The sequence below is a fragment of the Nitrospira sp. SG-bin1 genome (assembly GCA_002083365.1).
Taxonomy (GTDB): Bacteria; Nitrospirota; Nitrospiria; order Nitrospirales; family Nitrospiraceae; genus Nitrospira_D.
In genome coordinates this window covers 1-57671 of record LVWS01000006.1, presented here as the reverse complement: position 1 = coordinate 57671, position 57671 = coordinate 1, and the positions used below count along the sequence as shown (strand labels likewise).

Below are 57671 nucleotides of genomic sequence, written 5' to 3'. Positions count from 1 at the left end.
AAACCTGACCTATTGTACGGTTGGGAGTAAGACTTCAGCCGGTGAACGGGTGGAGATATTCGCCCCAGGGATTGGTGCGTCAGTGCAGGATTTCACCCGAGTTGAAATAAAAACCGGAGTGAACAAGGTGCGGTCATGCTGGTGGCCTGATAAAGGATATCAAGAGCAGATGACAGCCTTCGTTTCTGCCATTGTCCGAGGCGAGGTTCCACAGGTCACTGTCCGAGATGGCATTCGGAGTACCATCTGGTGCTTAGGCATGTTGGAGGCCGCTCGGACACTCGCTCCGTATGAAATAGATATTGGGCAATTTTGTGATAAAGAAATGAGTGAGCTACCCCCGATTCCTTGGACACTGAGTTAAGGCACATATGCGGCTTCGCACTGCACTAGGCTGATGTAGCCGAGCGTTTGATGCACCCGTTGCCGATTGTAGAACACCTCGATGAACTCAAACACCGCCGCCTGGGCCTCCTCACGGGCCCAGAAGTCCTGATCATGAACCAGTTCATTCTTGAGCGTACTGAAGAAGCTTTCGACTCCGGCGTTGGCGTAACAGTTGCCCCTGTGACTCATGCTTGCCGCTAACCCGGCCTGACGCATGAGCCGTTGGTAGGCCCCACTCGTGTACGTGCCCCCTGATCGCTGTGATGAATCAGCCCCGGTCGTGGGCATCGATGGGTGAGGGCCATCTGCAACGCCGTCAGCGCCACCTGCTGATCCGGACGTGGACTCATGGCCCAGCCCGATGACACGGCGCGAATACAGATCCAGAACCACAGCCAAATACATCCAGCCTGCATGCGTTGGAATGGCGGTCAGGTCGCCGGCCCAGATGCGATTGGGAGCCGCGGCCACAAACCGCTGCTGCAGTCGGTTGGGCGCCCCATGCGCGAATGTCTCTTTCAGCCGCCAAAGTATCACGCTCTTCAAGGTCTCCACTACCATTGACACCAGATACTTCGGCGGAATCACCAGGTGCAGATGGACATAGTCCATTCCACCCCCGATCTCCTCAAGAAACTATCCGGGTGAAATTCCCACACTACCAGCTGGACATTCTAGTTCCATCGATATCGCGTTACCCATGCCCATGAGACTGAGCCTTGTACACCATATGCGCCTCTCAATGCAGTTGTATAGATGGCCGTCATCGCAGCAGGCGAGCAATAGATGGCTCCCCGCTCTTCCACTACCTCCTCGGTGGGAAAACCCCGCATAAGTAGAGAGGTTTTACCGTGCACTTAGTACAACCCACTAGAAGGACGACGAACAACTAATGCGCGTACGAAGCTTCGACGAATATTGGGTGCGGGGAAAACAGGAAATAAATAAGGTATGTGAAAGACTGCTTGGCCTCCGGTGCTTCGAATTGAGCGATCAACAATTTTTAAAACGACTTCAGGCAGGCAAAGCGACCAATTCGGTTGAGCTTGCGGCTGTTTATATAAGGGAAAGAATCGCGGCAACGAAAACTCCGTTGTTTGCATCGTGGGGAGTACATCAGGGAATTCGTGATGTCATGAGTAGTCGATTCTCTGGTGTTGCGAGAGAGATAATCGAACGGGCAGATCGTTGTTGTGCATATCAGTTTGACCTCTTGGGGCATAAGGACCTCTGGTTCGGCTCTCCCGTAGATTGGCATTTGGAACCGTTATCTCGAGTTCGCGCCCCCCTGCACCATTGGACACGGGTGCCGTATCTTGACCATCACGTGGTCGGCGACAAGAAAATCATTTGGGAACTAAACCGCCATCAATTTATCGTTACACTCGGTCAGGCGTACCGGTTGACTAGCGATGAACGTTACGCGGAAACCTTCGTCAAGCTCATATCATCGTGGATGGATGCGAATCTGCCAAAACGAGGGATCAATTGGGTGAGCAGTCTAGAACTCGCGTTTCGCATTATCTCGTGGTTATGGGCATTGCATCTATTCGTTGAATCAACGGCATTAACTACCCCGTTCGTTGTGCGCATGCTCAAGTATTTAGTCGCACAAGGTCATCACGTGGAAACGTATCTCTCGTACTATTTTAGTCCGAACACCCATCTCACAGGTGAAGCGCTCGGGCTATTTTATCTCGGCAGCACACTCCCTGAGCTATGTGATGCCAAACGGTGGAGAGCGGTGGGTCTTAAGATCCTTCTGCAGCAGATCCAGGTGCAAGTAAAAGAGGACGGGGTACACTTCGAGCAAGCCTCCTACTATCATCGTTACACAACGGATTTTTACCTTCATTTCTATATCATGGCCCGTGCTCAGGGTGTTTCACTTCCCGATCTGGTCGAACAGAAGCTGAAACTTCTTCTTGATCACCTAATGTGGATCGGTAGGCCGGATGGATCTTCTCCGTATATAGGTGATGATGACGGGGGCGTACTTCTTTCGTTGGGCGTCCGGCCCCGGAATGATTTTCGCGATACCTTGGCTCTTGGTGCAACCTTATTCAAGAATCCGAGGTGGAAATACCTCGCAGGCCGAGACCAGCCAGAGCTCCTATGGCTTCTGGGGTCTGAAGGTGTGGCGACTTATGATGATCTCGAATCCATGTCTCCTGCCGAATTGGCTAAGCAATTCAGTGATGGAGGATATTTCGTCATGCGCAGCGGTTGGTCGGACAGATCCAGTCATTTGCTGATCGATTGTGGTCCGCATGGAACGATGAATTGCGGACACGCACATGCAGATGCATTGTCGTTTGAATATTCCGCCTCCGGTGTAACATGGGTCGTCGATCCTGGAACCTATACCTATACCGGTGACGTACAATTGCGAGACTACTTTAGGTCCACTCGTGCTCATAACACACTCACTGTTGACGATCTTTCGCAGTCAACCTCGGGAGGGCCATTTTCATGGAGTACTATCGGAACGTCACAGGCCAAGGCGTTCATAGAGACCTCCCGATGGCTTTGCTTTAGGGGACAACATGAAGGTTATCGTCGACTGACTGATCCTGTCACACATACTCGCACGAGCGCATTAGGCAAATCAGAACCAGACAAGCATCCATTGAGTTCCTGTCTAATCCTCCATGATCGATTAGATGCGCGTAAGGCACATCGATATGCATCCTATTTGCATTTCTCTCCCGCATGTCATGTGACTTCGCGGGTCGACGGTGCCTATGCGTCAACGGACGCAGGACAGGAATTACTGATCGTAACGGCTGTGAGTGATGATCGCGGCATTGCACTGACCACGCAGACACGGAAAGAAAATAGTTGGGTATCTCCGTGCTATGGTTTCCGCGTCGAGGCTCCTGTTCTAGTCACGACCTGGAAGGCAATAGGGACCTGCACCTGTGTAACTATGCTCATGCCGCATGTGATCGTAGAAACGCAGACAATATTGAGAGTCGTGGAAGAAATCGAAGAGACAACGGATCTCCTACACATACCGAAGGTTATCGTCCGTATGCTTGAGGGGGCCTTGCAACACCATCTCCGGAAGCGCAGGTCCACAGGTAGTTGGACGACTGTCAAGTAATTCAAGAGGAACAGGAATGGTCACTCAACTGACGGAGAATGAGCGGTATCACCTTGGCGAACTCCGCATCGCAAAGGATACATCCGATCCCCGGAGGATCATGCCAATGTTGCCGGATCAATGGAGCCGTATCTTGGACATTGGCTGCGGAGCGGGACAGACGCTTCTGGGATTGGGGCTGCCCCTCCCGGGGAAAATGGCCTGTGGAGGAGATATCGATTTATCAGCGCTGCGGCTGGGTCATCAGCTGTCACCGCAGACCGCTTTTATGTGTGCACGAGGTGAGCAGTTGCCCTTTGTGAGTGCGTCGTTCGAGCTTGTGATCTCTCGAGTCGCCATGCCGTACATGCATGTGCCGTCAGTGTTGAAGGAAATTGAACGGATTTTGGTGCCGGGAGGAACTGTTTGGTTAGCCTTACATCCGATCACGCTCGCGTGGAAGTGGTTGTGGACCGATATCTGCTCCCTCAATCTAAAAAGGCTTGTTTATCGAACGTATGTTTTGGCAAATGGAATGGGTTTCCACCTCACTGGTCGACTGTGTCGATATCCGTTGCATCCTGCTCGATGTGAGTCCTTTCAAACAGTTCGTGGCATGACAAAGGCGTTGAATAGAGTTGGCCTTCAGCTGAGTCATCATTGTCAATCTGATACGGAGTTCGTCCTGACTGCGAGAAAAACCGGCTAACATCAGAGGATTTATCGGAACCCATAAGTAAGCTTCGACGCTATTAGCTCTCAACTAGGACGAGTAGCCAGGGATTAGGAACGCGAGAACGCATGTGCGGCATATGTGGAATAACGGTTCCCCTTCACGCGCGTAGGGAGATCAGTGGAGAGGTGGTAGAACGAATGGGGGACTCACTATTTCATCGGGGTCCTGACGATGCTGGCCTCTATGTAGGACGGCAGGTCGGAATAGCACATCGCCGTTTATCGATTGTTGACCTTAATGGCGGTCATCAGCCGATGTCGAACAAGGACGAAACGGTGTGGATAGTGTTTAATGGCGAAATTTACAACCACCGAGAGCTTAGACCAGCTCTTGAACAACAGGGACATCGCTACCGAACATCTAGTGACACGGAAACGATCCTGCATTTGTACGAAGAAGAAGGAGTACTCGCAGTAACAAAACTTCGGGGAATGTTTGCCTATGCAATTTGGGATTCAGTGAAGGGAAAGCTCCTGCTGGCCCGCGATCGACTTGGCATCAAGCCGCTGTATTACGTCTTGAAGGACGATGGAACTCTATACTTTGCGTCGGAGATCAAGGCGCTACTGGCAGGACAAGCCATCAGACCGGAACTCAACTTTTCCGTATTGGGCGAATTTACAGCTAATCGGTATACCTCCGGGGAGGAAACGCTTTTCAGAGATGTTCGCCGATTGCCGCCCGGGCATACTTTAGAATGGGTAAATGGAAAAACCACCATCACTCCCTATTGGGACCTCGATTATGATAAGCCATCGCCGGTTCCATCGGAACGCCAGAGCATTTCAGATTTCCTTGATTTGTTCCGAGAGTGCGTTCGAACCCACCTCATGGCGGATGTACCGCTTGGCATGTTCTTGTCCGGCGGGATCGACTCAAGCGCAATTGCTGCGGTGATGACAGAGTTTGTCAAAGAACCGATCAAGACGTACTCGGTAGCATTTGCCGAGCGCGATGCCAATGAGTTGCCGTACGCGCGCATGGTCGCCGCAGCGTTCAAGACGGACCATCACGAGGTTTTAGTTACCCCACAACAATTCTTCGAGGCTTTGCCTACACTGGTGTATCAGGAGGATGAGCCTATTGCTCATCCATCCTCTATCCCTCTTTACTTTGTATCGAAGCTGGCGTCGCGGCATGTCAAAGTTGTGCTGACCGGGGAGGGGAGCGACGAACTGCTCGCCGGTTACAATAAATACCGTGTCGCGATCTACAATATGATGTTAGGGCGGTACTATGAACGATTCGTTCCTGGTCGAGTACGTCGAACGGTTGAGCGGACCATTGGAAATCTAAGTCACGACGCTGGCATCTGGCGGTCGCTGTCCCGAACATTTCTCTCCTTGCCCTGCAATTTGCGGCAGTGTTATTTCGACAACTTCGCCGTTTTCCCCCATGCAATGCAGAACGCCTTGTTCAGCAGCCAGACCCGAGACATGATGATGGATCATGATCCCTACCGATCTGAGCTCAAATTGATGAGTGGGCTGGACGGAACTAACTTATTGGATCAGTTATTGGCCATTGATATGAAGACATATCTCCATGAGCTTTTGATGAAGCAGGACCAAATGAGTATGGCTGCATCCATCGAGAGTCGCGTTCCGTTTCTTGATCATAAGCTTGTCGAATTCTCCACGCGGTTACCGATCAATATGAAGCTTCGCGGTGCAACGACAAAGTATGTTCTTCGTAAAGCCATGACGGGCATAGTGCCGGAGCAGATTCTCAGGAGAACGAAAATGGGGTTTCCGGTGCCAGTCGGAGACTGGTTGCGGGGCGGCTTTCGTTCAGTCGTCGACGAGTATGTGCTGAGCGACCGCGTCCGCGCGCGCGGTCTGTTCAATCATGACTTTGTGCGTACCCTCGTCTCCCGGCATTACGCGGGAGAGAATCACACGGAGCGGATGTGGATGCTGATAAACATGGAAGTCTGGTTTAGAAGGTTTTTTGACGGAGAACAACAGAATTGAAAGAGTTTTCGGGAAGAAGGACTCATGCATATTCTTTGGCTAAAGACGGAGCTACTTCATCCAGTTGATAAAGGTGGAAGGATCCGCACGTATCACATGCTCAAGGAGTTGAAGAGACGTCATCGAATCACTTATCTCACGCTTGACGATGGGGCGGCGCCGGATTCTGCTTATTCCGATGCAAGCCAATACTGCCATGAGCTCATTTGCGTGCCGCACCGCCAAGCGGGAAAATTTACTCGTGCATTCTATCGAGAATTAGCTTTCAACGCTTTCTCGATGCTCCCTTACTTTATTGAAAAGTATCGATCTTGTGAAATGCAGAAATGCGTGAGCGCGTTGCTACGGGAGAAGAGTGTAGACTTGACGGTATGCGACTTCCTGAATCCGAGCGTGAATTGGCCTCCTGATGCGACCTGTCCAGCAGTGCTCTTCCAGCACAACGTGGAGGCGCTTATTTGGAAGCGTCACTATGAAGTGCAGAAGAACATTTTCAAGAAAGCATATTTCTTTGATCAATGGCGAAAGACTCGCAATTACGAAAAAAAAGCTTGTGGGAGATTCGATCAGGTAATCGCCGTGTCGAAGGAAGACAGAGAGATAATTAAGCGAGAGTACGGTATCCATAAGGTATCGGACATCCCAACGGGGGTTGACACTGAGTACTTTGTGTCCAGTCGACAGGTGGCCCCAGAACGTAATCATCTTGTATTTACAGGCTCTATGGATTGGCTTCCCAATGACGACGCGATGCGTTTCTTTGCTGAGGCTATTTTCCCCAAGATTAGACGCGTTGTTCCAAACGCTAGATTGACGGTTGTCGGGCGCAATCCACTCCCTCAGTTGGTTGAAATGAGTAGGTATGATCCGCTCATCACCGTCGTGGGACGGGTCGATGACGTGCGTCCGTATATGGAGCGGGCAAGTGTGTACGTCATACCCTTGCGGATAGGAGGCGGCACACGACTAAAGGTCTATGAAGCCATGGCTATGGGGATGCCCATCGTCTCTACGCATGTAGGCGCAGAAGGATTGCCCGTGCGTGACCGCGAACACCTTCTTCTAGCGGATTCTCCGGAGGACTTTGCTTCATGTGTCATACAATTGATGAGCAATGGTGAGGAAGCACAGGCATTGGGTTTGCGTGCCGCTGCAACTGCTAGAACGGAGTTCGGGTGGAAGCATGTTGTGGAACAATTCTCATTGCTTTGCCAAGAGACAATTGAGGCTCATCGGCATAGCGTAGGCAGCAGGTCTTGAGCAGCTTCTGTCGGTACGTGCGTTGTGTCTTAACGGTTAGTTGAACCAACGGTGGAGGAAAAGTCCTCATGAAAATCAGCATATTTGGATTAGGTTATGTGGGGTGTGTATCAGCCGCATGTTTTGCCGAAAAAGGGCATGAGGTTGTCGGAGTGGATGTCAATCAGCTGAAAGCAGACATTGTCAATCAGGGTCGCTCCCCGATTGTTGAGCCAAGAGTGACGGATATGATTGAGAAAGCGGTTAAGGACCACCGCCTCCGCGCCACTACTGATGCGGCAGAAGCTGTGCATGCGAGCGACATTTCCCTGATCTGTGTGGGAACTCCAGGGCATCACAATGGAAGCTTGGATTTGTCTCATATCAAAGGCGTGTGCAAGCAAATCGGCTCCGCGCTCGAAGGCAAATCACGGTATCACGTTGTAGCGGTACGAAGTACGCTGTTACCTGGCACGATCGCGGAAACAGTGATCCCCACACTTGAGGTTTTCTCAGGGAAAACAAACGGACGTGATTTTGGCGTTGCCGTCAATCCGGAGTTTTTGCGTGAGGGAACCTCCGTTCATGATTTTAATAATCCTCCTTTCACCCTGATCGGGGCCGACGAGAATAATGCGGCAGAATTGCTGAAAAAGTTGTACGAGCATTTGCCGGCCCCCGTGATTACTGTTCGGGTCAAGGAAGCGGAAATGGTCAAGTATGCCTGTAATTGTTTTCACGGTTTAAAGGTGGCGTTTGCAAACGAAATTGGAATGATCTGCAAGGGGCTCGGCGTCGATAGTCACAGGGTTATGGAAGTGTTCTGTAAGGACACAAAGCTTAATCTTTCCACATACTACCTGAAACCCGGGTTTGCATTCGGCGGCTCATGTCTTCCCAAGGATCTTCGAGCCATCACGTATAAGGCGAGAACGCTCGATATCGATGTGCCGATGCTGAGTACAATTCTCATGAGTAATAGGAAGCACATCGACCACGCGATCGACATGATTTTGCGGACTGGCAAGAAGGAGGTGGGAGTGTTGGGACTCAGCTTCAAGCCAGGGACGGATGATCTTCGCGAGAGTCCGATGGTTACGCTGATTGAGGCTTTGATTGGAAAGGGGCTCAACCTTAATATTTATGACAAGGAGGTTGAATTGGCCCGTATCTTTGGTGCGAATAAGGAGTATATCGAACGCGAGATTCCTCATATCTCATCTCTCATGCACAGTGACTTGGCGCAGATCGTGGAACGTTCGCAAGTCATCGTTATCACTAAGAGGTCAGATGAATTTCAAAAGTTAAAAAGGCAGACCCTGAACAACAAACTCGTGTTCGACCTAGTGCGCGTGTTCGATGGTCAGGAGTTGCCGGAGAACTATCAGGGACTGTGCTGGTAGCTTGATGAACCAGCCACTCGTCAGTGTTGTGATCCCCACCTACAATCGAGGCTATTGTCTCCAGAGGTGTCTCGACAGTGTTTTGATCCAATCGTACCAAAATGTCGAAATTCTCCTTATTGACGATGGTTCTGAGGATGGCACGGGTGAATTGGTCAAGCGTCTCTATGATGGCGATATTCGAATTCGGTATGTCTATAAGAATAACAAAGGCGTTGCCGCAGCTCGAAATCATGGACTTCGATTGGCTGGTGGTGAGTTCGTAGCGTTGCTGGATTCCGACGATATATGGAAGCCATGGAAGCTGGAGCTTCAACTGGCTGTGATGGCTCACCTCCCTGAAGTCGGCATGGTGTGGACGGACATGGAAGCTATCGACGCAACGGGCAATGTCTGTGATCCGAAATATCTTCGAACGATGTACCACGCCTATGGCTGGTTTCCCGATTCGGCCTCACTGTTTTCTGGTTCTTGTGCGCTCTCGTCAATTGTCCCGAAACTAAGTATGCTGGTCGGCGATGTGTCGGTTAACTTTGGCAATATATTCTCTCCCATGATTATGGGTAGTCTAGTCCATACGTCAACTGTGCTTATTCGGAAGGATCGACTAGCAAGGGTAAGAGGATTTCAAGAGCGTTTCCGCTACGCAGGGGAAGATTATGATTTTCACTTGAGAATATGCCGAGAAGGTCCCGTAGCGTTTGTTGATGCGTCGTCCATTCAGTACCAAGTCGGTATGGAAGATCAGCTGACCCGTCCACGGTACAAGGCTTTTGTGGCGGTGCACTCACTCAAGACGATTCGCCCAATTTTGAACGAGGAACGATCGCGCATTTCATTGGCCCCGTCGCTGATCAATGACATGTTGGCGAACAGCTATGCGTGGCTTGGCGAGACGTTGTGTGATCGGGGGAAACGCCGCTACGCAAGACGATATTTCTATGCGAGTCTCCGCTATAAGCCATTTCGCGTACGGCTTTACTATCTAGTTGTGCTCTCGATGATTACACCGCCGATTGTGCGCCGTGTGAAACAGATGGTGCGTCGCCTGAAGGGATGGCAATGACGGATAGTTGCGTAATCGCTTCACGGGCTGGTGGCGCATAAGCGGCTAACTTCCCTTCATAGCTCCCTGCCCATAAGAAGCCTGAGTAGATTTCTCCACCCCTTCCATCTGCGGCACTCTTAGAATTCCCAACAAAAGAGGTGTGATTCATGAAACCGCACCAACCCCATGAGAACGGCATGGAATCAAGTAACGGAGCGCCCAATGTGCAGGTGTTCTCCACCTGCCCGCAATCGAGCATGTGTGAGAAGAGCGAATACCTGAAGCGCGTTGCTGAGGTAGCTCGCTGGAGCGAACAATATGGATGCAAGGGCATTCTGGTATACACAGATAATTCGATAGTCGACCCCTGGCTTGTCGCCCAGCAGGTGATTCAACAGACCAGTTCGCTGTGCCCTCTCGTCGCAGTACAACCTATATATATGCACCCTTACACCGTGGCGAAGATGGTCGCTTCACTCGGCTACCTTTACGGTCGGCGGATCTTTCTGAATATGGTAGCAGGTGGGTTCAAAAACGATTTGAACGCGCTCAATGATACGACACCGCACGACAAACGATATGAGCGCATGATCGAATATGTCACGATCATCAAGCAACTCTTAGCAAGTGGTAATACTATCAGCTTTGAAGGTGCCTTTTATAAGGTCGACAAACTTCGGATGACTCCCCCATTGCCGGCCGACTTGTTCCCGGGAATTTTTGTCTCAGGATCGTCAGGGGCGGGGTTGGCAGCCGCGGAAGCCATGGGCGCAACGGCGATCAAGTACCCAAAACCGCCAGGCGAGTATGAAAACCTGCCTATTCAACATGGGTCAAACGAGCCGGGTATACGGGTGGGTATTATTGCGCGAGACGATGAAGAGTCAGCGTGGATGGTTGCTCATGAACGGTTCCCGGTAGATCGCAAAGGCCAGATCATGCGTAAACTGGCCGAAAAGGTTTCAGATTCTGTCTGGCACAAACAATTAGCGGGGTTAGGGGCGACGCAAGAGAATAATCCATATTGGTTGGTTACGTTTGAGAGCTACCAGACCAATTGCCCATACCTTGTCGGTAGTTACAAGAAAGTAGCTGAAGAGATAGCTCGTTATGTTCGGCTTGGTTTCCGAACGTATATTCTGGACATTCCGCCGAACGAGGAAGAGTTGCATCATGCGGGAATCGTCTTTAAGCAAGCCACTGTATGATTACTATGGCTCTTCATCCATAGTCCTGTCGCTCCGATAGCGGCAGTTGGGAGCAGATTCGACGCCGCCTCCCCAACGTGCTCGCCTCTCTGGTCATATCGTGAAAGTATCATTGCTGCAACAGTGGGTTACACAGCAGAGTGAGGCGTTTCCAGAGCGTGTTGCGATCGTTTTTCGACATGAACGGGTGACATACGGCCAACTTGAGCAAGCATCCAACTCATTGGCGAGATTGCTCAAAGATGCCGGCTGTCGAAAAGGAGATCGCATCTGTTTTCTTATTCCAAAATCACCCGCAGCTCTTGTAAGCATGCTTGGCATCCTCAAAGCCGATTGTATGCACGTCCCATTGGATCCCTCAAGTCCTGCACCACGCCTTGCCAGGATTGTGCAAGCCTGCCGGCCTCGCGCGATCCTTGCGGGTGGACGAGTGAAGGCATTGTTGAATGAGGTACTGGCCACGGCTCAGGGGATTGCGAAACCTTTCGTCGGATGGATGGAATCTGATGCAATGGCGGGACAAGAGGTTGTGGCCAACTTTTCGTGGTGTGATCTTCAGAGCTATGCAAGTCATCCGCTCGATTATCGCAACACCATAGAAGATCCTGCGCATATCCTCTTTACATCGGGTTCCACCGGGAATCCGAAAGGGGTCGTGATTACACACTCCAATGTCATCCACTTCATCCGCTGGGCCGTGAAATATTTTCAGGCAAGCCCGACAGACAAGATTTCTAGCCACCCACCACTCCATTTTGATCTCTCTACTTTCGACGTATTTGGAACATTCTCTGTTGGTGCAGAGCTGCATCTGGTTCCCATGGAATTCAATTTGCTGCCGCATAAACTATCGGAGTTCATCCGCTCCTCGGAGTTAACACAGTGGTTTTCAGTCCCCTCCCTATTGACCTATATGGCCAAACTAGATGTGGTCAAGGCGAACGATTTTCCAACCCTCAAGCGCCTGTTATGGTGTGGAGAAGTGTTTCCAACTCCGGCACTGATGTATTGGATGAAACGTCTTCCAACCGTTCAGTTTACGAATCTTTACGGTCCGACGGAAGCCACGATCGCTAGTAGCTATTACACTGTGTCTCAATATCCGGAGGACGAGCGCGCTGCGGTCCCCATTGGAACCGCGTGCGATGGGGAAGAGCTGTTGGTATTGGGAGATGGCTTGAAGCCTCTCCCCTTAGGGGAGATTGGTGATTTATATATCGGAGGGGTTGGGTTGAGTCCTGGGTATTGGGAAAATCAGGAGCAGACGGATGCGGTATTTCTGCGTGATCCCAGAAGCAGCGATCCATCAGCTCGCATCTACAAGACAGGAGACTTGGGTAAGGTCGGGAAAGACGGCCTCGTCTACTTTATTGGAAGGGTTGATTCCCAGATCAAGAGTCGTGGTTACCGGATCGAGCTCGGTGAGATTGAAACCGCCTTGAACGCTCTCCATTTAACAGAGGCTTGTGCGGTAGTGGCGGTCAAGACCGATGGGTTTGAAGGCCACGTCATCTGTTGCGCATACGTGCTTCCGAAGGGTTCGGATCTTACGCCGGCAAGCTTGCGTTCGGAACTTGGAAAGACGGTCCCTCCCTATATGCTCCCTGCACGTTGGGTGGTCCTCGATCAGATGCCGTTGAATGTGAACGGGAAGTACGATCGGAAGAAGCTGAAAGATCTCTTTACAGAAACGACTTCGATGCCTGGCACCTCATTAGACTAAAGTAGGTAAAGATGAAAATTTTGGGCATCAGTGGATTAGAAGGTCAGATGCCATTCAAGCAGAAACGCTGGCCATCGTTGGACGAACGTGAATACCGTATTTCACAGGGCCATGACTCTGCGGCTGCACTGGTCATCGATGGGCACATCGTCGCGGCGGTTGAGGAGGAACGATTCAATAGGAAAAAGCATTGCGGTGATTTCCCGGTCAACGCCATCCACTATTGCTTGAAGGAAGCCGGGCTCAGCATCAACGACATAGATGAGATTGCTCACAGTTTCGATTACACGCCGTATCAGAAAGTATATGCAATGGATCGAACCGGGGCCGAGTTCTACCGGGAAGTACTTTCCCGTGAGGCCCTGCTCGAATCCATGAAGCGAAACCTCCCTGTCTTTCCAGTGGAGCGTGTACACCATGTCGGACATCACCTCGCCCATGCGGCGAGTGTCTATTTCACCTCAGGATGGAACGAGTGCCTCGTCGTCATTGTCGATGGTATGGGAGAAGCCCACAGTGTGACGGTATTCCACGCCCATGATGGACAGCTCACTAGACTTCATCAGATTCCGGCTATGGATTCGATCGGCATACTGTATTCACTCGTCACACTCCATCTCGGGTTTGACTTTAATGCAGACGAATACAAGATCATGGGATTGGCCCCCTATGGCGATCCCGAACGATACCGGGCATTTTTCGATAAGCATGTTGAGTTAGCGGAGGGGGGATCGATCCGGATTCCAATTCTTCGCCTAAACCGAACTCGGGAGGAGCGCGAACACTACGTCGTAACCCGTCATTACTTGAACGAGCATCTGATCAAGGAGCGGCGGCCGGATGAGGAAATTACATCGGAACATGAAAATATTGCGGCAGGTCTGCAGGCCTGTCTTGACCGGACTCTGCAGCACATCTGCGGATATTTCGGAAAAAAGATAGGGCTTCGCCGGCTTGCCCTGGCAGGAGGCGTGGCTCTCAACTGCACATCAAACGGCAAGTTGCTGAGGTCGGGACTGTTCGAGGGGATCTATATCCAGCCAGCGGCCGGAGACGATGGAACTGCTCTTGGAGCGGCACTGTATCGATCGGCATTCGCCAAAGAGGTCGTGAATAAGCGCTTGTCTGTCCCCTTCTTTGGTCCGTCCTATACTGAAGAAAAAATTGCTATGGCTGTGGCGGAATTTGAAGATCGCGTCGAGGTGCAAAGATTCGGAAAACTTGATGAAGTCTGTGAGACAGCCGCTAAGCTCATTGCCGCTGGGAAGGTCGTTGCCTGGTTTCGTGGGAGAATGGAATTTGGTCCTCGCGCCTTAGGGCATAGGAGCATCCTCGCCGATCCTGGACATCCCGGCATGCGAGATCGGATCAATGGTATGGTCAAAATGCGCGAGGCGTTTCGACCTTTTGCCCCGGCCGTCTCATTGGAACAAGCGTCTCAATGGTTCGATGTTCCTCCTATGGCTGAACTTCCGTATATGATCATGATTGTGAATGTGCGTAAACAATACTGGGCTGAGTTACCGGCAATTACGCATGTCGACGGCTCTGCTCGCGTCCAGACGGTATCCGCAAGTGATAATTCGGACTTTCACAGATTGTTGAAAGCGGTCGGAGAGACGACCGGTCGCGAGATGGTGCTGAACACGAGCTTCAACGTGAAGGGTCAACCGATTGTCAACACCCCACAGGAAGCTCTGGACACCTTTCTCAGAACCGGAATTGAATTTCTCTTCCTTGAAAATATGCTGATTAAAAGACGGGAATCCTGAAAGGCTTGTATCGGAGGTAATTGCGGCATTGACCGGAACGCCATCGACAACGGCGTCTGGAACATGAGACGGGAGGTGTGAGCGTGACGGAAATCGAAAAGGTTCAGAGTGAAATCACCATGCTCATGGAGAGAAAGGTACATGTGAAAGTTCCTTCACCCACTACAAACTTGATGGAGACCGGTCTGTTGGATTCGATGGGGCTGGTGGATTTGATTGCGGGGATCGAGGAGCAATTCGGCATTCAAGTTCCTATGGAAGAAATTTCGATCGATCAATTTCAATCTGTAGCAAGGATGGCCGATTTTGTTTGTCAACAGAAGAACATTAAGTTAGCAATCCATAACTAGACGTGGTCGCTGAGATGTAGAATCGAACTCTCAAGAGGATAGCTATTATATAAAGGTATACCCGTTCCCTCCGAATCTGACATCCTCAAACGGCAATAATCTGTCTCCAAAATCATTGAGAGAGTGAGGACATGTCCTTCTACATACTCCATGCTCATGGCTGTGTGACGAGAGATATAATCCCCCCCGGTAATCTAAAGGCCAGTGCCATCGAACGGAAGACGGATCCTTGCTCATCCTTCAAGTCAATTTATGGCCGACCAAAGAAGTCAATCTACATTGGCGAGTGTGTGACCTCACCGTTTCCTCACCATACGTTTGAAACTACATTGCCTCCTCTTGCCCATCGACAATAATTCCACGCAGTGGCAAACCTAAATAGTCGCGTTTCCTTTTGATCATGCTTACAACTGCGTCACACATGGAACAGAATCTGAGAGCTTTGCAGGAAGGGGCGGTGGGTCCATCCGTCGCCAACGTGTGCACTTCCGTTGTCACTACGGAAGCTGCTTTTCTCAGCCTTCGGGACGAATGGGATGAGCTGCTGGACCAGAGCGAACAAAGCGTTTTCTTTCTCCGGTGGCATTGGAACTACACATGGTGGCGCTATTTGGCTCCCCACGATAGTCACCTTTTCCTGATTACATGTCGTGAGACAGATGGCAGGCTTATCGGGCTAGCCCCATTGTATTGGCACAGGCATCGAGTGAGCGGCATTACCTATTTGAACGAAATCCTTTTCCTAGGCACTGGCGCGGTAATCAAGACGAGTGAATATCTGGATATCATCGCGTTACGAAGATATGAGAACCAAGTTGCTCAAGCTGTTGCGCGTTTTCTGCGACAGCAACCCGGATGGGACCGATTGTGGCTGTGGGGAAGTCGCTCTGAATCGTCGATGCTTTGGCACTTTCGAGACAAGTTGGGCGCCGGTACAAGACTTACTTCATGTGATCGTTCTCATTACCGCACCCTACATGGTGATTGGCAGTCGACTCAGGCTAGTCTTGGAAAGTCAATACGTACGAACATTTCCTATTACACTCGCCGACTGTTCAAAACTCATGAATGTATCTTCCGCAGCGTAGACTCACTTGAGGAGTTTGGGCCCGCAATGGAAGCTTTTATTACCTTACATCAGGCACGATGGCAGTCCAGAGGCAAACCTGGTTCCTTTATGCAATCTCGCTTCAAGGATTTCCTCACTAATGTCATGCAGGAGAGCATCCGTGAAAATTGCCTAAGGTTTTGGGTGCTGGAGATTGACAAGAAGATTTCTGCGGTGCTCGTGGGGTTTCTACACGAGGGCATCCTGCACTACTTTCAGGGTGGATTCGATCCAACTTATGCCAAAGACAGCATCGGCACGGTTATGCTCGGACTCTGCATGAGAAGCTGTATTGAGGAAAAGGAGGTTAGAGAATTTGATTTTATGGGTGGTGAGTCAAGCTATAAGAAGCATTGGACAAGAGCAACAAGAGAAATTATCGAGTTGGAAGCGTTCCAACCCGGGTTCCGTTCGTGTTTCTACAATACGGTCAAACGCCTGAAGGATGTCGCCGCTCCGGCATATCGTGAACTTGTACCATCACGTATTAGGATGGCGGTACGAAGCACTTTGGGGGCTGAGTAGCCTACAGATACATCCCAGACACCGGCGGTGGTCGACGGAATGTGCTCGCACCAGTAGTGGAGAGTGTAGCCCCATTCAAGACCTCGACATGTCATCCCTGACGAAAACGGTGCTGAACAAGATGTCGGTTGTCGTGTTGAGCGATGTCGCCTCATTGAAACAACACGTCCCGGCCTGGGAAGATCTTGTAGCGACAGCAATTGAACCCAATGTGTTCTATGAACCTTGGATGTTGTTGCCTGCTCTGGAGCTCTATGGAGCCGGCGCAGACATTTGCGTCGCGCTTATCTATGGACCTCATCCAACGCATCGACTTGGCGATCCCGTTCTATGTGGGCTTATTCCCCTGGAGCGAAAGCGTGTGTTCAAAGGGCTTTCGGTGTCATCCCTAAGTCTTTGGCAACACAAGTACTGCTTTCTATGCACTCCACTCATCAGACTGAACTACGGGGAAATCTGCTTGTCCACGTTTTTCGACTGGCTGGCCCACAACTCTTTAAAGGTTGACTTCGTCGAGTTTGGCTGTGTGCGAGGGGATGGACCATTTTACCAGTTTTTATCGACTATCTATATCGCCACCCGACACACAGCAATGATTCGGACGGCTATTTGCGGGCGCTCTTTATCCAAAATTGCAACTCTGAAACCTATCTCCAGAACTCTTTATCGGGCAAGCATAGAAAGGAACTCCGGCGACAAGAGAAGCGTCTTGCCGAACTTGGTGCATTGGAATATGTCTCACTTCATCCAGACGAGCCGGCAACGCCATGGATCGACAAGTTTCTAAAACTTGAAGGCCTTGGATGGAAGGGAGAGGAAGGAAGTGCGTTTGCCTCAAATGATCTCGACGAAGCTTACTTCAGGACCATTACTCAAGAGGCTCATCGGAAAAAACAATTGATGATATTAGCCTTGAATCTCAACGGGAAGCCGATCGCGATGAAATGTAACTTCATCGCAGGAAAAGGCTCTTATGCATTTAAGATTGCATTCGACGAAGCCTTCAAGGCCTATTCCCCTGGAGTCCATCTGGAGATGGAGAATGTACGGCTGTTGCATCGCTTGCCGGATATTCAATGGATGGATTCGTGTGCCACTCCTAATCATTTCATGATCAACAGGTTGTGGACTGCTCGTCGAACGATCAAGAACATCAGGATCGGCTGCAGTGGTGCTATGGGGAATCTCTTCCTGGCGTCGATTCCCCTGTTTCGTTGGCTCAAAAGAGGCATCATTGAGGGTTCTACGCAGTCTCACAAGAACAAGGCCGGAGAAAGAGAAGAGGTGAACTCATGAATGCAACCCAACTCAATTCCGACCCTCTCTCGGACTTGGCAACGACAACAGCTCAACTTGTTGAGGCAGATCCCCAACTCTTCAGCGAGAAATTTCACGCTCGCCCGTTTCTGATTCGGCACCATCTCGCCAGCCACCCGCTGTTTACTCTACCCAGCCTGATCGCGCTTTCCAAGCGTTTGCCTGAAGACCATGTTGAATATAATTCCGGCAATCTTTCCGTGAACCAAGAGTATTCAATGACTCCTCGCAGCGGCTTGTCCATTGAGGAGACGATCCGTCGAATCGAGGAATGCTCTTCCTGGATGGTGTTGAAGTTCGTGCAGGAGGATCCTCTTTATGGAGAACTCCTGAACCGATGCCTCGACGAAATTAGACCTTACTCAGAGAGTATTGAACCAGGGATGCGTCAACGAGAGGGGTATATTTTCATTTCGTCTCCGTTGTCAGTAACACCCTATCACATTGACAACGAGCACAACTTTCTATTGCAAATCAGTGGCCTGAAGACGGTCTATCAATGGGATCCGTGGGATCGCGCTGTGCTACCCGAGTTGGAGTTGGAAAGATTTTACATGGGCGGACATCGGAACATACCGTACAAAGATGAGTACGCGAAGCGAGGCTATCGGTTCGACCTGATCCCGGGATTGGGGCTGCATTTTCCAGTGAATTGTCCGCATTGGATTCAGAATGGGCCTGAGGTCTCCGTGTCATTCAGCATTACGTTTCGTACGCCTGCTTCTGATCGTCGTGCGCTTGCATATCAGGCCAATGCGATGTTGCGAAGGTTGGGCATAGGTCCAACGCCAGTCGGACGGAGTCAGTGGCGCGATTATCTTAAGGTGCAGACGCTTCGGGCCTGGCGAAAAGGGTTCTCTCTTGTTGGGCTAGATTCAAGGGCGAAAACGTCGCGATAGTGAAATCTGAACGCTCTTACGCGGTCATGTCTATGGCAATGCCACTGGTATCAGTCGTACTTCCTACCTACAACCGAGCCGATACAATTCAGCGGGCCATCCGCAGCGTCCAATCGCAGACCTTTTCGGATTGGGAACTCATCATAATCGACGATGGGTCCAAGGACAACACGACAGACATTGTTGCCGGGCTCGATCCTCGGTTCCATGTTGTCAGGCAGACAAATCAGGGTGTGACTGCGGCCAGAAATGCGGGGTTGCGTCGGGCAATAGGGAGATATCTCGCATTTCTGGATTCCGATGATGAATGGTTGCCACATCATCTTGAACTTGAGACGGCATTCTTGGAAGCACACACCGATGAGCAGTTCGTGACCGCTGAGATTTGGGAACATTTTGGGGGGCAGCGCTATGTGAAGCACTACCAGGTGGAAGCGGCCGATTGGTATCCGACATTGGCAAAGAAAATTGGCTCGCGGATGCTCGATCTTCCATGTGGGGAGACTGACAACTATCTTCGGTTCTACAGCTCTAAAAAACCGATTGGGGGGTGGGGCAGATCTATCGTTGAGAAGGCGGGGTTCAAAGATGTCTGCCATTACAGTGGAAATGTGTACGCACACTGGCGCTGGGGGTGGATGACCTGCTTACAGCCGACCCTGGTGAGACGAGGGGTTCTGGATCGAGTCGGCTTGTTCAATCCCAAGCATGGAATCCCATCAGATTTCATGTTTTTAGCCGAGTGTAATAAGCATTTCAGATCAAATATGCTCTCTATTCCGTCCTGCATCAAGCACGAGCTTGCGGGGAAGGGTGTCAAGCTGGGAGAGCGACACATCGGAAAAGGGAAGTCGGCATTTTATGTAGAGCAATCGATATATAATTATTTGAACGATGAATTTGCTCCCTCTCAAGTAGCAGAGAGAGAACTCGGTCGACTTCTTCAGCAGAAGGCACTCTATCTCGCTCATCTTGCCATGAGACATGGTCTGAGGTCAGACGGCCTTATATACTTACGGCAGGCTGCTGGTCTAAGCCCCGTTCCTTTGAAGGTTATGGGGCTGAAATTGCTGGCTACATTGGTCCCGCATGCGAAGATCTGTGGCCTGGTCTATGATGGCTGGTTGAGAGTTCAGTACGCATTCAACGCCTGGGTCAGCGGAAATGTGTCTTTGATAAGTCTGCTTCGAAAAGCCCTGCTACGCTTAAGCGGTAGGATGGGAGACTGACACTCCACCTATTACGGCAGCTTGCTGGTGTCGCCGAAACTAGAACAACGAGCTGATGCATTACGAGATTCAATATTTACATAAGAGTTGTGTTTAGGAAGGCTATCCCAGGGAGGCCAACCTGGAAATTCCGCACGAGTTCGTCATTATTTGCAAAGGAATAGACTAGCTGCGAATGTTGGGTGCGCTTTGCCGCTTCTAATCCTGATCCCACTAATTCTATGACTGGAATTGCCGGTGCAAATAGCGACTTGACCCCCCCATTGCGACCATTACCGCTCATGGCCCATCGTATTTTCTCAGTAAGATCGTGTTTTAAGAAGTCGATATCATAGGTATAACCACCCTAGAACCTATCTCAAAATTGTTTGGGGAGCATCGTGATGCAGGCGAGTTGCACGAAGCCGAGGAAATTGGAGGCGTAGTATTCCCAGCGGATCAGGAGCCGTCGTTTCCACTGGAGCCAGGCAAAGAAGCGTTCGACGAGCCAGCGGCGGTCGTATCGTCGTAAGTGGCGGCCGTCTTGCGTCTTTAGGTTCCGGGTGGAGCGATGGGGCGCAATGAGGTTGACGCCATCTTGCTTGAGGTCGTCATCGCGGCCATCGCTGTCATAGGCCCGATCGCCGATGAGATGCTCGGGTTTAGCCTCGAGCATGTAGAAATCGAAACTGAGTTGGACCAAGGTGACTTCGTGATAATTCGCGGCGTGCGTGCTGACCGAAAGTGGCAACCCGTGCCGATCCACAATCGCGAGAATCTTCACGCTCTTCCCGCGTTTCGTGAGGCCCACGGCTTCCCCGCCACCCTTCGCGGTGGCGAAGGTGGCGTCGATGAAGCTCTCGCGCTCATCAATCGTGCCTTCTTCCCGCAGCGTATTGGCCAGTTGGGTCAGGACCTCCCGCAGCACCTCTTGCTGACACCACTGTTGGAACCGACGATGGACGGTTTTGTAATTCAGATAGCACTGGGGGAGCAGATACCACTGCGCGCCGGTATTCAGAATCCAGAGCACCGCTTCCAACACCGCCCGATTGGGGATGGGCTTCCGCCCAGGACGGGAATCCGGGATGTGCTCTTCGGGAAAGTGTTCACGAATCCGCTCCCAGTGATCGTCCCGCAGCCGCAGCATGCCCGGACTTATACGGCTGGGCATTCATGCCGTCAACTATTTTGAGATAGGTTCTAATCACCAAGCCGACTACCTCGTACATCGCCTCAGCAATATCCTGGAGGTTGTCATGAAGTTGCCTCATTTGAAGGTTTGTTGTATCAGGGAATACGTGTGCGGGGTCGTGCTTATCACGCTGGCAGCCTGCACGGGACAGGGCAGCGACACAGCTAGTCAAGCACCAACACCGACACCAAGCAGTTCGTTTCTTAGCGATGCTGCCATTCATGCTCCTCCAACAACCGGCATGTATGCCTACAATACGTTCCAGCCTGGTGCTCATGGTTTCCCCGTCGTTGGAGGCACTTACACAGACCCTGTTTTTGGTGGAATTGTCAAAAGGCTTACCAATATCGGTTCTAATCAAAACAATGAGGACATCTATGCTCACCATTGGGCCAATGCGAACGGCACCTATGTATTCTCTCGTCAGGGCGCGGTCGCTGATAACTTCAAGATCTTAAGCACCATGACCGGCGACGAGATTCATGTGAACCAACCTTACGGGTCTTCTCCGGCCGATCTAGCTTGGGATCCGATCGATCCCGATAAATATTATTATTTCGACGGGGCAGATTTGGTTGAGCGTTCGGTATCCAGGCAGATGAGTACGCCCATCCACCGGTTCGGGGGGACGCTGGAGAGCCTGGGAGGGTCACTGGATTGGATCGACCGGACTGGAGATCTATTCGTCGTCAAGTGGGGCGGCCCTCCCAACGGCACTGCCAAGGTTTGGCGGAAGTCTACGAACTCGCTATACAGTGGAGAGGTGCCCCCCTTAGACCGTGATGGATGGGTGGCAATTACACCTGATGGGAACTATCTTGTGACAGCGGCAGGGGAATCAGCTCCACCCAACATTGAACACTATTCCTATCAAATCAATCATGCGGCAAAAACAATTGGGACAACACCAACTCAGTTTTGGGGACTCTGTGGGGATCATGGTGATCTTATATCCGCCTCGGATGGAGGCAATTATTTCGTGACTTTCGCATGTGCCAACTCAGTAGGAGTCTATCGTGTGGATATTACGAAAGATCAAGCAGGGAGGAGCGAAAGCCAACAGCTTGCAGACAATCTGTTATTGATTGATTTGTTGTCAGGCGCCCAGGACGGCCACTTTAGTGCTGTCTCGAAAGGTCTATTACGAGACTGGGTATTTATCGACACTGAGAGTTTTGACGGGGATGAGTTTGATTTTGTCCCGAATGGGTGGGTGCCCTACAAACAAGAGATTCTAGCTGTCAACGTCCTTACCGGAGAAATACGACGATTTGCCCATCATAGATCGCGAGGCCTCAGTTCAAGTTATTATGCTCAACCACGGATCTCCTCTTCCTGGGATGGCTCGATCATGCTTTGGACCAGTAATTATAACGTAAGCTCTCCCATTGGGTATGCGGACCTCTACAGTTTGAAGTTTGCCGGAAACTAGAATCTATCTCTTGATTCTTTTCCAAGAGGGCTCGTCTTGTGCCGCGCTGCCGTATGCATCAGCAAAGGCCTCGTCTGGTTGAACGTACCTGCATCGATCGCGTCGTCATCACCGCTTGTACTCGCTCAGCACGTCGATTGTTAATTTTGAGATAGATTCAAATGACGCAAGGGGCTTTTCATTTGAAAGAGCGGGATGGAAACGCGGGAGCCGCGAAGCGCCTCATGCAAAGCATGAAACAACAGAGCCCACGGCTGTCAGCCGTGGGCCCTTCATTCCAACGTGAGATCTTTACCCGGAAGGTGGGGCGATCTACCGTTTGCTCACAATCCTCCTCCTGAATGAAAGCATATCAAACCAAAGGAGGCTTCCTTGACTCCACTGTTAACCCAGTAATGATGTGAGGCCACCATGCTCTAAAGAATCTTCAAGATCACTAATTGACTGAGAGGTTTGTGGGTGACGGAGGAGGAGTGGTTGCATTTCCTCCGCTTCCACCTCCAATAAAGTTCATCCCGTAAAGGTCAGCATAGCCCACCGTCGGGTTCCTGTTGTAGTTGCTCGTCCACGTCAGCATCGAACAATCCCAGGAGGTTGAGATACGTGGCTGAGCATAGTACGCCGCTCCAACGCTCGGAGGAATCCTTGAGCGATGGTGCGCCAGCCTCCGTACCTCAAGAGTCATGACATTCATCGCGATGATCTCGCCACGGTAGACTGCCCATGGGCTCGGGAGCGATCCGCCGAACTGATCAACCCCGACGGCTTCCAGATCCGCGACGACCCAATCCTTGTTGGCGCCGATACATCCGCCCGAGATATGACCGTCGTTCGTCGTATTCCATTCCAGTGGAACAAGGCGCACGTTGTCAGCGATTTGTTGCGCCTCTGATCGCCCAGCTTGGTTGAGGGTGATGTCAACACGGTAGAGGCCAGGCTGTGTGTTGCAGTCGTAGGTGACGAAGTAATTTTTACCGTTGCTGGCACTCACGACCGCTCCGTGGTCGCCGCATTGAGTCCAAAAGTTCACGCCCGTTCCAGAAATAGAACGATTCACATGATTGATGGCATAGGAGAGATGTGAGTTTCCCGGTCCGGCAGCTGTGACGAGGTATTTCCCATCTGGAGTTATAGTCGTCCATCCGTCTGGATTAGCCGGTACGACCACTCCACTATAAACTACATTGATCGACCGCTTCCAGAGATGTGCAGTCCCATTGTAAGTAACCACAAAGAGATCGCCCGTTGCATCAATCCAGTTGAGTGAGCCTCCCATACCTTCAAGGGTTGCTGGAAAGGTGTGGATAGAGGTAGCAGTGCGGGCTGAGACTGACCGCTCCATCAGATTAGATCCATTGAGATAGTAATAGAGATTAGGATCCGTCGGGTGCCAGTTCATCTCAAAGCACGGATTGCCGCATGGAGTGTCGCTATCGATCACCGCTCCTGTCGTCGTGTTCAAAATCCTTACTGTGTTGCCAACCCGGCTGAACGTCATGGTACCGTTGGCATTTGACCAATGATGGCCATAGATGTCCTCGTTATTTTGAGCTGGATAGATATTCGTCAGGCGTCGGATCCTTTCGTTGAACACGGGATCGAGGTAGGATCCCCCAATCGCGGGAAAGCCCCCCGCACCAGGTCCAAACGAATTGTAGTCGAAGGTGCCACCAACGGGCGGCGCATGAACACCCGTGTCACTCAAGAACGCATGAGCGGTTGTGAGGCCTGCCGCCAGTAACAATGCTGCAATCATCGATGCTCTAATCTGATTGGACCTGCGTCGCACAACCCACGGCATAGGTAACATCCTTTTCATTGGTTGGTTCTCCTTCGGGGTAAAGCTATCTGCGAATTGACAAGGATCTTACTCAGGACTAGAACTCCCTTACATGTATTGACGATTGCCATCCAGATTATCTTCAAGTTGAGGGCGAGAGATTGTATTGCCAGGTTCTTACTTGCGCCGCTGTGGTCTCGAAAATCTTAATCATATTCCGGCGCATACGCATCTTGTTTCATCTACCTCCAGCCCTGATGCCGAGGATGGCAACGTCGACCAGGGCTTCGGGCAAATTGTACTGAAACCTTGGTATTTGAAACAGGAAACAGCATGTGGCGCCGTTAGGCGTCCTAACACCTTGGACGGTAATTGTCTGTGGTACCCAAAAAGCAAAATAGATGCCTGGCCAAAGATTTATATGAGATTCTTTAATTCCTGAGGATTTCTGGAACTTTTCACGCATGAAAATGGCTCAGCAATTACGCTGAGCTAGTATCAAATGTGTACGTGATATCATACATTGGTTCAATCGCGTTCTTTTGATTGCCATGCTATTTCTACCTTGCGGGAACTGTAATTTGGGCAGGTTCCTTTTTATCGCACCATTCAACCTTTCACCTTTCTAAATTTTCCTCGTCCGCAAATTCCTACACTCACCGCCAAAGGCTTGATTACTGCCAGACTGCAGCACCCAAATAGTAGTATGAGACGAGGATGGCCAAGAAACGGCTGACATATGCGGAAGCATGCAAAGCGGGAGTGCGATCGAACCGATTAGAGTACGCGGACGCTTGATGAAGTAATTGAGCTCCACACGGTGTGTATTAGGCAGTATTGTACGAGGAAAGACGTAGTTGGTGGCCGACGCTGCGGAGGAATTTCATCACCGAACAAAAGGAAAAGCGAGGTATTGTGAGAGCGCCGCTGTACAGTGATCAGTCCATTTAAGTATGGAGTTGACGTTGACCACGTTTGGAGACCGCTCTTAACCAGAGCAGAGAGCTTCGTCGGCGACCTGTTTGCCCTGACGTTGTGTTGCGACAAACTCATGCGGAGTCAGTTGCCCCAGTGAGTTGTGGTCGACGGTGATTGTATCCATCCGCCACGCTTCGAGGATCGCTTGGGCTTCGGCCGGCGAGGCGGAACTGATGCACGTTCAAACACTCATCACGCAACCGCCCGTTAAATGATTCAATGAAGGCATTTTCCATGGGTTTGTAAGGTCGAATGAAGGTGAGCTGGACGTCCCGCCGATAGGCCTGGTCTTCCAGGGCCTGCGGAGTTCCGTTCCATGATCAACGGTGATGGAGAGCGGGCTTGGTCAGTCACCGAGCACCCAATCAAGCACTCGAACGACGATTTCACCGGTCATCAGAAATCCCCCTGAAGGACCGGACTAGAGCAGCTAAGCTGATCAACGACCGTCAAAGCCGATAGGATTGCCGAGGTGGACATACTTCTCCCCAGAAATAGAAGGTTTGCTCCGCAATCCAGTATTGTCGGCAGAGATCGCCGATTGGGGTACCCGACTCGACTTGACGGAGACCATAAACGATCTGTTCTTCCAAGAATTTCGAGCGCTTCATGGGACCGCTCCATTCGCACGGATTGTCGATATCTTCAGTCTACTCCACTCATGAAGTGCCGTCGTTTTCGAGTGATACGACATGCCAGCATCCTTGATCCTGTTCGTTCCGGGGATGGCAGTAATTGGATCTAGTGGGCTCAAGGAAAGACTGCCCAAACCTTTGTCGACAAAGAGAACGGATCAGAAGGGCCAACTCCTAGAAGAGTTGGCCCTTTGTTTTTTAGAAAGAGTAAACGTAGTACTCCGCCAGGATTGGCGGCATGCATTGGATCATTGGATGGTCTTGCTAACCTCGTTGGAGGGTGCACTCTCACCGGCACTGTTATATGCTGTGACGACGAAATAATATATCCGACCCACGGTCAAACTGTTCACGGTCGTTGTTGTGACGGTGCCGACATTAATGGTTCTGGTATAGACGCGGGGAGCTTCGCCAACGTAGACTTTATAGCCACTGATCGTTGTACCGGTAACCGCGTTCCATCTGAGGGTTGCCGATGACGTGGCTGGTGGCGGCGGCGGCTGGGTAGAAGGCGAGATAATGAGCGTCACCGAGACTGTATAGGTGCACCAGGTGCCCATCTTGATTGTGATGGCGGCGTTGCGGGTGCCCGCTGTGAGCCCACTTGTCTTGACAGCGGCCGTGAGCTTCGCACTGGTGGTCACGGACGTTGTGGCCGGTGACACGGTCAGCCAGGTGGCATTGTCTGAAGTGGTAAGGGTGAGTGAGCCAGAAGCGGTTCGAGAGAAGGTTAATATCTGGTTTGGCGGGTTTGTCGCACCCTGCACTGCGTAGAAGGTCAACGATGTAGGCGTGACTTTAGGAGTATGGCACGCTAAGCTTTCAGAAGCGAGCCCAAGGCAGATGAATGTAGTAACCCCAATTTGTAATAACCAGGACATGGCCGAACAGTTATTATGGTGGCGAGATCGAGCTGTTTGCTGAGCGGTTTCCATTGAGTGCCTCATCCGTGTCTTCATTTTTTCTCTGTGATGAAGTATCATGCCGTGAGAGCCAATATGCCGATCCGTAGCGGGTTGCGAACCCAATCTTCTTAAATGCGACGAAGCATGTAGTGGTTCTGCCCAAGAACCACCTCGGTTAGCTTAAGAAGATTGAGTTGAAGGCGTCATCGCGGTGATCTCATTCGAGCAAATGCTTTCAGAATCGTTGAACGCACGAATAGCGAAAAAATATCGCGTGTTGGGTTCAAGCCCGGTGATAGTGATAGATGGAACATCGACGGCTTGGCTTTCGCCGCGGGTACATGCATTGGATCCCTCTGAACTTACTTCTGAGCCCGACTCTTCTAAATCCAATTCTTCTGAGCTTGCTTCTCCTGATGTGCGCTTTCCATAGTGGATGGAGTAGCCTGCTACCCTGATGTCAGAGGGAGGATCCCAGGTCACATGCGCGGTAATTCCAGCGTTTGTCGAAATCATTGCAATCACAGGATCTTCTTCTCCATCTTCTCCAACAGAATGGGCTGTCTCGGCATTACCACCTTGATCTGACTCCAGTCCTACCGTCGTGTCCGTCGGTGCGGAGAGACTGGAAATTACCGGTCCTCCTGCTCCCTCACCTGTGCAGCCGGTCAGCGATATAATTGGCAGAATCAAAAGCGCGCGATAGGCCATTGAGGTGATGGATTTTTGAGAGACATGGCGGACCAAGGACTCAAGCGTCAACATAGCGAGACTCCTCTAGGTAAATTGGTGTGGATTGTGGCAGAATCGAACTTTCACTTAGTGGTGATCTAAATGTGGAACAGAGGGAATCACCACACCATTCATCGTCTACCACGATGATGCTTCAGCAAAAGTGATGCCCGAGAGAACATGTTCAACTCGTTGTATTTTAGATGGTTCGAGTACGTAGTCGAACGGGGACGTGTAGGATGCGAAGGGTTTAACCTTCAGAAGGATCAAGAAAGAACAAGAAAAGGTCCCACTGATACTCAGTATTTCTTCCGACTCATTTCACAAAGATGATGGGGCGGGATCAATAGGAGCGTTTGCTGTGTTGAGCAGCCTCGAAAAAATCAGAACAAGAGGCCACCGCTCAATAAGATGACGACCGACAAGATGATGGTGTGATTGTAACTGTAGAGAGAAGGTTCGCGTTGCTAAACCACGAGGTAGGTATGTACTCTCCCTGGTGAATCAAATCAATAGATGCTCTTACTCACCTCGTTGGAAGGAGCACTTTCACCTGCACTATTATAGGCGGTAACCGCGAAATAGTATGTTGTGCGAGTATTCAAGCTGTCTACAGTATGAGATGTGAGGTTGCCGACGGTAATTGTTCTTGTATAGAGACCTGAAGCTGTTCCTATGTATATTTTGTAGCCAGCTAAGGTCGTATCGGAGACAGGATCCCATGCGAGGCGAGCCGTTGCTGTAGCCGATGGAGGGGGCGACACCGTCAAAGTTACTGGGACTGTCCTAGTTGCCTTTGTTCCGATTTTGATTGTGATCGTTGTGTCGTAGGTGCCGGCTGCGAGCCCACTTGTATTGACAGCTACCGTGATCTGCGCCGTTGTTGTCATGGGCGTTGCTGTCGGCGACACCGTGATCCAGGAGGCGTTCTCGGAGTTAGTTAATGAAGTTTGATTTGTACGTTTCCTGTAGACGGATAACGTCTGGTCCGGCGGGTTTGCTGCTCCTTGAACAGCCTCAAATGTTAGAGTTGTAGGGTTAACAGTGAGGGCTGAACATTCAGAGATTGGCCCCAGACCGATGAGAATTATGACTGCAAGAACTAGCCCGAACAACGGTGTGAGTGAATAGCTGTTCTTGCCGCGAGACTCCGTCATTTGTTGAGAGTATTTCATCACAAGCCCTCATCGGTATGTTTGTATTTCTTTGTATGTTAGGCGTCCTAATACCTTCTGCTTTTTGCCTGTGTGTGGCTGAAACGGGGAAGGCAAAAAAAGTGCCTAACCAGAAATTGTCTGCGATTCGTTGATTTTTGCCGAGTTCTGCGTGCTTTTAAGGTGCCAAGGGCTCTGCGATTGTTCTCGTAGGTGTTGTAAGTGTCAAATATGTACGTGATTTATGTGGTCTGTTGCGCGCCTTCTGGAACTAAGTCCTCTTGCTGGACATTGCACATGGAACAAGTCAGGCTTCCATCTCTGATGCTTAACGCGGGTACTCACGTTGTGTTACGACGCCGGTTCTTAACAATCCAGAGTATCTCCGTGGTACGCCTTACCTGTGAAAGATTGAAAAAACCTATTCATGGAATATCGTCTCCCGTATGATTCATATGGTTGCGGCATCAATCTGTTTTGGCAGACTAGTAAGAAGGTAGGAGGCCGATCATGCCGGCGGTTCGTATCGTGACAGAAGATGAGATATCATCTGCGACTGTCACGACGGCACACACTTCCGGGATGAAAGTCTGGGCTTATATCGGAGCGACCATGGCACTGCTCGCGATGATCGGAACATGGCTGGTCTGGTTTTCTGTATTTCTTCAACGGAATCTTCAGGAAGAAGACATTCGATCAGCGTGCCGTCGGGCGATGCCGGAGACAGCGGATCGATGCTTCGATACGGTAGTCATTCAGCGGGGAGGGATCCGGCGGTGAGGGGGGCGCGGCTGGTGCGTACCTCCTTGTGTTTAGTGGTGGTATTGTCGCCGCTGTTGACTTCCGTCACGTCAAGCTGGGCTCAGGATTCTGAGCTGCGGGCCCAACCGCGTGTAGAACTGTCGCTTCGATCATGGTTCTTTACAGCCGGAGAAACCATATGGAGCCACGATGCGTCCGGGCTCACCCCGCAACTTGGTGATCCTACCTCCGAACTGACGTACAAGGACAATGATACGCATCTTGTCGGGCTCGGTGCGAAACTATATTTGAGCCGCCGTTTCTTCCTAGATGGGGAGTTTGCATTTTCCGTAGATTTTGATCGAGGAACCTTGATCGATGACGATTATTTGGCCGGACAGCGGTTGTTTTCCCGTACCAGTAGCGACATTACCGGCAAAGGGACTTGGTATGTCAATGGGAACTTCGGATTTCGTGCGGTCGAGTTTCCACATGAACGCGGTCATCTCGATCTATTGGGCGGGTTTCAATACTGGAGGACGACGTACGAGGCGGCGGGAATTGATCGCATTGTGTGCGATTCTTCCGTCATCACGTGCGGCCCCACGTCGCCGACCTTGCCGGCGATCAAGAATACGACCCATTGGATCACGCCGCTCCATATCGGCGGACGGTTCGAATATCGAATTCTTCCAAGGGTCAGCGCAAACCTAAAAATACTCTTGTCTCCCGCCAGTGTTGTCTACAACGAAGACATTCATTTTCAGCGGAGTGATTTGCAACAGGATCCAAGCTTTTCCATGTGGGGCGTAGGGGTGGGTGCGAGCGCGGAACCTTCCATCAGTGTGAGGCTGACCCGTCATCTGACGCTTACCGGTGGGTATCGCATCATGTGGAACCGGACTTACTATGGGAAATGGGAAAATCATCCCGTCGGAAGCGGTTCCGACACCGCTCCGCTCACCGAATTCCAAACGCTCCGTCACGGCGCAACGTTCGCACTCACGGCGTCATTTTAGACGTTTCGGATAGTAGGCAAGTTACCGTCTTGATCGTCCTGCCGGCAGGGTTTCTGCTTCATATTCAAGGAAGAGTCGCTTCGCCTCCGGGTGAATCTGGCTGGGATGTCCATAAGGGATTCCCAACGTTCGGAACAACGGCACTAACTTTCCATCCGGATGCAGATAGCCGGCTCGGAGAGGCACGGTGCGCTTGTTGTGACGCACCAACCGGCAGACGGTGAATCGTATGGAGGTCAGCCAATCGGCGATGTCTTGCGGATTGCCGATCGAAGCGGAAAGCAGCAGGAGTCGAGCCTGTGCGGGACAAAAGATGATGGTTTCCTCCCACACCACCCCTCGCTCGGGGTCGGCGAGATATTGTGATTCATCCAAAATCACGAGTCCCAATGTATCCAATCTGACGTCGATTTCCCCGCTTGCGGCATCATAGAGCAGGTTGCGTAGAATTTCCGTGGTCATGATGAGCAACGGCGCCTGTCCGTTTTCCTGGCGATCCCCGGTCAGGATGCCGACTTTATCGGGACCGAAGATCCGTGAAAACTCTGTATATTTGGTGTTGGATAGGGCCTTAAGCGGTGAAGTGTAAATGACGCTGCGATTATCTTCCATGGCTCTGCGGGCCGCTTCCACTGCCACATACGTTTTCCCGCTGCCGGTCGGCACGCTGATCACGACATCGGTCTCACTCAAGGCGAGCAGCGCCTCACTCTGCCATGAGTCCGGCACAAACGGTTGAGGAGAGGGAACGCCGAGACCTTCCAGCCAAGCCGATAGGGAGATGGCGGTTTCAACAGATTCGGGCTCCGGTGCCCGTGGCGTTGCTTTCTTGTAAGCGGTCGGCGAGGGACGATGGGCGCGGGAGGATCCGGAGTCAGATCGAGTGTGCCGATCCCCCATCAAGGCCTGCAGATCGGATTCGAGGCCGGCACGGTTGTGGATCGAGTGTTGAAGGAGTAGCTCGATCAGTCGCTTTTTACCGGCTCGAAAGTGCCGCTGGACGCGTCCACGGGCGAGCCGATGCAAGAGCGAAACGGGCTGTTGAGCTAAGAGCTTTTCCAGTTCCTCAGTCGTCATGGGTCCTTTCTCGTCAGTTCACGCAGGATCAGTTACCGACGGTTGCAACAGAATAACGACGCCTAGGGACCAATCGGGTAGTGCTGCACAGGGCGTAAGTCCTTGAATGTTGGTATTCAAGGTTGGAATTCTCAAATGATTAGGCACACGACCCTGTAGAGCTTGCCACGAGGTATATTTGGCATGACTGGGAACATGTCATGTGCCCCATGACGATCATCGATCACGGTCTGTTGTCTATACGTAGGAGCTCATACGATGTGCTCCGAACATGCTGTGTTGCAGGCAATCCTGTAGCTTCTGCAGACAAGTATGTCGAACAGCGTAATGGTCTCGTCGGTGCGTGTCAATGGCACTGCCGGATGAGGTGGAACGGTAATGTCTTCCGTCACGTCATACCTTGTATTCTAAGGCTTCATGAACGTTAGTAGTCCACACTCTCATATCGCCTCATAGTTATTAAGCAAAAATAATGTAAGTAAAATGTCTCCCATTCTAAAGAGGGGTTGCCAGATCTAACTGAATGGGTGCCTACTGCCTCTCAAAAGGACGACCAATTCGTTAGTGTGGGTAGAATATGCCGAGCCTTTATCTCCGCGAGCGATCTCATTTTCATTGACCATCTCCGAGGCAACGGTGGCCGGTAGTTCCATGAAGCTCCTTGAAGAGCTGCTGTGGAGAATGTTTTGTATCCTGTAAGTCAGACATCATGCTGACTGATTCTTGAACATTGCGTTGTGCAACTTGGACAATACCGACGGGGGCGGAAGCGAAACCAGCTTCCGGTATGAAATAGCTATAGGTCGCAGAGGTGTTTCCTGTCGGGGTTGGTACATCTCTCATGCGTCGAGGAAAGTCAGTGCATGGCTGCGCGTGAGTAAGGAATAATCGAAGGAACATGAGCGACTGAGATGCCATCTCCGTCGGAACTCTTCCGTTGGTTGGAGAAAACCCCTGCACCATCGGCTCGCCTTCGTCCTCGCCAATGCAGCAGGATATATTGAGTAAAAGCGGAGTACATCTCTCGGACGGGATCGACCGCCTGGTCACCCGGTCGTTCCACATAGACAGGGTTGATGAGTTCGACCTGATTCGCGCCATCGCTGAACTTTCTCCTGACCATACCTGCTCACAAGACCGGCTACAAGCCCTTACTTCCGACCTCATTCGTATGAAAAAAAGCCGTGGCGCGCTGCTGGAGGATCCCTCCGTTACGGTTCGCCGCCTTCCAGGATCTTCATACATACTTAATGAGGTACGGGACCGCACCATCTTGGTTACGGGAGGGACGGGTCATATTGGAAAGGTCCTCATTCAGCGGTTACTTCCGTATGGACCCCGACGTGTGGTTCTAATCAGTCGATCGCCCACAGTCGGTGGCGCGTCATCTCATCGCGTCGTCCGCACTGTTCAAGCCGACGTCCGAGACCGTAACTCACTGACAACCCTCTTCGCGCGATACAGGCCGGACGTGGTGTATCATCTGGCGGAAAAGCGTCTGCTGCCGCCGAGTCTTGGTGAGATCCGGATGGCCGATATGATCTCAACCAATGTCTTTGGAACGCGGAACATTGTGGACTGCAGCCGCGAATTTCGGGCACGTCAATGCATAGTCGTTTCGACCGCAAAAGCCGTTCAGTATGTTCCATTCCACGTCTACGACCAGACCCAAAAGCTTGAGGAGTGGGTGACGCTGGCAGCCTCGGTTGACAATGGCCCTGCGTATGGAGTGATTCGCCTGCCCGATGTGCTCGATGACAGTTGGCTGCTTCACAAGATGAGAGGGGGAATGGCAAAGGGACTGGTCGCGCTCCAGACTCCTCATATCAGTTTTTATGCACAACAAGTGGGGGAGGCCGTAGATCTTCTCCTTAACACGCTGCCGTTGGTTGAAGCCGGGCAGGCGAGGATTGTCTCGTCAGAAGACCTTGGCTGGCCGATCAATCTGTTGGATTTGGCGCTCTACAAGATTTACGAGTCTGGTAGCAGGGCAGGTATCTACTTCACCGGAACGCCGCCGGGAAATGAAGGCCATGTTTTTCAAGGGGTGCTCGACTGGACGGCGCCGACCCGCCGCATACCTCATCCCTTGCACAATGCGCTGGAACACCGGATTGAAGATCCCCGTACGGCTGCCGCAGGTGTCAGGGCCTCTTACGCGCCACCTTGTGATGCCGAAATTGTGAGTGCCGTACTGGACCAACTGCAACGTGACGCGTCAGGAATACCTGACGGATCAATCCGCTTGCGAGCTTCTCTCCGGCGAGCGGTCTCTCGGCTGGCGCTCAAAGTGTTCTCGGAAACCAGCCCGGAACGTTTGGTGGAGATTGCACGATGGGGTGCCTCGCCTTCCATCCTGCGTCTGACGGGTACCGCCGTGATGCATCATCGCGACACGCTCATCCCGCTGATGCAGAGCCTGCTGCCGAAGGTCACTCCCCAACTTCTCTTTCGGTCAGGTTGGAACCTTGACGAATGGGAAACATTCCTTGGCGCTGCGAGTGAGATTCCCGAACTGAAAGAATTGGTGACGGAACGGATGTCGGCTCGCCGTTGCTCCATGGGATGAGCAACCCACGATAGTCTGCCGTGTTTTTCCAAAGAGACTGTGGTATCAGCCTTCGTTCACGCTTGCTCCGTTCAACGGTCCGGCCTCCCTGAAGCAGAACGATGCAGGAATGATCTGCTGATGAATGATCGAGAGCTGAACCTCTTCTCGGGGTGGTTCGCGCGACAGGCTCCGACTTGCCGTTCGAACTTACTTGCGGATTGATCCTGACCGAAGCAGCTCCTCAAAGTATCCAATAGTTCTCGTAATACCCTCTTCCAATGGTATTTTGGGAAACCAATCGAGAGTGGATTTTGCAACGGAAATGTCGGGTTTCCGCCTTTCCGGATCATCTGGGGGAAGCTCCGTTCGGATAATCTTCGACTTTGATCCCGTACGTCTGACAATTAGCTCCGCCAGCTCCAAAATGGTCCATTCTTCGGGATTCCCCAGATTGACGGGGCCCGTACATGGCGGTGGTGTGCGCATTAGTTTGATCAGCGCCTCAACCATGTCATCGACATAACAGAATGATCGCGTCTGTGACCCATCTCCATAGATGGTGATCGGAGTCCCCTGCAATGCTTGTATGATGAAATTGGATACCACTCTCCCGTCATTTGGGTGCATCCTGGGTCCGTAGGTATTGAAGATTCTGGCCACCTTGATAGAGACCCTATGTTGCCGATGATAGTCGAAGAACAACGTTTCGGCACATCGCTTCCCCTCGTCGTAACAGGCGCGTGGGCCTAGCGGATTGACATTTCCCCAATAACCTTCGACCTGCGGATGGATCGTTGGATTGCCGTACACTTCAGAAGTGGAGGCTTGAAGGATGGTGGCCTTGACCCTTTTGGCCAATCCCAGCATGTTGATGGATCCATGCACGTTCACTTTGGTTGTCTGAACAGGATCGTTCTGATAGTGAATCGGCGATGCCGGGCAGGCCAAATTATAGATCTGGTCTACTTCCACAAACAGCGGGAACGTCACGTCGTGACGAAGCAGCTCAAAGTAACGATTGTCCAGCAAATGGGCGATGTTCCGCTTGGTTCCGGTATAGAAATTGTCCACGCAAAGTACATCTTGACCGTTTCGCAGCAGTTGGTCACATAGATGTGAGCCGAGAAACCCAGCTCCACCGGTCACCAGCACGCGAGCATTGTGACTATCTCTCATAGCATTCACCATCGCCCTGTACCGCGACCTCGAACCGAGAGATGTTGTATCGTGCCTCGATGCTCCTTCCGCCTAGGCACTCCCCCAGGCGACGATCGTAGCTTCGTGGAAATCGCCGGGTGAATGTGAAAGGTCTCTGGACTCCACTGTGATCCGTTGCTGCATGGCTAGGTCCGCGTCTTCTTTTGAGAAAGAGCTCAGTGGATGAACGTGGTCTGTCGAGCACGGAGACACGACCAGCCGATTGTCTTACGAACGAAGCAATGGGGCTGGTGCATCCACGGAAGGAGTTGCTGCGCGGAGATTGGGATCTATTCAAGGCCGCAAGTGGATGTGAGTGCTATGCGACTCACATCATCACCATCATGTTGGGCGTCTCACGGCAATTCCTCTAGCACTCCTCGTCGGATCAACGTAATGGCTTGGGAAGCGGATTCAGCAAGGCCGGGATGCGTAGATTTGAGGGCCTGTACCTGCGACAGAAACTCCAAGGTCCTGGCCAGGAGTCGATAGATGTCGCCCTCGGCCATCGTGGTCAGCCGACAAAGTCCAATCCAGGTGAGGGTAGGATCAGCCACCCAGCGTTCAACCAAGGCGGCCACATCGGCGCGTAGGAGGGGAGGGTCTTCGTAGGGTGATAAACTTTCCGCCAATTTGCGAACCTGTCCCAACAGTGAACTCAACCCGGGACTGATGCGCGGAAACGCTCCAGGGCGATCATCATCATGGGCCAGACTGGCCAAGACACCGGCGAGGAGGGACGGATCAGCGCCTGTAAAGGCTTCCGCGCGGATCAATTCGGTAATCAGCAGTGAATGATCGATCCGGATAAGTCGGGCCCATTCTCCGTCGATCGTCAATTGTGTCGCCGGAGTGAGATACCCGAATTTCTGCAACACTTCCACACGCTCCTGGAAGCGATGCCACAAGCTGGTTCGCAGGGCTTGTATCGATTTTGTATGACGCTGTTGTTCCTGACGAAGCCGTGACGCCGTCAGGAAGTCCTTCTGACAAGCCGGTCGTGAAGGGCACGCGGGGCAGGGGAAGTCGCCCAACGATTGGACGATGGCGTCAGGCAGCGGTTCGATGCCGGGGGATACGAGTATGGGAAGCACCGGCAAACGCGACGGAAGCTCTTCCAGCTGATGGCTGAGTCGATCGAACGTCTCGGTAGAACACCAAGGATAGGTCGGTGTCTCCGCGCAGTCGTACGTGCGGTCGTACACTTCTTTCACGCTGGTGACCGGGCATTCGGTGACGGCGCTGTCCGGTCGTAAGATGGTGAGCATGGAATTCTTTTGACCCTTGCTCCGATATTGGCGAAGGACAATTCCCCGTCCTCGGCTCAGTCCCACAACGCGGCCCGGGGTCAAGAACGGCAATCGGGCTGAGATTTCAGGCGATTCTGACCGGTGCGTCTGATGCCGCGTGTGGCGGTGCCTTCGCGCGTGGTCGAAGGTTTGCCATTGGGTGATCCAGTCCGTACAGACGCGCGGGCCGATCGGTTCCATTTGCACATGGAGTGCATCCAGCTTCTGCTCGAGGAGTTCAGCGCGTTGGTTGAGTTGGAATTGAGCGAAACTCTTGGCCAGGATTCCCTGAATCTGCTCGTGAGGATGGGCCTTCAGGAGGTTCAAGACCATCGGGTAACTGATCGTGAACTGGCTGTCGATGGCTTCCGGCTGTCCGGTCAATCCCTTGGTCAGAACCGCCAGGTCTATGTAGGGAGACGGCGTGACGATCGCAAACCCCACATGGTCTTTCCCACGGCGCCCGGCTCGCCCGGCGATCTGCTGGACTTCGCCGATGGTCAGGTCGGTGAAGTCCCGGGATTTACGGATGCTCGATTGAGTGATCACGACCGTGCGGGCCGGAAAATCGACGCCCGCCGCCAACGTGGTCGTGGCGAAGACCGCATCCAGGAGGCCTTGTCGCATGAGTTCTTCGATCGCGATTTTCCAAGAAGGCAAGTGCCCGGCATGATGGGCGGCGATGCCGATCCGCCTGACGATGGGAATCAGCGGGTGCTCGGCAACGCTGGGATGCTGAGTCGTGATCCGATCAAGTGCGGCGGCGATCGCCTCCTGTCGTATCGGAGGAAGGACGAGGTCGGCATGGTCAAACGTTTCCATGGCTTCGTCGCAAGCCCGACGTGACGTCAGAAACACGATGGCTGGCGTGAGATGTTTGTGGCGGAGGGCCGTGACGAGATCAACCGGATGGATCGACGGCGGCATGCAGCTTCATTCCCTTTGAGATGACCACGAGGCCCGATTCAGTGACGGTAAACCGCTGAGCGTCGGCCTCTCGATTGTACCCGATCTCCGTATGAGGGGGAATCGTCACATCTTTGTCGATGATGGCACGCCTGATACGGCTCTGCGCGCCGATCGTCACATTTTCCATGATAATAGATTCACGGACATCCGCGTGGTCTTGCACGCGAACGTTCGGAGACAACACCGAGTTCTGGACCCGGCCGCCCGAAACGATACAGCCGCCGCAAACGACCGAATCAAGGGCGACCCCCATCCGGCCTCCCTGGAAATCCTGTGCGAAGACGAATTTGGCCGGAGGGAACTGTCCTTGATAGGTGCGGATCGGCCATTCGGGGTCGTACAGGTTGAATTGTGGATCGACGGCGACCAAATCCATGTTGGCTTCCCAGTAGGCGTCGAGCGTTCCGATGTCACGCCAATATTTGACGGCTTTCTTGTTGGCATCTTGAAACTTGAAGGCATAGACACGTCCTTGTTCGATCATCCGGGGGATGATGTTTTTCCCGAAGTCGTGCGCGCTGCCTTCTCGCGCATCCGCGATCAAGTGCTCGCGGATCGCCTTCGTACGGAACAGGTAGATGCCCATGGACGCAAAAGCATGGGTCGGATCGTTGGGGAGGGGAATGGGATGTGCCGGTTTCTCATCGAATCGCGTGATTCGATAGTCTTCGTCCACAGCGATGACTCCGAAACGAGTGGCCTCCTGGACGGGTATATCGATGGCGCCGACGACCGCATCCGCGCTCTTGGCGATGAGCCAGTGGTACATCTCCGCGTAATTCATCTTGTAAATGTGATCGCCGGCCAGAATCAGCAGGAATTCCGGGTGTTCTCCATCGATCAAAAACATGTTCTGATAGACGGCGTCGGCGGTCCCGCGGTACCAATCTTCACTGATACGCTGCTGCGGAGGGACGGAGGCGATGTATTCGCCTAGTTCCGCGTTGAAGATATTCCAGCCCGTCCGAATATGGCGATCCAGCGAGTGCGATTTGTATTGGATGAGGACGACAATCTTCCGGAGCCCGGAGTTCAGGCAATTGCTCAGGGTAAAGTCGATGATGCGATACTTTCCGCCGAACGGAACAGCCGGTTTGGCACGTTGGTCTGTCAGCGGAAAAAGACGCTCGCCTTTGCCGCCGGCCAATACCATTGTAAAAATGTTCTTCATCGGGCGATTCTAGCAGGACCTCCAGGAAATAGAAAGGAAGCGGAATCGTTGACTTCCCGTTCCATGAGGGTAATACTAGCCGACAGAACACCGGTTGATCATGAACAAAGGAGCGAGCATGAAGCGAGATGTCGTGGTCGCAGCTCTCCCCCGAGTCGATTCCAGGCGAATGACGAAGCTTACGGAAAAATCCTCGGACCCGTTGCGGAATATGGCCTGGCGCCTGGAAAAGTTGGAGGGGCAGATCCAGAAGCTGTCTGAACTGGTGCGGGATCATGCCGAGGATATGGATCGGTTGGTCCGTATTGTCGCAGAGAACCAAGAGGTGGTCCGCCGGCAGTTGCTCCGGAAGCATCATGAAAAAGTTCGTGTGAGAAAACATCTGCGAGAAGCCAACTCAGGGTTGGACTAAGGCCGACGACCGTCGGGTCCGTTGTGGACCACTGCTCAAGCCGATTGCCGAATCCGTGCCGTATCACATTGCACCTCCCCCCACATGCCGTATGCGATGAACTGAAATGAAGAGGAGTTTATAGGTCGTGATCAATTATGCAAGCATCGCCGTGCTTATTCTTGCCGGCTTCGTGGAGGCTCAACATCTTCCCACGGTGTTCGATCAGCCGGTGCGGACATGGCCGGTCCAAATTCCTTATGAGGGCCCGCCGGAGAATCCCGATGTGCCGGACGTCTCGATTCCTCCCAATAAGAACCCCCTCGGCCCCGAGGAACTCAAACGGGCGGAAGCGTTGCTGCCGTTGCTCGAAGGCAGACAAGAATTCTGGGCGATGGGTGAGTTCGTGCATTTGGGAGAGCCGTCCGTGCCCGTCCTCGTTCAAGCACTGAGCATGCCGAGTCCCCGCGTGCGGTACAATGCCATAGAAACCTTGCTGATGATGAAAGGGGTTGCCGGGGTACCTGCTCTCGTGGCGACGGCGAAGGAGTCCGGCGAAATCCCTCGGGTGCGGGAGCATGCGTTGCGCGTCGCCGTTCGATTGGATCCGACGAAAGCCCCGGAGGCGATCGAAGTCATGGCAAGGGATTCCAATCCTTCCGTTCGAAAAGCAGCGGCGTTCGAGGCACGGTATGTTCGGCAGAAGGCGGTCATCCCCATCTTGATTCCGATGGTGAGCGACGACGAACGGTTCGTGGCGTTGTCGGCATTGCAATCGCTTTGGATTCTGACCCGCCATGAGACCGAGTTTCACGATTGGGAGACATCAACCAAACAGGATCGGGCGGCATGGTCGAACGAATGGACCGAGTGGTGGGATGCCAACAAGGACATCTTTGAGATTCCAGAACCGCGGAGATCGAAGCGGAGGCTGTGACGGCGGGTTGCGAGGCAAGAGATTCCTATGTTACGAATATAACGATATGAGACTGAAAAGCGGAACCATGCTGAAGATCGCCAAGCTGGGAAATCCCATCCTTCGGAAAATTGCCGCTCCGATCGATCCGCGTGAAATCAAATCGTCGGAGATCCAGCGGCTGATCGACGACATGTTTGAAACGATGTATGAAGAGCCTGGTATCGGACTGGCAGCGCCTCAGGTGTCGCGTTCGATTCAATTGGCCGTGATGGGCTGCAAAGGAGAGGGAGGATTTCCCGAAACCGTCCTGATCAACCCTTCGATCGTGTATTATGGGCCCGAACAGGTGGAAAATTGGGAGGGCTGTCTGAGTGTCGATGGATTGAGAGGGAAAGTGACCAGGCCTTCACTGGTGCGGGTCAAGGGGCTAGATCGGAAGGGCAAGCCTTTGGATTTCGAAGCGACGGGATTGTACGCGGTGTGTATTCAGCATGAACTCGACCATTTGATCGGCAAAGTTTTTCTTGATCGCATGACGGATATGTCCACTCTGACGCAACTCGACGAGTTTTCGCAGTATTGGCAAAAAGAGCCGACAAACGTGATTTGATGCCCGCCTTCGTGTTGTACCGCTTGTGAAACCTCTTTTTCGAGTCCTGCGATATCTTCGGCCACATCGCGCTCTCGCGATCACGACCCTTGTCTGCGCGGCCTGTGCGACCGCAATGGAACTGGTGCCTCCCTGGGTCATCAAGATCATCATCGACGACGTGATTCAGGCGAAGCAAGCGTCGGTATTGCCATGGGCGATCGGTCTCTTGATTGCCGCGTATGTGCTCAAGAACCTGTTTGCTTCGCTCAGGATCCGGCTGAATAATCAACTTGAGCAGACGGTGGTCCACGATCTTCGTCGGCATATCTTCTCCGCTCTCCAACGTTTGTCCGTCGCCTATTTTGAGAATCGGTCGACGGGGGAAATTATGTCGCGGGTGACCAACGACACGGAGCATGTCGAGCGGATCTTCATTGACGGACTCGAAGGGATGTTGACGGCGTCGTTGACGCTGATCGGGATCACGGGACTCTTGTTCATGCTCAATTGGAAACTGGCGGCCCTCTCGCTCTTGCCGATCCCGGTGCTTGCCTTGTCCGCGAGCTGGTTTACGTCGAAGGTCCATGGGTATTATCGGGAGACCAGACAGAGCGCCGCTGAGCTGAACGGCTATCTGCAAGATGCCTTGTCCGGCATCAGGGAAACGATGGGGTTTGGCCGCCAGGGACATGAGCAAGCACGTTTCGACCGACTGAGCCGGACTTATAGCGACAAGAATCTCAAGGCGATGGTTTTATGGTCGATGTATTCGCCGGGAATGATTCTTCTCGGCGCCTTCGGGACCGTGTTGATTCTTTGGTACGGTGCCGGGGAAGTCATGGAAGGCCGTCTGACGCTCGGCGAGTTGGTCTTGTTTTTGTCCTATTTGGCGATGTTCTACGTGCCGATCAATCAAATCCACTCGGTCAATCACATGTTGCAACATGCCCTCGCCGCGAGCGAGCGGGTCTTTGAGGTGCTGGATACGGTTCCGGACGTTGCGGACCGTCCCGGCGCAGTTGCTCCGGTCCATCGTGCCCAGGGTGAAGTTCAATTCGACCGAGTCCACTTCCGCTATCGACCTGATGTCCCAGTACTGAGAGGGTTTTCAGCGACTGTGCCGGCAGGTGAGCGTGTGGCACTGGTCGGGATGAGCGGAGCGGGAAAGAGTACATTGCTCAAGCTGCTGATGCGGTTTTACGATGTCACAGATGGAGCGATCTACATCGATGGGAAGGATATCCGGGATCTACCGATCGCATACCTCCGGCAGCAGATCGGATTCGTGCAACAAGAACCCTTCTTGTTCAACGGGACGGTTCGCGACAATCTGCTGTACGGTGATTTGTACGCAGACCAGTCTCGGCTGGAACAGGCGGCACGCGCCGCTCGGGCGCATGAGTTCATCGCGGCGTTGCCAGAAGGGTATGACACCTGGATCGGGGAGCGGGGCGTCAAACTGTCGGTCGGACAAAAGCAGCGGGTCTCGATCGCCCGGGTGCTGTTGAAGGATCCGCCCATCGTCATTTTTGACGAGGCGACATCCAATATCGACACGGAGACGGAGGTCAAAATCCGCGAAGCATTGACCGAGCTCACCAGGGGGCGAACCACGTTTATCATTGCCCATCGACTCTCCACGCTTCACGATGTGGACCGGATCGTGGTGCTCGATCAAGGTCGGTTAGTGGAGAATGGCCGACATGATGAACTGCTCCGTCGAGGCGGAGTCTACGCTGGCTTGTACGAAGCTCAGTTTCAGGTGTAGTGCGCGGGACAGTAGTCGTTTTCAACCTCAGCATGTCTTGACTCGGGTAGTTGCGGGTCCGAAGCGGAGCTCGGTATACTCGCTTAGAGCGAACAAGGGGATACGGTTGATCAATGGTCCTGCTGTACGAAAGTGATCCGATGGATGACGAACATGCGCGCGGGCGGTTCTACCATGTCTGTCGTGGGCGAATCGACCGAACTCCGTTGAACGTGCCGGAACCGGACGTTCCGTACGAATGTCAGCAGTGCGGAATCGATCTTGAAGCGGAAGATTTTTTCGTGGCCCTCCAAAAAGGATCGGTGTAATCGGTATGGCTGGTAGTGCGGGAAGAAAAACGGTCGGAGTGTCGCGGGGCCTGATGATGCTGTGCGAAACCTGTTATGCCCAGGTTGTCAGTGAAAAGCTTCCGGATGAGAAAAACTTCGTCGCCGACTTCGAAGCGCTCTTCGATACGATCTGCATCGGCTGCACCGACATCAATCGTCCCCTCATCGACGACATGGCCGGCAGCGGGGAGTAGCGTAGTTAAATTTTCCTTCTTTCCAGAATTCCCGTTAGCTTTCTTTGTGAGCCAGCGAATCCTAAGGGGAATTTAGGGCCTGAACAGCAATGGAGAATTACCGATGTCCTATCGGTACCTTTTAGGAGGTATCCTCTTCTCATCGCTCCTAGCATGTACAAGCCATACCGGCTCAGTTTCAGACTCGAAATTCCAGATCGTAGTTGATCCCTCAACGCCCAAGGAGATACTTGCACCATGGTTATTCTATGCTGGATCACGTGCTCATTGGATGGAGAAAAAGTTCTTTGAGCAGAATCCAGGGGTAACGTCGTATCAGTACACGTTTATGGAAGAAGTTGAGGCTCGAAAGAGATGCGCACATCTATGGCGTGAAGTGCGGGTAAAGGATGGTTTAACGAATCGTTACCTTGATGATCTCGTAACTGTTCTGGATGCTAATTTTCTTGAGGAGTACACATGGACATATTTCCGGAGTGATGATTGGCGCCAACCCAATGATTTGCGCCTGGCAGAGTTTGATCGTTGGCGCAGTATGAATCTCCAGGGCCATAAGCCAGAGACCAGAGCGGTCTCTCAATTTATTGAGAGACAATAGGTGTGTTGTCTTACTTCTTGGTTCTTCTTATGTAGGGAGGTGTTACAGTGAGAGTTATTTCACTCCTTCCCATTGAAATACGCGCAGGTCGACTCGCCTGATTTGACCTTCTAGATTTGATCAACGGAAGTTCGTCCTCGCTGCGCATCTCATCACGAAAATTCTCTGGTGAGTTTGTACGCAATCATGTACAGTATGGGGGGGAGGGGTACGACTATGACCAAGGTCGCATCTGTGTCGTATGTGCGGGCGCACTTGCCCGAAATGGTGGCTTCCCTACGCAAGAAAAAACGTGGACGGGTGATTATCACCAAGAATGGTGCTGCGTCGGCTGTTCTCTTGTCTCCTGAAGAACTCGAGACGCTCGAGATTTTGGCAGATAAGAAGCTCATGCTTTCTCTGTTGAAAGCGGAAGAGGATGAACGTGCCCAGCGATTGGTCGAGCACGAAGACATCTTCAAATGACGTATCGTATCCTCTACACAGAGGAAGCGGCACACCGTCTTGCCAAACTGGATAAAGCAGTCAAAGACCGGGTTGGGCGGGCGATCGTCCGCCTTTCAGAGTATCCTGAATTGGGGAAACGCCTGACGGGGCTCCTGAGCGACCGGTGGTCTTACCGAGTTGGTGATTGGCGTATTCTTTACAAGATCAGAAAAAAAGAAGTGATAGTTCTGGTGCTGACGATCGGGCATCGTAGTGATGTGTATGAGCCCTGATGGGGAAAACGCCGCTGAAGACATGGTCCCATCCTTATTTACACTCCTTCCCATTAAAGTACATGCAGGTCGATTCGCCTGATTTGACCTTCCAGGTTTTAATCAGCGGTCGCTTATCCTCACCTCGCATCTCAACAACAAAATCCACGAGGCCTGAAAGCGGAAGCTTCTCGATATGCGGCTTTGCCGCATCGGGCACTTCAACATAGAACACGCTTGCACTCGTAGAGATCAGGATTTGATTCTGTTCCTTATCGATGTAAATCACCGGACTGTAAAAACTGCGGTCTTCGGCAAAGACCGATATTGGCAGCAAAGCGGCCACGGACAGCGCAAAAATGAAGACATAGCTGAGTGGTCGCCGAGCAGGCATGTCCACTGTTCCCGATTCAGGTTACAGGAGAACATTATTATATTCCGGCGACGATGTGAACCGCAAAAATTCAGCTTAGCGGATGAGCACGTGGGCAGGAGAAACACGACCGGATTGGATCCAATAGGTTTTGACGTCCGGTTCCGCGCTCATGAGTGAAACCAGGAGGTACGCGGGAAGGGGCAGGTTGATCTTAGGCCAAATTTCTTCGTAGTCGGTGGCGATTTTAATATCGGTCACCGAGGGACGGGCCGGATCGTGGGGGTGTGAGTGATAGACGACTTGCAGATCGAGTCCGTTATTGCGCATGTCCTTCTTGGCGGATGAAAAGTCCTGCATGTCCATGACAAAAGCGATTTCCGCGCGCTCAGCCGGCGAGAGCCGCTCGAGATGCGCGGCCTTGGCGGAATCGAAGGACGAGAGGTTTTGCGCACCTTCCATCGCGACAATGTTCTTAATGCGATAGAGGCGGCTGACCACGCCATTAGTTCCAGCCAGCAGCCCGCAACATTCGTATGGAGTCAACTCCTTCGCATGGGCGATGATGTCGTCGAGGATATGTCGGGGAATGACGAGGTCGGTCACGTTAGATCGTGCAGGTAACGGTGTAGTCCAGACTGAGATCCTTAATCTTGGGATTCGGGCCGCACAGAGGACAGGCCGGATCTTTAGGACGACTGACTTTGCGGAATTTCATCTCCAGCGCATCGTAGATCAAGAGTTTATCCGCGATCGTTTCTCCGATGCCGAGGATCTCTTTGATCGCTTCCGATGCCTGTAGAATGCCCATCGTGCCCGCAAGGACGCCCAGCACACCGGCTTCCTGGCAATTCGGGACCAGACCGGCCGGCGGAGGTTCGGGATAAAGGCATCGGTAACAGGGATAGCCTTGGTGGGGCTTGATCGCCGTCAACTGCCCCTCGAACCGGAACATGCTGGCGGAGATCAATGTTTTCTTGGCGAAGAAACAGGCGTCGTTCACCAAGAACCGCGTGGTGAAGTTATCCGATCCGTCCAGCACGATATCGTATTGTGAGACGAGCGGGAGGATGTTCTCGGCATCGACCAACTGATGATAGGCATTGATCGTAATTTCAGGATTGATCGCCGACAGTGTTTTTTGGCCGGATTCAACCTTTGGCTGGCCGAGCGTCGCAGTCGAGTGCATGATCTGTCGTTGGAGGTTCGAGAGATCCACGACATCCCCGTCGACCAAGCCGATCGTCCCGATGCCGGCGGCGGCGAGATACAGACCGGCTGGAGAGCCCAACCCACCCGCACCGATGAGCAGGACTTTGGCCCGTTTGAGCTTGAGTTGGCCTTTGCCGCCCACATCCTGAAGAATGATGTGGCGGCTGTAACGTTGAATTTCCGATTCGGACAAATCCATCGTTATTCAACCACGTTGAGTTCGATCGGATCGACAACACAACCTTTGGCGCGCAGCCCCGCGACGGCCCGTTCGATTTCCGCGGTATCGCCGGAGAGTTCCAGGTCGGCCCATCCGGTCGTCTCGCGGACATCGGCTCGTCTGACATCGGTCACGACGTTATACTCGCGCCCGATCTGATAAATAATCGGTTCACGAATCTTGTCTTCGGGAAATCGAATATGGAACCGTAAGTGTGCCATGGTTACCCTCCCGCGATCGCCGGGACGATGGAAACCTCATCGCCGTCCTTGAGAGACGTGTCTTTCCCCTTGAGAAAACGGATGTCTTCTTCGTTGACGTATATGTTCACGAAGCGACGGAGCTCTCCGCTTTCATCGCAGAGACGATCCTTCATGCCGGGATGAGCGCTGTTCAACGCTTCGATCATCTCCACGACGCTGCCGGCTTTGGTCTCGACCTCGCCCAGGCCTTTGGTCAAGGGACGAAGCGGAGTCGGAATGCGAACTTTAATCATGCGTCACCACCACCGTTCTTTCCCATTTTAAACGTTTTTTCAAACGCGACGAGGCTGGGTTGAATACGGGTCGGCCGTCCGACGGCATCGATGACCGCTTCCTGCGTTTTCAATCCGTTGCCCGTGATATAGGCGACCGTCACCTCGTTTTTCTTGATGACCCCTTGTTTGACAAGCTTTTTGAGCACGCCGATCGTGACACCTCCGGCTGTTTCCGCGAAGATGCCTTCGGTTTGGGCCAGCAGCTGGATGCCTTCCACCACTTCTTCGTCCGTCACCATGTCCATGGAACCATGGCTCTCGCCGGTCGCCTTGAGCGCGTAGTACCCATCGGCCGGGTTGCCGATGGCGAGCGATTTGGCGATCGTCTTCGGCTTGACGGGCTTGAAGAAGTCGCGCCCCGCCTTGAATGCGGTGGAGATCGGCGAGCAGCCTTCCGCCTGGGCGCCATTGATCTTCGTGCGGACTTCGTCGATCAATCCCACATACTTCATCTCGTGCAGGCCCTTCCAAATCTTGGTCAAAAGGGAGCCTGACGCCATCGGGATGACGACTTGATCGGGTGTTTTCCACCCCAGTTGTTCCACGGTCTCAAAGGCAAGGGTCTTGGAGCCTTCCGCATAGTAGGGACGGATGTTGATATTCACGAACGCCCAGCCATGTTCCCCGGCAATCTCGCTGCAGAGCCGATTGACATCGTCATAGTTGCCTTCCACCTCGACGACGTGCGGTTTGTAGATCAGATTACCGAGCACTTTTGCGGCTTCCAGGTCTCCAGGGATGAAGACGTAGCAATGCAGATTGGCGGAGGCGGCGTGAGCCGACACGGAATTTGCCAAGTTGCCGGTGGACGCACAAGCGACCGTTTCGAAGCCGAGCTCTCGTGCGCGCGTGAGGGCCACGGCGACGACGCGATCTTTGAACGACAGGGTCGGATGGTTGACCGTGTCGTTTTTAATGTAGAGCTCGTCGAGCCCAAGATACGCACCCAGGTTTTTCGCCCTGACGAGCGGGGTGAATCCGGCATGCGGTCCCACGAAGTTCGTGCCTTCGACCGGCAGCAGGTCGAGGTACCGCCACATGCTGTGTGGCCCATCCGCGATCTTCTTCCGCGAAATTGTCTGTTTGATCTCGTCGTAGTTGTACTTCACTTCGAGTGGACCGAAGCACATTTCGCAGACGTGGATCGCCTTCGTGGCGTATTCCTTGCCGCACTCCCGGCACACCAGCGCTTTCATTTTGCTCATCGTCGCACCACCTTCTCAAATCCTATGCGGATGGACGCACGGAACATCCGGCATAGGGGTCCCCATCGTCGAACAGTTCGGTAATCGTGGGATGTTCGCCGCAGAGCGCACACTTCGGATTACGGCGGACTTTGATTTCTCGAAATTGGGTTTTGCGTGCATCGAAATCGAGCAGCCGGTCCGTCAGCGGCCGTCCGATTCCGAGGACCAGCTTCAAGGCTTCCGTCGCCTGAATCGTCCCGATAATGCCGGCCAAGACCCCGATCACGCCGGCCTCCTGGCAGGATGCCACCAAACCGGGCGGCGGAGGGGCTTTGAACACGCAACGATAGCAAGCCGATTTCTTCGGAATGATGGTCGTGACACGGCCGTCGAATCGCAGAATGCCGCCATGGACCAGCGGCTTGCCGGCGAAGAAACAGGCGTCGTTGATCAAGAACTTCGCCGGGAAATTATCGACCCCGTCGATCACCACATCGTAGTCGCCGAAGATCTTGAGCGCATTGCCCGCCGTGAGCCGCTCTTCATACATCGATACCGAGACATCAGGGTTCAAAGCCTGGATCTTTTCCTTCCCTGACAGCACCTTGGGGCGTCCCACGTCAGGGGTATGATGGAGCACTTGGCGTTGGAGATTGGTCAGGTCCACGACATCGCTGTCGATCAACCCAATCGTGCCGACACCTGCTGCCGCCAGATACAGCGCGGCCGGCGAGCCGAGACCTCCGGCACCGACGAGAAGAATCCGGGACTTGGCGATCTTCTTCTGTCCCTTGCCGCCGACCTCAGGCAACAGGATATGTCGGCTGTAGCGGTTGATCTGTTCTTCGGTGAAGTCCATGTCAATCGGGAATGCTGAAAATGAACAAAGACACTGCCGGCTTACCGTCTCGCCGGCGCGCACAGACTTGGCGCTCTTTCTTTATCGCGCCGTGCGCCTTGCCTGCGGCCTCGCTGGCGACCATGCCGTTTTGAGCATCCCTCCTAAGTTGGCTGACGATCAGATATTGAAATATTTCTCGATACTGATGTAGCGCTCGCCCGTGTCGCACAGGATCGTGACGACGTTCTTGCCGGGTCCCAACTCGTCGGCGATCTTTTGGGCGGCGAATACATTGGCGCCGGCGGAAATGCCCACCAGCAGGCCTTCTTTTTTCGAAAGCTGTTTCGCGGTCTGATAGGCCTCGTCATCCGTTACGGTGATGACGCGGTCGAGAATCTTACGATTGAGAACCTTGGGAATGAAACCCGCGCCGATTCCCTGAATCTTATGCGGGCCCGGATCGCCGCCGGACAAGACCGGGGAGGTCGCCGGCTCGACCGCGATCACGTTGACCTGGGGATTCCGTTCCTTGAAGACTTCACCGCATCCCGTGATGGTCCCGCCGGTTCCGACGGCGGCCACAAAGGCATCGATTTTTCCTTCGAGCGCGTCCCAAATTTCCAATGCCGTCGTCATCTTATGCATCGCAGGGTTGGCCGGGTTCGAGAATTGATCGGGCATAAAGTACGACGGGTTCTGGGCCAGGATACTTTCCGCTTCCTTAATGGATCCTTTCATGCCCTCCCAGGCTGGTGTCAGCACCAGCTGCGCTCCATACGACGACAGCAAGCTCGCCCGTTCCATGCTCATGCTTTCCGGCATCACGAGGATCAGTTTGTATCCGCGCACTGCCGCGACCAACGCCAGCCCGATACCTGTGTTTCCGCTGGTCGGCTCAACGATGGTCCCGCCCGGCTTGAGCTTGCCTTGGCGTTCCGCCTCGTTGATCATGTTGAGGCAGATTCGATCCTTGACGCTGCCGCCGGGGTTGAAAAACTCGACTTTTCCGTAAATCGTCGCCGAACCAGGTTTCGACAGACGGTTCAAGCGGACAAGCGGGGTCTTGCCGATCAGTTCGGTGATATCTTTGTGCGGCATTGTGCTCACCGACCCCCTCCCATGTAAAAGAGGAACTCCACGTGGTCTCCTTCATTGAGGTGGGTCGTGGCAAGATGGTCACGATCCAACACCTTGTCGTTGATCTCGACGGCGACCATCTGCGGTTCGATGTTCTTGGTCTTTAGCAAATCGAGCACGGTTCCGTTTTGGATCTCTTCGGGCTTTCCATTGATCTTGACCTGCACGGATTCTCCCAAGTTGGCTTAGAGATTAAAGAATTTTGAACGTAGCAAAGGCATACGCTGCTTGTCAAGGCTACGTCTGGACGTGAGAGACAGCAACGCTGAATAGGATTCATGCAACGCCCCTGTTAAAAAGGAGTGCCGACTCGAAGCGGGGTTACTTGACTTTGATCCAGCTCGTCGCCACTATGCCGCCTGCAAGGACGTTGAAGTGAAGCAAGCGCAGTGTCCCGATGGATGCGTTCATGGTGAGCTCGTCGAACCATGAAAGGAATGGCCGAAGTCGAGCGGCCTTCGACAGGTCAGGGTGAACGGATTCTGACGAGAATTCTCAGGACGTCACACGCAGGATGTGGAAAAAGAATTTTCTCTTTCGCGCCACGGAATCGACTCCGTTAACCGAATCCGAAAACGAGCTGTTTCATGATACCGAACCGGCGCTGGACAGTGCAGGACTGGTCTTGGACAAATTTCTCTCGGTATGGGTGCAAGGGGAAGGGACGGAGGAAACGCCTTCGACCTTCACGAATCTGTACGTCCGAACCGCGATGCTGGATGTGAAAAGACACGTGAGTTTGCTGCATCCGCTTCAAGGGCGTTCTCATCAAATCAAGCAACTGCTGACGCCCACCCAGAAACAGTACGTCCGACAATGGCTTCAAGTCCATGCCCCCCAGGCCTGGGAGTCGTCTGAGGACCACTTCCGCGACCTCTTCGAACTGGAATGAGTCGGCCTTCGGCGTTTCATCGTTTCCCTTGGTACAGCCGAGCGATCATCATCCGGCTACTGGCGGCCGTTCTGCTTGGGTCCGGTGCGGAGACCTTGGCGGCCTCGGTGGAAGTGTGGTATGGCCCGGAGGATAGGCCGCTCGAACATCTTGTGCGGATCTATGATCGCGCCAAGCGATCCATCTTTGTCGCGTCCTACGGGTTGACGTCTCCCCTTTCGGTCAAAGCACTGGTTGAGGCCAAACGGCGCGGTGTGGACGTGCGTATCCTCACCGATCGGGAACGTCTCAACGATCCGAAACAACGAACGGCTCTCTCCGCATTGCGGGAAGCAGGGATTCCGATCAGGATCAATCAACATGAGAGCCTCATGCATCTGAAGCAAGTCGTCATCGACGACGAGATCAATACCAACGGGTCGATGAATCAGACGACGAGTGGAAATCAGTACAATGATGAACGGCTGGACATCATCAGAGACCACGCGATGACCGTGAAAGCTCGGGAAAAGTTCCTCTCGATGTGGAAAGACCAGGAACGATTCCAGGAGTGGAAAAAGTAGGGATGTTGAGGGTAAGGTGGCACGGCATCTCGATGGTTGAAACGGGCTGAGAAACAATGGTCGAAGAAACCGACATTGCCGTGGTCGGAGCCGGTGGGGGCGGGGCTGTACTGGCCTTGGCGCTGGCACAGAAAGGAATCAAGACGATTGTCTTGGAGCAGGCTCCCGGTCCGCCGCAGGGCTTACGCGGTGAAATCCTGCAACCCAACGGGCAACAGGTGCTTGACCGGCTGGGACTCTTGAATAAGTTGCCGTCCCAGTCCACCCGAACGGTCCATAAGTTTCATTTTTGTCGTGTCGGTGGACAGCGGCTGTGCACTGTCGACTACAGCGAATTGCCTCCGCCGTACAATCGAGCCGTCGTCACGTTACCGAATGTGGCGCACCATGCCATTCTGAGCGCGATCGAGCGCGAACCCTCGGTTTCATTGCGGTATCGATCGGCATTCACAGGTCTCCTTCGTGAGAATGGGCGAGTCGTTGGGCTGACTGCCAAGCAGGCGGAAGACCAAAGGACAATCAAGGCCAAAGTGGTCGTGGGTGCCGACGGAGCATTCTCCAAGGTTCGCGAAGCCTTGGAGATCCAGACTGACCTTCATCTCTATCCGCAAGGATATTTGATCGCTCTGTTGGACGCGGCGATTCCTATGGGAGAGGCGAAGTATTTTGTCGGCAAGCGAACGATCCTGGGCTTGTTTCCCGCCGCCGGCGATAAGGTCTATGCGTTCTACATGATCAAGGCCGGTTCCTATGAGCAGGTGAAAGAGAGGGGTATCACTGCTTTACAGGATGCATGGATCGCGATTGACCCGTCCAATGAGGCGATCTTCCGCACGCTCACCGACTGGAGGCAGACCGCGTTCATGCCGACGGGTCGCGTTCGTACTCCGACATGGGTGGCCGAGGGGGCGGTGCTGATCGGCGATGCGGCGCATGCGATGAATCCTCACGCCTCGCAGGGCCGCATGCAGGCGATGGTGGATGCGATGGCGCTAGCAGAGCTTCTGCCTGAATGTCTGGCGATGAACGATTATTCCGCTGAAAAACTAAAGACCTATGAACGTACACGTCGCCCTCAGGTTACCATGTTGCAAAAATTGGCCGACGAGCAGGTGCTCTTCTGGAACACGGCAAATCCGATCATCGCGTTTCTCCGGAACCGCGTCTTCAGCACGTTGGACCGTAACCCACGACTCCGATATCGAGTCTTAACCACCACAGCCGGACTCCGCAAGGAGCCTCCGTTCGGCATGATGGATCGCTTGATGGCGGCAGGATTGTTGCCGGATCCTTCAGCCCCCCATCGCGATATGGCGGCGAGAGGCACGCAGTAACTCCATGCAGTCGGTCGACTGGACGATAGACGGATTGCCTGAAGAGACACAGGCACTCTTAAAGTCATACGTGAAGGATGTGACAAGGGTCTATGGCAATGAATTGGAGGGGATCCTGTTATATGGCAGCGCGGTACGGGGCGAATTTTTGCCGGGTCGCTCCAATCTCAATCTGCTGTTGGTGATGTCGTCTTATGACCTCTCTGTATTGAAAAAATATGACGGCATTCACAAGCGGTGGAGCAAAGAACAGGTGGTCGTCCCCCTGTTCCTGACGGCGGAGGATCTTCAGTCCGCTTCGTTCGCGTTCCCCCTTGAATATCAGGATATCCACGAATCCCATCGATTGTTGTGGGGACAAGATCCCTTCGTGGGTCTGAAGATCGATGCGCGGAACTTGGCCGCGGAGGTGGTACAGGCATTACGAGGGAATCTGCTTCGTCTCCGTCAGCGCCTCGTGGAAGGCCGAAGCACCGAAGAGGCCATCACGATTCTCTTGACCCTCTCCATCACGGCGCTCCTGCCTGCCCTCCGAGGACTCCAACGGCTGTGGGGACGTCCTGTGCTGGCGCATGGAGAATCCCTCATTCAAGATGTCGAATCTCATTTAGCGATCAATCTTACCGGGCTTCACGACGCGCTCTTGCTCAAACATGGGCAGATTTCGCCGGGACAGAAAGAAATTCCAAGACTCATGGATCGCTACCTCGAGAGCCTGAATCGGCTTGTCACGGCCGCGGAAGCACGGATCACGTGATTGGAACAAGACCAGAAACAGCATGGAGAAAGGCGGTCTGGCTGAGCCTGGTCTTCGTGCTGTCGGCGGCGCAGGCCCATGCGTCGTTGTACGAACGACCCAAGGAACGGGTTCCTCTGCCGGACCCCATCGGCTACGTGAGCGATCATGCACAAGTGGTGGGGCCGGAGTGGAAAGACCGTATCCGCTCCGTCTGCATCGACCTCGAAAAGAAGAGCGGCGTGGAGATGGTGATTGTGACGGTCCCCAGCATCAAACCGTATCCATCCGCCAAGCACTATGCCGACGCGCTGTATGAGAAATGGCAGATCGGCTCGACGCAGCAGGAACATGGGCTGATGGTGTTGGTGGCGGTGCAGGAGCGACAGGCGGCGATGGCCTTGGGGCGCCACATGTTTCCGGTCATCACGCCGGATGTCAGGACCGAGGTGAGTCGCCTCTATCTGCAACCGGCCATCGAGCGAGGACATTTCGGGGAAGGGCTCTATCGCACCGCGGTCGCGCTGGCGACCCCGGCGCAAGAGGTGAGGTTCACCCCTCCATCCAGGCCTCGGATTAAGGGCCTCGGGGTCTGGATTACGCTTGGCACGACCGTGGCGATCGTCTCGTTTTTCTGGTGGCTGAGTCGGCCGGATTTACGGCACCCCTATCGGCGGATCCAAAAAGGAGAGTATTGGGGAACCGGCCAAGGCGGCTTCGGCGGCAACTGGGGCGGTTTTGGTGGAGGCACGAGCGGGGAGGGATATCGATAAGAATGGGGAGAAGACCATAGGAGACGTATCCATGAACAGTGTCAAGACCCGGATCTACTTTTTGTGTTCGCTATGTATCGTAGCCAGCCTAGCTATTTTCGTGTCCGGCTGCTCCACCATGGCTAAGGACGCCAGGAATATGTCGGTGGTTCCTCAGGATGTCAATGACGCTGCCATCGAGCGATACATTCGTGCCCATCCGGAAGTGATCGTTCAATCACTGCAGGCGATGGACGCCAAACGCGAAGCGGAACAGAAAGAGCGTCAAAAAGCGGCTCTCGCGACGAAGCAGAACGAGTTGCTTCACGATCCAGCGTCACCGGTCAGCGGCAATCTCAAGGGCGAGATCACCCTGGTGGAGTTCTATGACTACCGCTGCGGATACTGTAAGAAGGCGGCGCCGGCCGTCACGGAACTGCAGAAGGTCGATCCGCGGGTGCGGGTGGTCTACAAGGACTTTCCCATTCTCGGCGAACCGTCGGAACTCGCGGCCAAGGCGGCACTCGCCTCTCAAGCACAAGGCAAGCACCAAGCCTTCCATGAAGCGTTGCTCGCCTCCCACGCCGACATGACCAAGGACTCCATCTTGGAGATCGCCGTGAAAGTCGGTCTCAATGCGAAGCGCCTGGAAGCAGACATGGCCAATCCGAAGTGGCAGACTGCCATTGACAAGAATCGCGCCCTCGCCCGCGAGCTCGGCATCTCGGGGACACCGGGCTTCATCGTGGGGAACGAACTGGTACCAGGGTGGTTGGATTTGAAGGGGCTGAAGGAGTTAATTGCCCGGGGGGGACATGGGAAGTGACGAATTGTTGGCAATGCACCGGCACAGTGTACACAATTCCTGCCGGAACGCTTCTGGCCGGCAGGTTGCCTCCCCACTAAGCACAAACCGGTTGTTGCATGGATCGAGATTCATCATAAAGAGTTGCCTGCTCACTGGGCTCAAGGGCGGCGTTGGGCCGCGGTTGAGCGTCATGAAGCGACACAACAGATGAGTAATGCCAAACAGATCGGTAGATAAACACTGGACATTTTTAGTAGACTTGTTCGCCGCAAACTGGTGAGGTCGCTTTTCTCTCTTGTGTAGAGACCCGGACAGAATGCCCACAAAGTCGGGGAGTAGACAGGCGGTGATGTTTAGCAAGGGTCATGGCTCAGCATAAGTTCACGGAATATTTCGAGCAAGAGGTTCTCCGGAAGCGCCCATACATAAAGAAGGAATGGTGCATATTCGTGCTGGAGCATTCCATCCGATCAGAACCACAGGAGCACAACCGGTACCGCTTTTGGGCGGCGATTCCTGAACTCGGCGGCCGCTATCTAAGAGTCATAACACTTGAGGACAAGGTGACGATTCACAATGCATTTCCGGATCGAGGGTTTCAACCATGAAACTCAACTATCATCCAGACACTGATTCGCTTTATATCGATCTTTCTGAAAGACCGAGCGTGGAAAGTCGTGAAGTTTCCGAGGGCGTCGTGCTCGATTACGATTCGAGCGGACGGCTGGTAGGTATTGATATCGACAATGCCGCCAACAAGGTGGAGCTACAAAAACTGATCCTCAGCAAGCTTCCCGGCAAGATCGAAACTGACGCGGCCTAAGGCGTTGCTTCGTATAAGAACCCGTAACAATAGTCCCGCTGCCGTATCTCAGAACTGGGTGCTCTCCATTGTGGCAGACGAGGGTCGTATTGGTCGGTTTGATGTGATTCCATATCTTCAGTATGAGGCTTTCGAGGCACTTCGAGACCAGGACGAATTTACGAAGGTGGTCAATGGCGGATACTTTATTGAATGGAATTGTGGCGCTGATTTGTCAGCAGGCACGATTGCGGCAGGGTGGCAAGTTGTAGGGAACGTAGTCGAACAAAGATCTGCCTAAGAATTCATATTGGTGGGGCTTAACTGTCGAGCTTCATCGATCTAGCCTTTTCATTGACCTCGACGCGAAACGCCTGGGAGCGGACATGGCCAATCCGAAGTGGCAGGCCGTCATCGACAAGAATCGCACTCTCGCCCGCGAGCTCGGCATTTCCGGAATTCCTGGTTTCATCATGGGCAACGAACTGGTGCCTGGGTGATTGGATTTGAATGGGCTGAAGGAGCTAATTGAGCGAGCGGGGCAGGGAAAATGATGGATTACTGAAAAGCTGCTGAAACGATTTGGCATAATGTTGTACACAGACGGGAAACTGAAGGTCCTTGGTTTATGCAGGTCCAGCTAAAAATTGTTAATCATCATTTTGGGGGTATCAATGAGAAGGCGTGATTGGGCCAGTCTAGCTGGGCCTAGCCCTCGGCAGTTCACTTGCGGATACAGTGACTGCGGAAACCGAATCTCATCGAGTCAGGGATGGTTCACCGGTAGTCATCCCCAGGAATATGTCTATATTTGTCCTCACTGCACGCGTCCTACATATTTTGGAGACCAGGGGCAGGTGCCGGGTGTGGTACCGGGCAATGATGTTGCACATGTACCCGACGAAACATCAAAGTTGTACGTTGAAGCACGTAAATGCGTTTCAGTGGGCGCATCTACCGCTGCAGTGCTCGCCGCGCGGAAGCTTCTTATGCACATAGCTGTTGCTCAGGGCGCTAAGGCCGGTGAGAGCTTCATCAGCTATGTCGAGTTCCTTGCCAGTAGTGGATACGTACCTCCGAATGGAAAGGGTTGGGTTGATCACATTAGGCAGAAGGGAAACGAGGCTAGTCATGAGATTAAGCTTATGACAGCTGATGATGCGACAGAGCTCATTTCGTTCTGTGAGATGCTGCTGAAATTCATCTACGAGTTTCCGAACCGCGTACCGGTGAAGAAGTAAATAACTCTAATTTCTAAAAGCGCTACAGAGGTGCCAAGACTACTGGTATGAATGTCTACAAGTTGCTCTCCGGCATCTTCCTCGTTTTCTTGATTGCACTAGGGGCACCGTATGGGGCGTCCTATGCTGGCTTAATGCCTGAGCTCAACAGCTATGCGTGGCTGATCCTGATAATCACGAGTGGTGGCCTCTCAGTCAAGTGCATAGTCGGCGACGTTGCATCAGGTGAGTTCTTGTTCCACAAGTTTGGGTAAGACAACTGCATCATGACATTTGGTGCTGTGCTTACGGCTACATCACTCCAACTTATTAGTAATACAGATCTTTTCCCGGGCGTTAACATGGTAGTTCTTCTCAAAGACTTACCACCGATTGGGAAAGATCCAGTAGCACAGCGCTCAGTACAGCTCCTCGTTCTCCTACTAGCTATTCTCGTCGCGACACTAGTTACTGCGAAGGTGTCAGCAGCAATCAAACATGGGGGAGCGAAATGGCCTGATATGTTGGCATTTCTCAACGTAATAATAGGAACGGCCTCTCTCGGAACTTACGTGCTTGTGCTCATAACGAAGGGGAGCTGACGTGCTCTTTGTATTATTTTTTATCACTGCCGTTCTTGTAATCCCAATTATGATTGACAGCCATAAACATGGTACGAACCATATCCTCCGACGCGTGGCGACTGACATAATGGATCTTGAGGTGTCTAGTGGCCTGTAACAGACAAAGTGGGAGTAATC

59 protein-coding genes (1 of these 59 running past the window's edge) are annotated in these 57671 nt (G+C 52.9%); 41 read left to right on the top strand and 18 right to left on the bottom strand.

From position 1 onward, the window contains the following. A protein-coding gene (locus tag A4E19_13665) for a hypothetical protein (protein OQW37446.1) crosses the window boundary here: on the top strand, nucleotides 1–364 show its end. Its footprint begins 1856 nt before the window's first position; 364 of the gene's 2220 nt are visible here — the last part of the coding sequence; its start codon lies beyond the left edge, outside the window; the stop codon is at nucleotides 362–364. Here A4E19_13665 and A4E19_13660 read toward each other — a convergent pair. Continuing rightward, complete coding sequence (locus tag A4E19_13660; GenBank protein OQW37445.1) at nucleotides 361–999, bottom strand: hypothetical protein; 639 nt, start codon at nucleotides 997–999, stop codon at nucleotides 361–363. The two genes, A4E19_13665 and A4E19_13660, sit on opposite strands and share 4 nt — an antisense overlap. A gap of 280 nt (nucleotides 1000–1279) precedes the next feature. Here A4E19_13660 and A4E19_13655 point away from each other — a divergent pair, with 280 nt between their 5' ends. The 14 genes from A4E19_13655 to A4E19_13590 all read left to right on the top strand — a co-directional run bounded on the left by A4E19_13655 (nucleotide 1280) and on the right by A4E19_13590 (nucleotide 20002). After that, complete coding sequence (locus A4E19_13655; protein ID OQW37444.1) at nucleotides 1280–3493, top strand: hypothetical protein; 2214 nt, start codon at nucleotides 1280–1282, stop codon at nucleotides 3491–3493. A gap of 16 nt (nucleotides 3494–3509) precedes the next feature. Then, the gene (locus tag A4E19_13650; GenBank protein ID OQW37443.1) at nucleotides 3510–4181 is read left to right on the top strand and encodes a hypothetical protein; all 672 of its coding nucleotides are present in this window, start codon (nucleotides 3510–3512) and stop codon (nucleotides 4179–4181) included. Between the two features lie 92 nt (nucleotides 4182–4273). Next, nucleotides 4274–6181 (top strand): hypothetical protein, encoded by a 1908-nt coding sequence (locus tag A4E19_13645; GenBank protein OQW37442.1) that lies wholly within the window; start codon nucleotides 4274–4276, stop codon nucleotides 6179–6181. A 24-nt stretch (nucleotides 6182–6205) separates the two neighbouring features. Next, complete coding sequence (locus tag A4E19_13640; protein ID OQW37441.1) at nucleotides 6206–7441, top strand: hypothetical protein; 1236 nt, start codon at nucleotides 6206–6208, stop codon at nucleotides 7439–7441. A 68-nt stretch (nucleotides 7442–7509) separates the two neighbouring features. Then, nucleotides 7510–8823, top strand: a complete 1314-nt coding sequence (locus A4E19_13635) for a GDP-mannose dehydrogenase (GenBank protein ID OQW37440.1) — start codon at nucleotides 7510–7512, stop codon at nucleotides 8821–8823. Nucleotide 8824: 1 nt separating this feature from the next. Continuing rightward, nucleotides 8825–9889 carry a hypothetical protein gene (locus tag A4E19_13630; protein ID OQW37439.1) on the top strand — a complete coding sequence of 355 codons (1065 nt, stop codon included), beginning with the start codon at nucleotides 8825–8827 and terminating at the stop codon, nucleotides 9887–9889. A gap of 179 nt (nucleotides 9890–10068) precedes the next feature. Continuing rightward, nucleotides 10069–11079: an alkanesulfonate monooxygenase gene (locus A4E19_13625; GenBank protein OQW37450.1), complete on the top strand. Its 1011-nt coding sequence runs from the start codon at nucleotides 10069–10071 to the stop codon at nucleotides 11077–11079. A 100-nt stretch (nucleotides 11080–11179) separates the two neighbouring features. Then, nucleotides 11180–12802, top strand: a complete 1623-nt coding sequence (locus A4E19_13620; GenBank protein OQW37438.1) for a D-alanine--poly(phosphoribitol) ligase — start codon at nucleotides 11180–11182, stop codon at nucleotides 12800–12802. A 47-nt stretch (nucleotides 12803–12849) separates the two neighbouring features. After that, nucleotides 12850–14574 carry a hypothetical protein gene (locus tag A4E19_13615; GenBank protein OQW37437.1) on the top strand — a complete coding sequence of 575 codons (1725 nt, stop codon included), beginning with the start codon at nucleotides 12850–12852 and terminating at the stop codon, nucleotides 14572–14574. Between the two features lie 77 nt (nucleotides 14575–14651). Beyond that, entirely contained in the window at nucleotides 14652–14924 is a 273-nt protein-coding gene (locus A4E19_13610) for a hypothetical protein (GenBank protein OQW37436.1), read from the top strand. Between the two features lie 421 nt (nucleotides 14925–15345). Next, entirely contained in the window at nucleotides 15346–16557 is a 1212-nt protein-coding gene (locus tag A4E19_13605) for a hypothetical protein (GenBank protein OQW37435.1), read from the top strand. Nucleotides 16558–17166: 609 nt separating this feature from the next. Beyond that, nucleotides 17167–17853, top strand: coding sequence for a hypothetical protein (locus A4E19_13600; protein OQW37434.1), 687 nt, complete (start codon nucleotides 17167–17169; stop codon nucleotides 17851–17853). After that, a complete protein-coding gene (locus A4E19_13595; protein ID OQW37433.1) occupies nucleotides 17850–18773 on the top strand; it encodes a hypothetical protein in 924 nt (307 codons plus the stop codon). Before A4E19_13600 ends, A4E19_13595 begins: the two co-directional genes overlap by 4 nt. 32 nt (nucleotides 18774–18805) lie before the next feature. Then, entirely contained in the window at nucleotides 18806–20002 is a 1197-nt protein-coding gene (locus A4E19_13590) for a hypothetical protein (GenBank protein ID OQW37432.1), read from the top strand. A gap of 358 nt (nucleotides 20003–20360) precedes the next feature. Here the strand turns inward: A4E19_13590 and A4E19_13585 are convergent, their stop codons facing one another. Further along, nucleotides 20361–20759 carry a hypothetical protein gene (locus A4E19_13585; GenBank protein ID OQW37449.1) on the bottom strand — a complete coding sequence of 133 codons (399 nt, stop codon included), beginning with the start codon at nucleotides 20757–20759 and terminating at the stop codon, nucleotides 20361–20363. A gap of 370 nt (nucleotides 20760–21129) precedes the next feature. Between A4E19_13585 and A4E19_13580 the strand changes: the two genes are divergently transcribed. Then, on the top strand, nucleotides 21130–22608 hold the full coding sequence (locus tag A4E19_13580) for a hypothetical protein (GenBank protein OQW37431.1): 1479 nt from the start codon (nucleotides 21130–21132) through the stop codon (nucleotides 22606–22608). 436 nt (nucleotides 22609–23044) lie between these two features. Here the strand turns inward: A4E19_13580 and A4E19_13575 are convergent, their stop codons facing one another. Beyond that, nucleotides 23045–24409: a hypothetical protein gene (locus A4E19_13575; GenBank protein ID OQW37430.1), complete on the bottom strand. Its 1365-nt coding sequence runs from the start codon at nucleotides 24407–24409 to the stop codon at nucleotides 23045–23047. Between the two features lie 1649 nt (nucleotides 24410–26058). Here A4E19_13575 and A4E19_13570 point away from each other — a divergent pair. Continuing rightward, a complete protein-coding gene (locus tag A4E19_13570) occupies nucleotides 26059–26325 on the top strand; it encodes a hypothetical protein (protein ID OQW37429.1) in 267 nt (88 codons plus the stop codon). 219 nt (nucleotides 26326–26544) lie between these two features. Then, nucleotides 26545–26775 carry a hypothetical protein gene (locus A4E19_13565; GenBank protein ID OQW37428.1) on the top strand — a complete coding sequence of 77 codons (231 nt, stop codon included), beginning with the start codon at nucleotides 26545–26547 and terminating at the stop codon, nucleotides 26773–26775. A 311-nt stretch (nucleotides 26776–27086) separates the two neighbouring features. On the opposite strand, the gene A4E19_13560 is transcribed toward A4E19_13565, so the two are convergent. Next, on the bottom strand, nucleotides 27087–27671 hold the full coding sequence (locus A4E19_13560) for a hypothetical protein (protein ID OQW37427.1): 585 nt from the start codon (nucleotides 27669–27671) through the stop codon (nucleotides 27087–27089). Between the two features lie 1631 nt (nucleotides 27672–29302). Between A4E19_13560 and A4E19_13555 the strand changes: the two genes are divergently transcribed. Continuing rightward, on the top strand, nucleotides 29303–29572 hold the full coding sequence (locus A4E19_13555) for a hypothetical protein (protein ID OQW37426.1): 270 nt from the start codon (nucleotides 29303–29305) through the stop codon (nucleotides 29570–29572). Then, nucleotides 29569–30552 carry a hypothetical protein gene (locus A4E19_13550; protein ID OQW37425.1) on the top strand — a complete coding sequence of 328 codons (984 nt, stop codon included), beginning with the start codon at nucleotides 29569–29571 and terminating at the stop codon, nucleotides 30550–30552. The genes A4E19_13555 and A4E19_13550 overlap by 4 nt, the downstream gene beginning before the upstream one ends. A 21-nt stretch (nucleotides 30553–30573) precedes the next feature. Here the strand turns inward: A4E19_13550 and A4E19_13545 are convergent, their stop codons facing one another. Together A4E19_13545 and A4E19_13540 are read right to left on the bottom strand one after the other, a co-directional pair. Continuing rightward, on the bottom strand, nucleotides 30574–31629 hold the full coding sequence (locus A4E19_13545; protein OQW37424.1) for a hypothetical protein: 1056 nt from the start codon (nucleotides 31627–31629) through the stop codon (nucleotides 30574–30576). Nucleotides 31630–32485: 856 nt separating this feature from the next. Next, entirely contained in the window at nucleotides 32486–32752 is a 267-nt protein-coding gene (locus A4E19_13540; GenBank protein OQW37423.1) for a hypothetical protein, read from the bottom strand. 150 nt (nucleotides 32753–32902) lie between these two features. On the opposite strand from A4E19_13540, the gene A4E19_13535 reads away from it, so the two are divergent. Continuing rightward, nucleotides 32903–34198 (top strand): hypothetical protein, encoded by a 1296-nt coding sequence (locus A4E19_13535; GenBank protein OQW37422.1) that lies wholly within the window; start codon nucleotides 32903–32905, stop codon nucleotides 34196–34198. 189 nt (nucleotides 34199–34387) lie between these two features. Here A4E19_13535 and A4E19_13530 read toward each other — a convergent pair whose 3' ends face one another. From A4E19_13530 to A4E19_13520, 3 genes are all read right to left on the bottom strand, one after another. Next, a complete protein-coding gene (locus A4E19_13530; protein OQW37421.1) occupies nucleotides 34388–35356 on the bottom strand; it encodes an NAD-dependent dehydratase in 969 nt (322 codons plus the stop codon). 377 nt (nucleotides 35357–35733) lie between these two features. Then, nucleotides 35734–37593, bottom strand: a complete 1860-nt coding sequence (locus tag A4E19_13525) for a hypothetical protein (GenBank protein ID OQW37420.1) — start codon at nucleotides 37591–37593, stop codon at nucleotides 35734–35736. Then, nucleotides 37568–38806, bottom strand: coding sequence for a glucose-1-phosphate adenylyltransferase (locus A4E19_13520; protein ID OQW37419.1), 1239 nt, complete (start codon nucleotides 38804–38806; stop codon nucleotides 37568–37570). The genes A4E19_13525 and A4E19_13520 overlap by 26 nt, the downstream gene beginning before the upstream one ends. Nucleotides 38807–38924: 118 nt before the next feature. On the opposite strand from A4E19_13520, the gene A4E19_13515 reads away from it, so the two are divergent. From A4E19_13515 to A4E19_13475, 9 genes are all read left to right on the top strand, one after another. Continuing rightward, nucleotides 38925–39218 carry a hypothetical protein gene (locus A4E19_13515; GenBank protein ID OQW37418.1) on the top strand — a complete coding sequence of 98 codons (294 nt, stop codon included), beginning with the start codon at nucleotides 38925–38927 and terminating at the stop codon, nucleotides 39216–39218. A 127-nt stretch (nucleotides 39219–39345) separates the two neighbouring features. Beyond that, entirely contained in the window at nucleotides 39346–40134 is a 789-nt protein-coding gene (locus A4E19_13510; protein OQW37417.1) for a hypothetical protein, read from the top strand. 67 nt (nucleotides 40135–40201) lie between these two features. Next, on the top strand, nucleotides 40202–40726 hold the full coding sequence (locus tag A4E19_13505) for a formylmethionine deformylase (GenBank protein ID OQW37448.1): 525 nt from the start codon (nucleotides 40202–40204) through the stop codon (nucleotides 40724–40726). 25 nt (nucleotides 40727–40751) lie between these two features. Continuing rightward, nucleotides 40752–42476 carry a hypothetical protein gene (locus tag A4E19_13500; protein ID OQW37416.1) on the top strand — a complete coding sequence of 575 codons (1725 nt, stop codon included), beginning with the start codon at nucleotides 40752–40754 and terminating at the stop codon, nucleotides 42474–42476. A gap of 113 nt (nucleotides 42477–42589) precedes the next feature. Then, the gene (locus A4E19_13495; GenBank protein ID OQW37415.1) at nucleotides 42590–42784 is read left to right on the top strand and encodes a hypothetical protein; all 195 of its coding nucleotides are present in this window, start codon (nucleotides 42590–42592) and stop codon (nucleotides 42782–42784) included. A gap of 5 nt (nucleotides 42785–42789) precedes the next feature. Continuing rightward, nucleotides 42790–42999 carry a hypothetical protein gene (locus tag A4E19_13490; GenBank protein OQW37414.1) on the top strand — a complete coding sequence of 70 codons (210 nt, stop codon included), beginning with the start codon at nucleotides 42790–42792 and terminating at the stop codon, nucleotides 42997–42999. Between the two features lie 103 nt (nucleotides 43000–43102). Further along, entirely contained in the window at nucleotides 43103–43597 is a 495-nt protein-coding gene (locus A4E19_13485; protein OQW37413.1) for a hypothetical protein, read from the top strand. 216 nt (nucleotides 43598–43813) lie between these two features. Next, nucleotides 43814–44062 (top strand): hypothetical protein, encoded by a 249-nt coding sequence (locus A4E19_13480; protein OQW37412.1) that lies wholly within the window; start codon nucleotides 43814–43816, stop codon nucleotides 44060–44062. Then, nucleotides 44059–44316, top strand: a complete 258-nt coding sequence (locus A4E19_13475) for a hypothetical protein (protein ID OQW37411.1) — start codon at nucleotides 44059–44061, stop codon at nucleotides 44314–44316. Before A4E19_13480 ends, A4E19_13475 begins: the two co-directional genes overlap by 4 nt. Nucleotides 44317–44350: 34 nt before the next feature. Here the strand turns inward: A4E19_13475 and A4E19_13470 are convergent, their stop codons facing one another. The 9 genes from A4E19_13470 to A4E19_13430 all read right to left on the bottom strand — a co-directional run bounded on the left by A4E19_13470 (nucleotide 44351) and on the right by A4E19_13430 (nucleotide 49970). Continuing rightward, nucleotides 44351–44689 (bottom strand): hypothetical protein, encoded by a 339-nt coding sequence (locus tag A4E19_13470; protein ID OQW37410.1) that lies wholly within the window; start codon nucleotides 44687–44689, stop codon nucleotides 44351–44353. Between the two features lie 75 nt (nucleotides 44690–44764). Further along, on the bottom strand, nucleotides 44765–45274 hold the full coding sequence (locus A4E19_13465; protein OQW37409.1) for a hypothetical protein: 510 nt from the start codon (nucleotides 45272–45274) through the stop codon (nucleotides 44765–44767). A gap of 1 nt (nucleotide 45275) precedes the next feature. Then, entirely contained in the window at nucleotides 45276–46079 is an 804-nt protein-coding gene (locus tag A4E19_13460) for an adenylyltransferase (protein OQW37408.1), read from the bottom strand. 2 nt (nucleotides 46080–46081) lie between these two features. Further along, the gene (locus A4E19_13455; GenBank protein OQW37407.1) at nucleotides 46082–46321 is read right to left on the bottom strand and encodes a FeS-binding protein; all 240 of its coding nucleotides are present in this window, start codon (nucleotides 46319–46321) and stop codon (nucleotides 46082–46084) included. Between the two features lie 2 nt (nucleotides 46322–46323). Next, nucleotides 46324–46596 carry a molybdopterin synthase sulfur carrier subunit gene (locus A4E19_13450; GenBank protein OQW37406.1) on the bottom strand — a complete coding sequence of 91 codons (273 nt, stop codon included), beginning with the start codon at nucleotides 46594–46596 and terminating at the stop codon, nucleotides 46324–46326. After that, a complete protein-coding gene (locus tag A4E19_13445) occupies nucleotides 46593–47843 on the bottom strand; it encodes a threonine synthase (GenBank protein OQW37405.1) in 1251 nt (416 codons plus the stop codon). Before A4E19_13445 ends, A4E19_13450 begins: the two co-directional genes overlap by 4 nt. 22 nt (nucleotides 47844–47865) lie before the next feature. Continuing rightward, entirely contained in the window at nucleotides 47866–48684 is an 819-nt protein-coding gene (locus A4E19_13440) for an adenylyltransferase (protein ID OQW37404.1), read from the bottom strand. A 159-nt stretch (nucleotides 48685–48843) separates the two neighbouring features. Beyond that, entirely contained in the window at nucleotides 48844–49764 is a 921-nt protein-coding gene (locus A4E19_13435; protein ID OQW37403.1) for a cysteine synthase A, read from the bottom strand. A gap of 5 nt (nucleotides 49765–49769) precedes the next feature. Then, nucleotides 49770–49970 (bottom strand): thiamine biosynthesis protein ThiS, encoded by a 201-nt coding sequence (locus tag A4E19_13430; GenBank protein OQW37402.1) that lies wholly within the window; start codon nucleotides 49968–49970, stop codon nucleotides 49770–49772. 347 nt (nucleotides 49971–50317) lie between these two features. Between A4E19_13430 and A4E19_13425 the strand changes: the two genes are divergently transcribed. The 11 genes from A4E19_13425 (at nucleotide 50318) to A4E19_13375 (ending at nucleotide 57512) form a co-directional block, all read left to right on the top strand. Beyond that, nucleotides 50318–50695 carry a hypothetical protein gene (locus A4E19_13425; GenBank protein OQW37401.1) on the top strand — a complete coding sequence of 126 codons (378 nt, stop codon included), beginning with the start codon at nucleotides 50318–50320 and terminating at the stop codon, nucleotides 50693–50695. Beyond that, nucleotides 50692–51258, top strand: a complete 567-nt coding sequence (locus A4E19_13420) for a hypothetical protein (protein OQW37400.1) — start codon at nucleotides 50692–50694, stop codon at nucleotides 51256–51258. The genes A4E19_13425 and A4E19_13420 overlap by 4 nt, the downstream gene beginning before the upstream one ends. A gap of 56 nt (nucleotides 51259–51314) precedes the next feature. Beyond that, nucleotides 51315–52592: a monooxygenase gene (locus tag A4E19_13415; GenBank protein OQW37399.1), complete on the top strand. Its 1278-nt coding sequence runs from the start codon at nucleotides 51315–51317 to the stop codon at nucleotides 52590–52592. A gap of 4 nt (nucleotides 52593–52596) precedes the next feature. Then, entirely contained in the window at nucleotides 52597–53349 is a 753-nt protein-coding gene (locus A4E19_13410) for a hypothetical protein (protein ID OQW37398.1), read from the top strand. Beyond that, the gene (locus A4E19_13405) at nucleotides 53346–54101 is read left to right on the top strand and encodes a hypothetical protein (protein OQW37397.1); all 756 of its coding nucleotides are present in this window, start codon (nucleotides 53346–53348) and stop codon (nucleotides 54099–54101) included. Before A4E19_13410 ends, A4E19_13405 begins: the two co-directional genes overlap by 4 nt. Nucleotides 54102–54240: 139 nt before the next feature. Then, nucleotides 54241–54906 (top strand): hypothetical protein, encoded by a 666-nt coding sequence (locus tag A4E19_13400; protein OQW37396.1) that lies wholly within the window; start codon nucleotides 54241–54243, stop codon nucleotides 54904–54906. 347 nt (nucleotides 54907–55253) lie between these two features. Continuing rightward, nucleotides 55254–55496 carry a hypothetical protein gene (locus A4E19_13395; GenBank protein OQW37395.1) on the top strand — a complete coding sequence of 81 codons (243 nt, stop codon included), beginning with the start codon at nucleotides 55254–55256 and terminating at the stop codon, nucleotides 55494–55496. After that, nucleotides 55493–55711, top strand: coding sequence for a hypothetical protein (locus tag A4E19_13390; GenBank protein ID OQW37394.1), 219 nt, complete (start codon nucleotides 55493–55495; stop codon nucleotides 55709–55711). Before A4E19_13395 ends, A4E19_13390 begins: the two co-directional genes overlap by 4 nt. A 968-nt stretch (nucleotides 55712–56679) precedes the next feature. Beyond that, nucleotides 56680–56931 (top strand): hypothetical protein, encoded by a 252-nt coding sequence (locus A4E19_13385; GenBank protein ID OQW37393.1) that lies wholly within the window; start codon nucleotides 56680–56682, stop codon nucleotides 56929–56931. Nucleotides 56932–56978: 47 nt separating this feature from the next. Continuing rightward, nucleotides 56979–57185 carry a hypothetical protein gene (locus tag A4E19_13380; protein ID OQW37392.1) on the top strand — a complete coding sequence of 69 codons (207 nt, stop codon included), beginning with the start codon at nucleotides 56979–56981 and terminating at the stop codon, nucleotides 57183–57185. Between the two features lie 12 nt (nucleotides 57186–57197). Beyond that, nucleotides 57198–57512 carry a hypothetical protein gene (locus A4E19_13375; protein ID OQW37391.1) on the top strand — a complete coding sequence of 105 codons (315 nt, stop codon included), beginning with the start codon at nucleotides 57198–57200 and terminating at the stop codon, nucleotides 57510–57512. Nucleotides 57513–57671 lie beyond the last annotated feature (159 nt).

Coding starts and splice junctions, on each gene's coding strand:
- A4E19_13575 (OQW37430.1), bottom strand. CDS start 24,409: ATGCCGTGGGTTGTGCGACGCAGGTCCAATCAGATTAGAGCATCGATG.
- A4E19_13540 (OQW37423.1), bottom strand. CDS start 32,752: ATGGTCAGGAGAAAGTTCAGCGATGGCGCGAATCAGGTCGAACTCATC.
- A4E19_13450 (OQW37406.1), bottom strand. CDS start 46,596: ATGATTAAAGTTCGCATTCCGACTCCGCTTCGTCCCTTGACCAAAGGC.
- A4E19_13660 (OQW37445.1), bottom strand. CDS start 999: ATGGACTATGTCCATCTGCACCTGGTGATTCCGCCGAAGTATCTGGTG.
- A4E19_13455 (OQW37407.1), bottom strand. CDS start 46,321: ATGGCACACTTACGGTTCCATATTCGATTTCCCGAAGACAAGATTCGT.
- A4E19_13395 (OQW37395.1), top strand. CDS start 55,254: ATGGCTCAGCATAAGTTCACGGAATATTTCGAGCAAGAGGTTCTCCGG.
- A4E19_13375 (OQW37391.1), top strand. CDS start 57,198: ATGACATTTGGTGCTGTGCTTACGGCTACATCACTCCAACTTATTAGT.
- A4E19_13390 (OQW37394.1), top strand. CDS start 55,493: ATGAAACTCAACTATCATCCAGACACTGATTCGCTTTATATCGATCTT.
- A4E19_13435 (OQW37403.1), bottom strand. CDS start 49,764: ATGCCGCACAAAGATATCACCGAACTGATCGGCAAGACCCCGCTTGTC.
- A4E19_13445 (OQW37405.1), bottom strand. CDS start 47,843: ATGAGCAAAATGAAAGCGCTGGTGTGCCGGGAGTGCGGCAAGGAATAC.
- A4E19_13490 (OQW37414.1), top strand. CDS start 42,790: ATGGCTGGTAGTGCGGGAAGAAAAACGGTCGGAGTGTCGCGGGGCCTG.
- A4E19_13605 (OQW37435.1), top strand. CDS start 15,346: ATGGAACAGAATCTGAGAGCTTTGCAGGAAGGGGCGGTGGGTCCATCC.
- A4E19_13525 (OQW37420.1), bottom strand. CDS start 37,593: ATGCCGCCGTCGATCCATCCGGTTGATCTCGTCACGGCCCTCCGCCAC.
- A4E19_13570 (OQW37429.1), top strand. CDS start 26,059: ATGCCAGCATCCTTGATCCTGTTCGTTCCGGGGATGGCAGTAATTGGA.
- A4E19_13520 (OQW37419.1), bottom strand. CDS start 38,806: ATGAAGAACATTTTTACAATGGTATTGGCCGGCGGCAAAGGCGAGCGT.
- A4E19_13650 (OQW37443.1), top strand. CDS start 3,510: ATGGTCACTCAACTGACGGAGAATGAGCGGTATCACCTTGGCGAACTC.
- A4E19_13580 (OQW37431.1), top strand. CDS start 21,130: ATGCCCGGACTTATACGGCTGGGCATTCATGCCGTCAACTATTTTGAG.
- A4E19_13655 (OQW37444.1), top strand. CDS start 1,280: ATGCGCGTACGAAGCTTCGACGAATATTGGGTGCGGGGAAAACAGGAA.
- A4E19_13475 (OQW37411.1), top strand. CDS start 44,059: ATGACGTATCGTATCCTCTACACAGAGGAAGCGGCACACCGTCTTGCC.
- A4E19_13400 (OQW37396.1), top strand. CDS start 54,241: ATGTCGGTGGTTCCTCAGGATGTCAATGACGCTGCCATCGAGCGATAC.
- A4E19_13545 (OQW37424.1), bottom strand. CDS start 31,629: ATGACGACTGAGGAACTGGAAAAGCTCTTAGCTCAACAGCCCGTTTCG.
- A4E19_13495 (OQW37415.1), top strand. CDS start 42,590: ATGGTCCTGCTGTACGAAAGTGATCCGATGGATGACGAACATGCGCGC.
- A4E19_13410 (OQW37398.1), top strand. CDS start 52,597: ATGCAGTCGGTCGACTGGACGATAGACGGATTGCCTGAAGAGACACAG.
- A4E19_13635 (OQW37440.1), top strand. CDS start 7,510: ATGAAAATCAGCATATTTGGATTAGGTTATGTGGGGTGTGTATCAGCC.
- A4E19_13380 (OQW37392.1), top strand. CDS start 56,979: ATGAATGTCTACAAGTTGCTCTCCGGCATCTTCCTCGTTTTCTTGATT.
- A4E19_13515 (OQW37418.1), top strand. CDS start 38,925: ATGAAGCGAGATGTCGTGGTCGCAGCTCTCCCCCGAGTCGATTCCAGG.
- A4E19_13425 (OQW37401.1), top strand. CDS start 50,318: ATGTGGAAAAAGAATTTTCTCTTTCGCGCCACGGAATCGACTCCGTTA.
- A4E19_13530 (OQW37421.1), bottom strand. CDS start 35,356: ATGAGAGATAGTCACAATGCTCGCGTGCTGGTGACCGGTGGAGCTGGG.
- A4E19_13590 (OQW37432.1), top strand. CDS start 18,806: ATGGCAATGCCACTGGTATCAGTCGTACTTCCTACCTACAACCGAGCC.
- A4E19_13640 (OQW37441.1), top strand. CDS start 6,206: ATGCATATTCTTTGGCTAAAGACGGAGCTACTTCATCCAGTTGATAAA.
- A4E19_13460 (OQW37408.1), bottom strand. CDS start 46,079: ATGGATTTGTCCGAATCGGAAATTCAACGTTACAGCCGCCACATCATT.
- A4E19_13555 (OQW37426.1), top strand. CDS start 29,303: ATGCCGGCGGTTCGTATCGTGACAGAAGATGAGATATCATCTGCGACT.
- A4E19_13385 (OQW37393.1), top strand. CDS start 56,680: ATGCACATAGCTGTTGCTCAGGGCGCTAAGGCCGGTGAGAGCTTCATC.
- A4E19_13420 (OQW37400.1), top strand. CDS start 50,692: ATGAGTCGGCCTTCGGCGTTTCATCGTTTCCCTTGGTACAGCCGAGCG.
- A4E19_13595 (OQW37433.1), top strand. CDS start 17,850: ATGAATGCAACCCAACTCAATTCCGACCCTCTCTCGGACTTGGCAACG.
- A4E19_13485 (OQW37413.1), top strand. CDS start 43,103: ATGTCCTATCGGTACCTTTTAGGAGGTATCCTCTTCTCATCGCTCCTA.
- A4E19_13415 (OQW37399.1), top strand. CDS start 51,315: ATGGTCGAAGAAACCGACATTGCCGTGGTCGGAGCCGGTGGGGGCGGG.
- A4E19_13615 (OQW37437.1), top strand. CDS start 12,850: ATGCCATTCAAGCAGAAACGCTGGCCATCGTTGGACGAACGTGAATAC.
- A4E19_13645 (OQW37442.1), top strand. CDS start 4,274: ATGTGCGGCATATGTGGAATAACGGTTCCCCTTCACGCGCGTAGGGAG.
- A4E19_13560 (OQW37427.1), bottom strand. CDS start 27,671: ATGTTGACGCTTGAGTCCTTGGTCCGCCATGTCTCTCAAAAATCCATC.
- A4E19_13505 (OQW37448.1), top strand. CDS start 40,202: ATGCTGAAGATCGCCAAGCTGGGAAATCCCATCCTTCGGAAAATTGCC.
- A4E19_13470 (OQW37410.1), bottom strand. CDS start 44,689: ATGCCTGCTCGGCGACCACTCAGCTATGTCTTCATTTTTGCGCTGTCC.
- A4E19_13440 (OQW37404.1), bottom strand. CDS start 48,684: ATGGACTTCACCGAAGAACAGATCAACCGCTACAGCCGACATATCCTG.
- A4E19_13625 (OQW37450.1), top strand. CDS start 10,069: ATGGAATCAAGTAACGGAGCGCCCAATGTGCAGGTGTTCTCCACCTGC.
- A4E19_13480 (OQW37412.1), top strand. CDS start 43,814: ATGACCAAGGTCGCATCTGTGTCGTATGTGCGGGCGCACTTGCCCGAA.